This window comes from Paenibacillus sp. GM2 (genome assembly GCF_900069005.2).
GTDB lineage: Bacteria > Bacillota > Bacilli > Paenibacillales > Paenibacillaceae > Fontibacillus.
This window is the reverse complement of sequence record NZ_LN831278.1, coordinates 636,797-679,091: the sequence shown is the minus strand read 5'-3', so window position 1 is coordinate 679,091 and position 42,295 is coordinate 636,797. Positions and strand designations below refer to the sequence as shown.

Annotated in this window: 59 protein-coding genes (1 of these 59 only partly in view); 5 read left to right on the top strand and 54 right to left on the bottom strand. The window is 47.7% G+C overall.

The genetic code is table 11. The features are described from left to right. Positions 1-506: 506 nt before the first annotated feature. Genes BN1360_RS09730 through BN1360_RS09700 form a run of 7 tightly spaced genes read right to left on the bottom strand, consistent with a single transcriptional unit; the run spans position 507 to position 5,250 of the window. Entirely contained in the window at positions 507-728 is a 222-nt protein-coding gene (locus BN1360_RS09730; protein ID WP_068779675.1) for a phage holin, read from the bottom strand. After that, positions 721-1,350, bottom strand: coding sequence for a lysozyme (locus BN1360_RS09725; protein ID WP_069188320.1), 630 nt, complete (start codon positions 1,348-1,350; stop codon positions 721-723). The genes BN1360_RS09730 and BN1360_RS09725 overlap by 8 nt, the downstream gene beginning before the upstream one ends. Before the next feature lie 2 nt (positions 1,351-1,352). Further along, positions 1,353-1,613 carry a hemolysin XhlA family protein gene (locus tag BN1360_RS09720; protein WP_068779674.1) on the bottom strand — a complete coding sequence of 87 codons (261 nt, stop codon included), beginning with the start codon at positions 1,611-1,613 and terminating at the stop codon, positions 1,353-1,355. Between the two features lie 57 nt (positions 1,614-1,670). Further along, entirely contained in the window at positions 1,671-1,814 is a 144-nt protein-coding gene (locus BN1360_RS09715; RefSeq protein ID WP_082790001.1) for an XkdX family protein, read from the bottom strand. After that, positions 1,807-2,478, bottom strand: coding sequence for a hypothetical protein (locus BN1360_RS09710; protein WP_068779673.1), 672 nt, complete (start codon positions 2,476-2,478; stop codon positions 1,807-1,809). Before BN1360_RS09710 ends, BN1360_RS09715 begins: the two co-directional genes overlap by 8 nt. A gap of 14 nt (positions 2,479-2,492) precedes the next feature. After that, on the bottom strand, positions 2,493-5,069 hold the full coding sequence (locus BN1360_RS09705) for a hypothetical protein (protein WP_068779672.1): 2,577 nt from the start codon (positions 5,067-5,069) through the stop codon (positions 2,493-2,495). Then, positions 5,035-5,250, bottom strand: a complete 216-nt coding sequence (locus BN1360_RS09700; RefSeq protein ID WP_068779671.1) for a hypothetical protein — start codon at positions 5,248-5,250, stop codon at positions 5,035-5,037. The genes BN1360_RS09705 and BN1360_RS09700 overlap by 35 nt, the downstream gene beginning before the upstream one ends. A 385-nt stretch (positions 5,251-5,635) precedes the next feature. On the opposite strand from BN1360_RS09700, the gene BN1360_RS09695 reads away from it, so the two are divergent. Next, positions 5,636-5,863, top strand: a complete 228-nt coding sequence (locus BN1360_RS09695) for a hypothetical protein (RefSeq protein WP_148466547.1) — start codon at positions 5,636-5,638, stop codon at positions 5,861-5,863. On the opposite strand, the gene BN1360_RS09690 is transcribed toward BN1360_RS09695, so the two are convergent. The 22 genes from BN1360_RS09690 to BN1360_RS09585 all read right to left on the bottom strand — a co-directional run bounded on the left by BN1360_RS09690 (position 5,811) and on the right by BN1360_RS09585 (position 22,684). After that, entirely contained in the window at positions 5,811-6,221 is a 411-nt protein-coding gene (locus BN1360_RS09690) for a hypothetical protein (protein WP_068779669.1), read from the bottom strand. The genes BN1360_RS09695 and BN1360_RS09690 overlap by 53 nt on opposite strands. Before the next feature lie 67 nt (positions 6,222-6,288). Further along, on the bottom strand, positions 6,289-6,828 hold the full coding sequence (locus BN1360_RS09685) for a kinetochore Spc7 family protein (RefSeq protein ID WP_068779668.1): 540 nt from the start codon (positions 6,826-6,828) through the stop codon (positions 6,289-6,291). A 68-nt stretch (positions 6,829-6,896) separates the two neighbouring features. After that, on the bottom strand, positions 6,897-8,933 hold the full coding sequence (locus BN1360_RS09680) for a bactofilin family protein (RefSeq protein WP_068779667.1): 2,037 nt from the start codon (positions 8,931-8,933) through the stop codon (positions 6,897-6,899). 4 nt (positions 8,934-8,937) lie between these two features. Continuing rightward, positions 8,938-9,297, bottom strand: coding sequence for a DUF6711 family protein (locus BN1360_RS09675; protein ID WP_068779666.1), 360 nt, complete (start codon positions 9,295-9,297; stop codon positions 8,938-8,940). A gap of 9 nt (positions 9,298-9,306) precedes the next feature. Beyond that, complete coding sequence (locus BN1360_RS09670; protein ID WP_068779665.1) at positions 9,307-12,150, bottom strand: phage tail protein; 2,844 nt, start codon at positions 12,148-12,150, stop codon at positions 9,307-9,309. Between the two features lie 38 nt (positions 12,151-12,188). Further along, entirely contained in the window at positions 12,189-12,584 is a 396-nt protein-coding gene (locus BN1360_RS09665; RefSeq protein ID WP_229520948.1) for a Gp15 family bacteriophage protein, read from the bottom strand. Then, positions 12,529-12,855 carry a hypothetical protein gene (locus BN1360_RS09660; protein WP_068779664.1) on the bottom strand — a complete coding sequence of 109 codons (327 nt, stop codon included), beginning with the start codon at positions 12,853-12,855 and terminating at the stop codon, positions 12,529-12,531. The genes BN1360_RS09665 and BN1360_RS09660 overlap by 56 nt, the downstream gene beginning before the upstream one ends. Before the next feature lie 51 nt (positions 12,856-12,906). Beyond that, a complete protein-coding gene (locus BN1360_RS09655; RefSeq protein ID WP_068779663.1) occupies positions 12,907-13,365 on the bottom strand; it encodes a phage tail tube protein in 459 nt (152 codons plus the stop codon). 9 nt (positions 13,366-13,374) lie between these two features. Beyond that, complete coding sequence (locus BN1360_RS09650; protein ID WP_068779662.1) at positions 13,375-13,761, bottom strand: minor capsid protein; 387 nt, start codon at positions 13,759-13,761, stop codon at positions 13,375-13,377. Next, entirely contained in the window at positions 13,758-14,141 is a 384-nt protein-coding gene (locus BN1360_RS09645; protein ID WP_068779661.1) for a hypothetical protein, read from the bottom strand. The genes BN1360_RS09650 and BN1360_RS09645 overlap by 4 nt, the downstream gene beginning before the upstream one ends. Further along, positions 14,142-14,459 (bottom strand): hypothetical protein, encoded by a 318-nt coding sequence (locus BN1360_RS09640; protein ID WP_068779660.1) that lies wholly within the window; start codon positions 14,457-14,459, stop codon positions 14,142-14,144. It abuts the gene before it with no gap. Beyond that, positions 14,456-14,824, bottom strand: coding sequence for a head-tail connector protein (locus BN1360_RS09635; RefSeq protein WP_068779689.1), 369 nt, complete (start codon positions 14,822-14,824; stop codon positions 14,456-14,458). Before BN1360_RS09635 ends, BN1360_RS09640 begins: the two co-directional genes overlap by 4 nt. Before the next feature lie 5 nt (positions 14,825-14,829). After that, positions 14,830-15,000, bottom strand: a complete 171-nt coding sequence (locus BN1360_RS09630; RefSeq protein WP_157259342.1) for a hypothetical protein — start codon at positions 14,998-15,000, stop codon at positions 14,830-14,832. Continuing rightward, positions 14,993-15,232 (bottom strand): hypothetical protein, encoded by a 240-nt coding sequence (locus tag BN1360_RS09625; RefSeq protein WP_068779659.1) that lies wholly within the window; start codon positions 15,230-15,232, stop codon positions 14,993-14,995. Before BN1360_RS09625 ends, BN1360_RS09630 begins: the two co-directional genes overlap by 8 nt. Before the next feature lie 12 nt (positions 15,233-15,244). Continuing rightward, entirely contained in the window at positions 15,245-16,198 is a 954-nt protein-coding gene (locus BN1360_RS09620; RefSeq protein ID WP_068779658.1) for a major capsid protein, read from the bottom strand. 18 nt (positions 16,199-16,216) lie between these two features. Continuing rightward, on the bottom strand, positions 16,217-16,804 hold the full coding sequence (locus BN1360_RS09615) for a phage scaffolding protein (protein WP_068779657.1): 588 nt from the start codon (positions 16,802-16,804) through the stop codon (positions 16,217-16,219). A gap of 137 nt (positions 16,805-16,941) precedes the next feature. After that, positions 16,942-17,145 carry a hypothetical protein gene (locus BN1360_RS09610; RefSeq protein WP_068779656.1) on the bottom strand — a complete coding sequence of 68 codons (204 nt, stop codon included), beginning with the start codon at positions 17,143-17,145 and terminating at the stop codon, positions 16,942-16,944. After that, entirely contained in the window at positions 17,146-18,792 is a 1,647-nt protein-coding gene (locus BN1360_RS09605) for a phage minor capsid protein (RefSeq protein WP_068779655.1), read from the bottom strand. Then, positions 18,792-20,279 (bottom strand): capsid protein, encoded by a 1,488-nt coding sequence (locus BN1360_RS09600; protein WP_068779654.1) that lies wholly within the window; start codon positions 20,277-20,279, stop codon positions 18,792-18,794. The genes BN1360_RS09605 and BN1360_RS09600 overlap by 1 nt, the downstream gene beginning before the upstream one ends. 2 nt (positions 20,280-20,281) lie before the next feature. After that, positions 20,282-21,601, bottom strand: coding sequence for a PBSX family phage terminase large subunit (locus BN1360_RS09595; protein WP_068779653.1), 1,320 nt, complete (start codon positions 21,599-21,601; stop codon positions 20,282-20,284). After that, positions 21,594-22,322, bottom strand: a complete 729-nt coding sequence (gene terS, locus BN1360_RS09590) for a phage terminase small subunit (RefSeq protein ID WP_068779652.1) — start codon at positions 22,320-22,322, stop codon at positions 21,594-21,596. The genes BN1360_RS09595 and terS overlap by 8 nt, the downstream gene beginning before the upstream one ends. Positions 22,323-22,375: 53 nt before the next feature. Continuing rightward, the gene (locus tag BN1360_RS09585) at positions 22,376-22,684 is read right to left on the bottom strand and encodes a hypothetical protein (RefSeq protein WP_068779651.1); all 309 of its coding nucleotides are present in this window, start codon (positions 22,682-22,684) and stop codon (positions 22,376-22,378) included. Between the two features lie 86 nt (positions 22,685-22,770). On the opposite strand from BN1360_RS09585, the gene BN1360_RS09580 reads away from it, so the two are divergent. Then, positions 22,771-23,040, top strand: coding sequence for a DUF3892 domain-containing protein (locus tag BN1360_RS09580; protein WP_068779650.1), 270 nt, complete (start codon positions 22,771-22,773; stop codon positions 23,038-23,040). 300 nt (positions 23,041-23,340) lie between these two features. On the opposite strand, the gene BN1360_RS09575 is transcribed toward BN1360_RS09580, so the two are convergent. The 25 genes from BN1360_RS09575 to BN1360_RS09460 form a co-directional block, all read right to left on the bottom strand. Next, complete coding sequence (locus BN1360_RS09575) at positions 23,341-23,949, bottom strand: RNA polymerase subunit sigma-24 (protein ID WP_068779649.1); 609 nt, start codon at positions 23,947-23,949, stop codon at positions 23,341-23,343. Then, positions 23,927-24,217: a hypothetical protein gene (locus tag BN1360_RS09570; RefSeq protein WP_068779648.1), complete on the bottom strand. Its 291-nt coding sequence runs from the start codon at positions 24,215-24,217 to the stop codon at positions 23,927-23,929. The genes BN1360_RS09575 and BN1360_RS09570 overlap by 23 nt, the downstream gene beginning before the upstream one ends. 59 nt (positions 24,218-24,276) lie before the next feature. Beyond that, positions 24,277-25,518, bottom strand: coding sequence for a DEAD/DEAH box helicase (locus BN1360_RS09565; RefSeq protein WP_229520947.1), 1,242 nt, complete (start codon positions 25,516-25,518; stop codon positions 24,277-24,279). A 35-nt stretch (positions 25,519-25,553) separates the two neighbouring features. Next, entirely contained in the window at positions 25,554-25,679 is a 126-nt protein-coding gene (locus BN1360_RS26200; RefSeq protein ID WP_267490883.1) for a hypothetical protein, read from the bottom strand. 1 nt (position 25,680) lies between these two features. Then, positions 25,681-25,956 (bottom strand): PDDEXK family nuclease, encoded by a 276-nt coding sequence (locus BN1360_RS09560; RefSeq protein WP_068779646.1) that lies wholly within the window; start codon positions 25,954-25,956, stop codon positions 25,681-25,683. 577 nt (positions 25,957-26,533) lie between these two features. Then, positions 26,534-28,924, bottom strand: coding sequence for a virulence-associated E family protein (locus BN1360_RS09555; RefSeq protein WP_068779644.1), 2,391 nt, complete (start codon positions 28,922-28,924; stop codon positions 26,534-26,536). Between the two features lie 21 nt (positions 28,925-28,945). Further along, the gene (locus BN1360_RS09550) at positions 28,946-29,308 is read right to left on the bottom strand and encodes a hypothetical protein (protein WP_068779643.1); all 363 of its coding nucleotides are present in this window, start codon (positions 29,306-29,308) and stop codon (positions 28,946-28,948) included. Further along, positions 29,305-29,562 carry a hypothetical protein gene (locus tag BN1360_RS09545; protein WP_068779642.1) on the bottom strand — a complete coding sequence of 86 codons (258 nt, stop codon included), beginning with the start codon at positions 29,560-29,562 and terminating at the stop codon, positions 29,305-29,307. The genes BN1360_RS09550 and BN1360_RS09545 overlap by 4 nt, the downstream gene beginning before the upstream one ends. Before the next feature lie 26 nt (positions 29,563-29,588). Next, complete coding sequence (locus tag BN1360_RS09540; protein WP_068779641.1) at positions 29,589-30,080, bottom strand: hypothetical protein; 492 nt, start codon at positions 30,078-30,080, stop codon at positions 29,589-29,591. 108 nt (positions 30,081-30,188) lie between these two features. Continuing rightward, positions 30,189-31,295 carry a sigma-70 family RNA polymerase sigma factor gene (locus BN1360_RS09535; protein WP_068779640.1) on the bottom strand — a complete coding sequence of 369 codons (1,107 nt, stop codon included), beginning with the start codon at positions 31,293-31,295 and terminating at the stop codon, positions 30,189-30,191. Positions 31,296-31,309: 14 nt separating this feature from the next. Beyond that, positions 31,310-32,182, bottom strand: coding sequence for an AAA family ATPase (locus tag BN1360_RS09530; protein WP_195714248.1), 873 nt, complete (start codon positions 32,180-32,182; stop codon positions 31,310-31,312). Between the two features lie 68 nt (positions 32,183-32,250). After that, complete coding sequence (locus BN1360_RS09525; protein WP_068779638.1) at positions 32,251-34,221, bottom strand: DNA polymerase; 1,971 nt, start codon at positions 34,219-34,221, stop codon at positions 32,251-32,253. A 57-nt stretch (positions 34,222-34,278) separates the two neighbouring features. Then, complete coding sequence (locus tag BN1360_RS09520) at positions 34,279-35,070, bottom strand: DUF2815 family protein (protein WP_068779637.1); 792 nt, start codon at positions 35,068-35,070, stop codon at positions 34,279-34,281. Positions 35,071-35,099: 29 nt separating this feature from the next. Continuing rightward, entirely contained in the window at positions 35,100-36,284 is a 1,185-nt protein-coding gene (locus BN1360_RS09515; RefSeq protein WP_068779636.1) for a DUF2800 domain-containing protein, read from the bottom strand. After that, positions 36,281-36,742 carry a hypothetical protein gene (locus BN1360_RS09510; protein WP_068779635.1) on the bottom strand — a complete coding sequence of 154 codons (462 nt, stop codon included), beginning with the start codon at positions 36,740-36,742 and terminating at the stop codon, positions 36,281-36,283. The genes BN1360_RS09515 and BN1360_RS09510 overlap by 4 nt, the downstream gene beginning before the upstream one ends. 23 nt (positions 36,743-36,765) lie before the next feature. Then, entirely contained in the window at positions 36,766-37,017 is a 252-nt protein-coding gene (locus BN1360_RS09505) for an AbrB/MazE/SpoVT family DNA-binding domain-containing protein (RefSeq protein WP_068779634.1), read from the bottom strand. 69 nt (positions 37,018-37,086) lie between these two features. After that, positions 37,087-37,233, bottom strand: a complete 147-nt coding sequence (locus tag BN1360_RS09500) for a hypothetical protein (protein ID WP_157259341.1) — start codon at positions 37,231-37,233, stop codon at positions 37,087-37,089. Positions 37,234-37,381: 148 nt separating this feature from the next. Continuing rightward, a complete protein-coding gene (locus BN1360_RS09495) occupies positions 37,382-37,597 on the bottom strand; it encodes a hypothetical protein (protein WP_068779633.1) in 216 nt (71 codons plus the stop codon). Beyond that, complete coding sequence (locus tag BN1360_RS09490) at positions 37,585-37,764, bottom strand: hypothetical protein (RefSeq protein WP_068779632.1); 180 nt, start codon at positions 37,762-37,764, stop codon at positions 37,585-37,587. Before BN1360_RS09490 ends, BN1360_RS09495 begins: the two co-directional genes overlap by 13 nt. Beyond that, entirely contained in the window at positions 37,751-37,960 is a 210-nt protein-coding gene (locus tag BN1360_RS09485; RefSeq protein WP_069188319.1) for a hypothetical protein, read from the bottom strand. Before BN1360_RS09485 ends, BN1360_RS09490 begins: the two co-directional genes overlap by 14 nt. Then, positions 37,935-38,141, bottom strand: coding sequence for a hypothetical protein (locus tag BN1360_RS09480; protein ID WP_068779630.1), 207 nt, complete (start codon positions 38,139-38,141; stop codon positions 37,935-37,937). Before BN1360_RS09480 ends, BN1360_RS09485 begins: the two co-directional genes overlap by 26 nt. Positions 38,142-38,198: 57 nt before the next feature. Next, complete coding sequence (locus BN1360_RS09475) at positions 38,199-38,348, bottom strand: hypothetical protein (RefSeq protein ID WP_157259340.1); 150 nt, start codon at positions 38,346-38,348, stop codon at positions 38,199-38,201. Positions 38,349-38,355: 7 nt separating this feature from the next. Beyond that, entirely contained in the window at positions 38,356-38,595 is a 240-nt protein-coding gene (locus tag BN1360_RS09470; RefSeq protein ID WP_068779629.1) for a helix-turn-helix domain-containing protein, read from the bottom strand. A 22-nt stretch (positions 38,596-38,617) separates the two neighbouring features. Continuing rightward, positions 38,618-39,442 (bottom strand): BRO-N domain-containing protein, encoded by an 825-nt coding sequence (locus BN1360_RS09465; RefSeq protein WP_068779628.1) that lies wholly within the window; start codon positions 39,440-39,442, stop codon positions 38,618-38,620. Next, entirely contained in the window at positions 39,439-39,651 is a 213-nt protein-coding gene (locus BN1360_RS09460; RefSeq protein ID WP_082789999.1) for a helix-turn-helix domain-containing protein, read from the bottom strand. Before BN1360_RS09460 ends, BN1360_RS09465 begins: the two co-directional genes overlap by 4 nt. Before the next feature lie 228 nt (positions 39,652-39,879). Between BN1360_RS09460 and BN1360_RS09455 the strand changes: the two genes are divergently transcribed. From BN1360_RS09455 to BN1360_RS09445, 3 genes are all read left to right on the top strand, one after another. Then, the gene (locus BN1360_RS09455) at positions 39,880-40,530 is read left to right on the top strand and encodes a helix-turn-helix domain-containing protein (RefSeq protein ID WP_068779627.1); all 651 of its coding nucleotides are present in this window, start codon (positions 39,880-39,882) and stop codon (positions 40,528-40,530) included. A 20-nt stretch (positions 40,531-40,550) separates the two neighbouring features. Further along, a complete protein-coding gene (locus BN1360_RS09450) occupies positions 40,551-41,021 on the top strand; it encodes an ImmA/IrrE family metallo-endopeptidase (protein ID WP_068779626.1) in 471 nt (156 codons plus the stop codon). Positions 41,022-41,092: 71 nt separating this feature from the next. Next, a protein-coding gene (locus tag BN1360_RS09445) for a tyrosine-type recombinase/integrase (RefSeq protein ID WP_068779625.1) crosses the window boundary here: on the top strand, positions 41,093-42,295 show its 5' portion. It continues 24 nt past the right edge of the window; the window shows 1,203 of its 1,227 coding nt (coding positions 1-1,203); the start codon lies at positions 41,093-41,095; the stop codon falls past the right edge of the window.

The following is a 42,295-nucleotide window of genomic DNA, read 5'->3' as shown; positions in this document are numbered from 1 at the left end:
TTGTCGGAATTGAATGGAGTTAAGACTTGTGCTTTTCCGATTTATGAAAATTGTAAAAAAGGAAGTAATTTAAGTTTGGGCGGTTTTTTTAAAAGGAAAAAAATCCCACTTACCAACTAAGGGCAGAGTGGGATTTTTTTTTTTTTTTTGCGACTTCCCGGTTCCAGAGGACGTCTTTTAGAAAATGCCAAACAGGGGGCTACCTGTACTGACCTTATAATTATATTCAATAATGAGTACTGTAGCAATACTCCAAATTATGACGTTGGTATTTAAACGTGCAAAAAAAAAAAATCCCACCTACCGATTGAGACAAAGTGGGATTGAACCTCCCTAGGTTCAGAGGAAGCTGTTGATCGCCAGACGGGGCTGAGTCCCCACCCACTACATTATATTCACTATCAGGTATAACTGCCACCCCACCAAATAAAAAAGGCCCCGCCAGCATGATGCTGACAGGGCAGGTACCGGTGCTTCCATTTATATTGTAACACATTTCCATAATATTACAAGTTATACCCTTGACCGCCGGGCTTGGTCGGGTTAGAGATAATACCTAACGTTGCAAGCAAGCCAAGCAGCACATCCGTTACAGCCAAGATATCATTCTTCATGACTTCGGTTAAGTCAAACAGCCCTGTCAAATGCCCAAGAAGTTGAAGCAAGAGCAGCACCTGGGATACGATACTTACCCATAAAGCATAGTTTCTCCATCTCTTCTTATTCATTGCCGATTACCTCCTTGATATTTTTAACTACCCGATTGATTACGATCGCCGCCTCTTCCCGTGTGATCGGAGCTCCTGGTCTTGTCCCATCAAAATATCCGTTTGCCGTAGCTTCGTCCCAAGCCGCTGCCGCCCATGGGCTTACTTTATTAATGTCCCGCTCTGCCATTTTGGGTGCCTCCTTTACTGGTGTGTTATAAAGCTCCTGTTCAGCTTTACGCCGCTTGACCAGTCCAGCTAGCACGTTACCGCCTGCCTTGTTGTACTTGGTCAAACTGTCTGCAATCTGTGCAATGCTGCGGCCCTTGCAAAGAGTCTGCAAGTTCCCAGATCCGCAGTTATAACAGAAGCTGACCAATGCATCGAACTGATGTTGATTGAGCTGCTCGGTCACTGGCACATAAGCCGGGTTATTAACGTATGCCTCGTACTTAGGTAGGTCAGCAAGCAGCATGCTGTCAGCTTGAGCCTGTGTAATGGTCTGACCTTGCTTAACGTCAGGACCGTAATGGCCCCAGCCAATCGTCCAATATGTTTCGGTAGGTACCGGCTTGTACGCCGTTAAGCGGCAGCCTTCAAAGTTTTTAATCAGCTTAATGCCTGCATCAGATATCTTGCGCATGTTTAAGCCCCTCCCTGTAATTTAATTACCGTTAAAATAGCCCCTACGACAATCGTAATAATCGACGCTCCAATAGTGCGCCATAGCCACTTCTGTGCATCCTCGATCTTGTCCAATCTATGGTGAGCTGACTTCGCCGAAGAAAGAGCCTCCACTGCCGTTTCATTGGCTGTAATCGCTCGATCCAGCTTCTCGTCCATATTGTCCACCTTTGTCTCCACCCGCGTCAGCCGCTGAAGGACTTCGGTTTGCACTCCATCCATGTGTGCACATCCTCTCCATGTAAATAGCCCCCGGATCAGCTCCGAGGGCATAATCTATTAAGCTTTATAATCCTTACCCGTAATTACCTTAAACTCCGCTGCCGTAATGACGTTAAAGGATACATAAAGCCGAAGTTGAACATCAGATACCCATTTCTTTTCGTAATAATATGAAAGTCTCTCGAAATCACTATTAAACATTTGATTCGCCTCCTGCTAAAATTTTTAACTCCAGGGCTGCCAACATCTGACCAAGTGCCTGGTTTTGTTGATATAAGTCAAGGATAGCTATATCCTTTTTAACCAACTCGCCACCGATAACAGTACTCTGTCGTTTTAGGTCAAGCGTAGCCAAGTCTTGCTTGACCTGTTCGGAGCCAATTGTGCTGACGTCCTCAAGGCGATCATCAGCCTTTCGTGCAACCTGATCTAGTCCGGACGCTAAATCAGCAGTGTCTTGTTTTAACCCTGTAACGTCTTGCTTCAGTTGATCAAGTTCAGACTCCTGCGGCTGCGGCTTGGTCAGCTCCTCAATCTCTTCCGGCGTTAAACCTTCCTGCCAGTATTCGGACGGATCGAGCAACTCATCCTCTTCCCTCGCTTCCCACGCCGCCAAATCAAAGCGCGGCCTATACAGCCCTGGCGGTACTGGCACACCAACGATATACCCGGCAATCTCCGGTTCAGTCTCTTCCTCTGGCTGCTCGTCTTCCACAGGGTCATCAGTTTCAGGCGGCAGCTCCGGTTCCAGCACGGGCGGATCGGCATAAAAAGGGACGACACCGTAAAAGGCATCGTCCACTATCGTATCCTTCAAGTAGAGGCCGTCTATATTTACTTTAGGTACTGCTCTCTCAGCTTTCAATGTGTATCACTCCTTTAAGCGCTTAGAAAAGATAAGGTTAGTGAAATGCCTGATGTTGTAATTCCAGTTATAATAGACACTCTGCCCGCTGTGTCAACGTCAATGGTCCCCACGGACCCATCAGATACAGGCACAATAAACCGCGAATTTTGTGCAGGTCTGTACCCTTCGGGTAGATAAAATACCGGTGCTCCTGCTACGCCACCCGTTATTAAACCAAAGAGCCTAACAACTCCTACACTATCCTTGTTATAACCTTTAAAGGCATAGGCTGGATCAGTGTAGAGTTTCCACCCGTTGAGCAACGTTGGCATAATTAACCCCGGTGCATCCTTCTCCGCTTTCTTCATTTGCAACACCGATACACCGTGTAACGCTTCGGCCACGCCTGCTGTTAAGTCGGATAGTTGCGCCTTTTCATTCGCGGCTACTACGCCAGAGATCGGGACGACAGGCGATTTGTCTAGCTTGAGATAGGTAGCGCTGTAGGCTGCGGATTGGTCAAACTCACTTGCTAGTTTTATAGCGCGTTGATTACCATAAGCATCCGCATTTTCGATGATCCATTTATCTATATTATTATTTTTAAATACTTTAATCAGTTTATCTACTCGATACTTAAGTCTGGTCGATTCCCATCCAGCTATGCCCGTATTAAACTGATAATTCCCATATGCATCAGCTTTAGGATTCGCCCGTTCCCTTAATACAATCCCCGTACCTACTTCTACCACGTTATCGCCTTCGGAAAGTGTTAGGCATCCTTCATGCACGACGGGTTCGATAGTTTCCTTAGCCAAGCGATAGAGAAGGTTGTACGGGTCTCGATTAGGGGCTTTAGACGTTGGTAGCACCCTGGTGTCCGCTACTCCTTGCTTACCAATTTGTTTCCAACGCTTTGTATCGTTACCATCGTAAGGAACTGAGCCATCTTGATTACACATGGACCATCCCCAAAAATACGCCTTAATCTCGTCTACTGTCGGTGTGTAGGCGTCTCCCCATCCACTATCGGTGTTGGCAATCTTAATTAAAAAAGTTCCGCCCTCATAGTTTGTATCGTTCCAAAACGCATCCTCCGCCGCATCACTTGTAGTCACCCAAGGTATCGAGTTTCCGTTATATTTTGTTACATACTTATTACCTGGTGCATTATTAACAAATCCAGAAATCCGCCCATTATTCACCTTAACAACCTTATATCCGGTTAGATTGGAATGGAGAGTCCAATCCAACGACCCACCCAGCACAACCTTCTTCCACTTCTCCAGCTTAAAATACTGCCCCTCACGCTCAAACAATACGTCAGGCTCAGCCCCCGTATCCGGATTAGCGTGTAACTCTGTCTGGAAGGCAAGCATAGAGTCTTCGCGTGGTTGAAACGGTTTGGCTTCGGTGCCGAGTGTGAGCATCGGGTTTTTAAAGGTAAACATTCCAGTAGAGGCAGCGTCTACGCCTATTAAAGTCCAGATTTTACGACTGTCGCTAGGGACGGTGAAAGTGCAATAAATGGTGTACGCCCCTGAGGTGTTTCTGTAATATGTTGTACCTGATAAATCCATATTTGATGGCGTTCCGTTGCTATCCTCCGTAAAAATATTCAGGTACGTCCCGTATATGCCCGACGCAGTAAATACAGCGTCAACGTCCACGCTAAACGTAAATGCCCGATTTGTTGGCAAGGCCATAGTCGGACTGACTTTTGTTGCGAAGTCGGTGGCAGACGTTTTGACCAACTGCATCGCATACTTGCCCGAAACAGGGATAGAGAGTTTCGCGGACTCGTTCCACTCATAAAACGGCGGCAATAGATTCTCTCCATACCGTATTACATAGGGATTCTCTACGCCGATGATGCCGATTCTGCCGCTCCCGTTGATCTCCGATTTACCTTTGATAGAACCAAGGTTAAATCGTGCGTCCTTAGCAGCGCTGACTACCTGTAAGCCAGGTTGGAGCGTTAGTTGGGATGTGTCGGCGGTATTAAGACGAGTTTCTAAAGCGGTTATCGCTTCGCCTTGCTCCTCCAGTAGTTCTCCATGAGTTACGATCTCCGCAAGCTGCGCGGCTGATAGCAAACCGCCCTCTGTAAGAGTTGCCGTTGGGATCGGATCGGCTCCATGCTCAGTATGCGTGCTGCCGTGTGCGCCTGGAGTAGCGTCACCTGTTGCCGTGATTGTAACTTCTCCATTGTTGGGATTAGTCGTTACTGTGATCCCCACGCCACCAACAATGTAAAACTGTGATGACGGATCCGCAGCAGCAATATCATTGACCTTGGCAAAGGCGTTTTGGTTAACCTCTGCTCCATCCTCAATACTGTCAAGCTTGTCATGGTCGGCCTGTGTGACGTGTACGACCTGATCATCAATATGAGAGGTCAATTCTGTCGCGGTACTACCTGAAGCCTTGCTGTCCCATTCTGCCTTTTGAGCCTTTGTGACGTGAATATCGGCATTGGCTATATGGTCGTCTGCTGCCGTCTTATTGGCGTCCATGTCAGCTTGTACCCGATCAAAGCCAATATTGATATTCTGGAAGTCCTCGCTGATCTTTTTACTTGGAGTTAGGTTTCCGTACCTGTTCGCCACTTGATTCAGCTCCTTTCTTGAGTTGTTCTAACCGCTGATCGACCGCTTCCTTAACCCCCCGCAGGATCGCTTCTTCGTTACCTGGATGGTATGGAGTTACGGCCATGATCACGGAGCATATCTCTGGTACCGGCTTAAGAGGATCAAGCTCACAGCGGACGACGGGTTGTATCTGTGCCATTTATGTCACCTTCTTTCAAAGTCTGATTTTTGCTATTGTCTCGCCGGATAAACTATATTCGGAAGCGTTTATCTCCCGGACTGAGGTCAAAGATACGCCCAACAATCCACAAGCCCGTTTTAACGCAACTTCTTTGATATGTTCCGGTTCGGTTAATTTAATGGAAAAGTACAAACCATTAGTTGTCTTGTAATAATACTGCTCTGGACTGAAATCGTCTGAATTATAAATTGTGATGTACACAATGGCAGATATCACGACAATGCTTAATACCAATATCCAAATCACGGATATAGTCACCCCTTGCCTAATATAAAGGTAAAACCTCCCTATTTGTCGAAATAACGGTTGTCAGACCATTATTAATAGAAGGGAGGTTTTGGATGTGAGAAAACGTATAGATGTTGCTGAACTAGCAGTGGCCATCCAGAACGATACTAACAAATTGTTCAAAGACCAAATTACTGAACTTGCTAGAAAGGCATCAGAAGGAAACATTTCCAAACAAGAAGTGATAGCTCATACTGCGGTGGCATTACAAACAAATATGTCAGTGTTTATCATTTCTCTTCTGCAAAATGTGGTCGATGAATTGCAGAAGAACAACGAATAGCTTCCTTAATTGAGTTTAGTATAGCCGTTGACTCTTCCAAGGAAGCAGCGGCTAACTCTTCTCTCACGATCTGACGGATTTGTTCCGAAATATCTGGCTTGCTTGCAGTAACGCCATAGTACACCTTAGCTGCTTTTACCTCATCTCCCGTGATATGTTCAATCAATTCCTTCAAAGCAGATCCAGGCGAGATGACCTCCGGTTCTTCCTTTGGTGTGACCTTCGCATTTTCCACTACCAGGGTCATATTGATTTGAGGGCGACCACATGCTGTTTCCTCCAACTTGTAATCGACAACCCCTTTAACACGAACCCCATCTAGATAAATACCTTTATCCTTAATTTCTAATGCGTGCATTTCCTTCACCCTTTCTAGGCATATTAAAAGGCCCCTCCATTGGAGAGACCTTTGATAGATCGGTATGTTATTTGTTAAGCTCTGCAATCTGAGCATCGATCTCGGCAAGTTGCTTTTGAAGATCGGCTAATTCGGATTTGTATTGATTGAGTTCTTTGGTTCTCTCATTCAGAAATTCGGTTTTCTGATCTCTTTCTACCTCATTAATTGCTCCTTCTACTCTATCTTTCGCTCTAGGAATCACATCAGTTTCATATTCATTGATTGCTGTTTCAGCCACTTTTAACTTATCGAGCAGCGCATTTTTTTTAATATTTAGTTCATCATAAGAAGATGAAACTGAACCGCTAGTATCACCCAGAATAATCACCTTCTTTTTCGAATCTACAGTCAATGGCCTATTAACTGCCTCCGACATGGCTCTTACCGGCACATAAGCAGAACCGTTTAATACCGCTCCATCTGCAACCTTTTCACCGTTTGGTTTTTGAACTGTGTAAACACCTGTAACTTTAGCTCCAAAGATACTTTTTACTCCATCAGCAAATGCCGGGATTGCCCCAAACAATAGCGCACTAACAATAAACCCAGCCATAAACTTTTTCAACACAAACACTCCCTAAGGTAAAATTTTCTTATACCTATTATCGGTTATGTTCGACAAAAGTTTCAAGTTTATTTTGGGATGTTCACTTGGGCAAGTAAAGAACCTCCTTGGCTCCAAAGCTTTAAGTTTCTTGTAGTATTGTCAAAAGTAAGATTTATAGCCAGTCTATCTAATGCCGATCTGATTGATTCTCCTTCATACGTGGATCTGAAGGTGCTCCAACTTGGAACTGTTACGCTGTTATACCCACGAAGATAGATATTGCTGAATTCTGCCGTCAGAGATGATGATCCGTCTAATAGCAAACCTGTTCCTGAGCTTGGAAGGCTCATTGTTGCGTATGAACCTCCGTTTGAAAAGCGCATTTCGGAAAGGTAATTAGATCCCGTTGATCTCATTTCAATTCCGGTGTTGCTTGAGGACCATACAGAGAACATTCTGTTTGAACTACTCATTTCAGCCCTTGGGTAACCTCCTAAGGATGTCATAATCTCAGAGCTTATAATAGTTGAAGCTGTAATAGTCCCTGAGAATGTACCATCTACCCCAACCAGTGTTCCTGTAAAGGTTCCTCCGGCAGCAGATAAATTCCCCTTGAACGTGCCGCCAGCTGCGGATAGATTACCGCTAAACGTTCCCGTTGCCGCCTGAAGCGATCCGCTGAATGTGCCATCCACACCTTGCAGGGTACCCGTAAATGTACCACCGGCCGCCTTGAGATCGCCGCTAAAAGTACCAGTAGCAGCTTCGAGGTGACCCGTAAACTTTAACCTATTCGCCTGAGCATCGTAATAGAGACTAGATTGGCCATTAACTTGCCAGTCCATCTTATCGCTATTTAATGTCAGCTTGCTCTTATGGTCTTCTCGCTCAACCACGATCCCCTCGGTACGACTATGAGTAATGCCGTAATACGACTTATCAAACTTCACGTTTTCCTTGTTCAGCTTGTTCACTTGCTGCGTCAGGCTGCCTTCAATTTTATACTCGCTCCGCTGCTCCGACTGTGACGGCGCTTCGATCTTATGGGTCAGACCACCCTTAAAGCTGTAGGACTGCCGCAGGATAAAAGACGTATAACGCTGGATGCCATCCCATGGAATGTCCATGTCCATCCAGGATACATTTGTGTCGATCCAGCTACCGCCTTCACGCTGCTCGAACCCGATCACATCACCCTGGTCAAGCTGAGGAAAGCCCCTTGAGTCCATGGTGAGCGGCAAATAGGTCAAGCCATTCAGAGCGACGTACATCGCGTTAACCTGCGCTTGGGTCATAAATGGGTTCTCAAGGTAAAGCGTATGATTCTCATCCCCGCTGCCAGCCTCGTAGGTCAGCTTCTCCTCCGTGTTGTACGTGACCACGATCCGCGTAAACGTCTTGAGCGGGTTAGTCTGCTTCACGCGAATATAATCCGCCGTGGTCATTTCAAATACCGCAGGAGCCCCTGCCGAAAACCGTTTGAAGCGCATGACGCCATCCTTACCCATAAAGATACTAGCGCTATTAGCTCCTGCGATATAAGCCAGCACCTGCCGGCACGTATACCCCGCTGGCCCTGCTTGAATCTGATAGGATGGGTTGATCACCACGCTGCTATCATACGTAAAACCAAGTCGATTACAAATCTCGTCAAATACGGCTTTTTGTGTAGTTGGATAGCTGAGCTGGGAGATATACGGCACATTGGCGGTGATCAACTTGTCAAAACAGGTATACGTCCAGACATCATTGATCTTTTGGCGAGTGTCGATATAAAACTCACCCAGCGGCAGCCACTCTGTCGCACCAGATATCCATGGGATATCCATCGATTCCCACGGATATTCGGCTTCTAACCAGCTCATGCTTTCCAAGGATAGAGCCAGGTACGGAACAACTTTCGCGTTCGGTCTAATCGGGTCAGGTAGCCGGAGCTTAAGCGTCAGGTCGGACGGAATAGCCGTCCCTAGTTCAAAGTTATCTCCACCCGCTAACAAATGATTCAAGCTAAATTCAACAATCTGTGCGCTGGTGTACTCCGTTCCATCAATGACCACTTTGACAATAAACTGCCGGTCATGACGTTTTATATAATCCGCAAAGATTGGGCTTATTGGATACATAGCATCACTTCTCCGTCAGAGTGACCTTAAGGCCATTCCATAATATTTCATTTCCCTTGGCGACGGCGAAAGGTGTAGGGCGGTTACCCACATAAAAAGTCTTGGTCTCATATTTTCCTGTCATCGGATCGGGATAAGTCACCGGGAAAAAGATGTCTTCCATAGATCGTAAAATAGCGGATACCTTATCCCATTTCAGCGGCCCCCAGTTCATTTCGATTTGACGCTTAACGGCTATCCTGTCCCGATTTAGTGAGCCGTCCGTCGTCCGCACCGAAGACTCGCCATCATCCAAATCCAGAATTGTAACCTGAAAAGTGGACGGATATTCGGCAATCTCCTGACTGTTTATTTTAAGTTGCATATTTACCTCCTACCTATCAAATAAAGCATAGCCTAATTGCTGCTCCGCCTTTCCTATGGCTCGACCCACATATCTACCAAACTCCAAATCACCGATGGTGCTTCTCCATTCCTTGGCTTCGATATTGCGCAAAATATCTGCAATCATCACCAGAAGCTCAATCATCGGTTGATAGCCAGAGCTGATCATATCTTGTAATTGACTCAATGGACTGATCACTTCCGGATCCGCCGCAGCTCCTTTGTTATCTCCGACCATCGCCAATGTAGGGCCGTAGGCAAGGCCGCCTTTAGCCAGCTTCGGTATCTCAGCGATATTAAACCCGAATGTAGCCCCCGCTCCCGTAAGCTTCTGTACCCATTCCGGGATATCGATTTTGATTTTATTCAACTGTCGAATCATCCAGTTAAGGGCTTCAATGATGCCGTTAATCACACCTTTAAAGATGCTACCGATCGCATCGGCAATTCCTTGGAAAAAGGTTTTAATCCCTTCCCAGGCTCTTTTCCAGTCTCCTGTAAATGCCCCGGCGATAAAGTCAACAATGCCACCCAGTGCCTTAATAATGTTTTTGGCCGCGTCAATGATGCCGCCAATCAGATTGCCCAGCCACTTTAGTATTACATCAAATACCTCTGCAAAGACGGGCCCCAAGGTTTTAACGAGCCAGTTCGCAATGGGCAGGATAAACTTGTTGAAGATATCTAAAGCCGCATCGATCAATTTACCAACAAAGTTCATCACTTCTTCAACCAAGCCTTTAAGATGCTTATCCCACAGGTCCGTCAGAAACTTGAGCGCGCTCTGCGTAACAGGCTTTAGGTAATTATCCCAAAGGTTACTCCAAAGCTTTTTAATCCCGTCCAAGGCTTCTTTAAGCTTATCGACGATTTTTTTGCCCCAGTTATCCCACCACTTATAGACCATATCCATGGTGTCTTGGATGATTTGGGAAACCAGTTTTAGGGCTGGATCCACCGCATCACGCCAGATATCATCAAAGATTTGTTTTACAAGATCAAACAGTTTTCGGAAAATCTCCTGGGCTCCCGTAACAAACTCCGATATTCGTGGCAGTCCTTCGGTGACAAACTTATCCAAGATGGGGAAAGCGGCCTCCCACAAGCTGGCTACGACTTTTTGGGCGCTGTCCGATAACCCAGCCCAAACATGACCTGCAAGCTCTACGCCGTCCTGTATGTTTTTTACCAGGCCCGTCTTGAACCATTCGCCCAAAGGAGCGCCCAAAGTCTTAACATCCTCAAACATGGTTTTGAACTGCTCTTTCCAGCGATCCAGGGTTGGGGATATCTCAGCCCATGCGGCTTGGAATGAGGGGCCAAATGTTTTAACCGTCCACTCCCAACCCTGCTTAACGCCAGACCATGCCTTGTCAAACGTAGACTTTACGCCCGCCGCCAGCTCGTCCATTTTGGCTTGGATGCCAGTAATGTCCATATCAGGCTGCTGCATTTCAAATCCGCCAGCACCGCCACCGCCGCCGTCATCCACTCCGGTATCCGCTTTGGAAAAGTCCAGAGTGTTCAGCTCGTCAAATCCAGCCAGTGCGCCTTTGGCTTCTTTCCCTGCCTTTTTACTGGACTTACCGTAACCCTCCATAGCCTTCTTGGCTGTTTCTATCCCCTTGGCTGCCTGGTAGGATTGCTGATAGGTCTTGCCAAACAAAGCCGATATAAAGGCGGCTATATAGGCTGTGATCTTGGCTAGTGCGCTCATTAAGGCATTGATAGCTGGCAGGATCGCCTCATAAATTGGTTGAAAGGCAACACGCAGATTGGTCTGGATGGCGTTCAGCGATGCCGCAAATTGAGCGTTAGTCTTGAGCGCTCCGCCCATATAATCCTGAAACCCGCGAATTGCCTTATAGATGATCGCAAAGACAAATACTTGCTTGAGAATACGACTTATCGCCTTGGTGAAGGAGTTACCCATATGCGTAGAGCTACGGGCAGCGGCACCAAAGGAGGAACTAGCCTTAACCGCTGACTTCGCAGCCTGATCTAAATTCCCCTTTGCCGCCTTCAACGGTTTATTCGTTTGGATCATCTTCTGCCCAAGATTGCCAACGGGCTTCTCGACTTGAATGGCAGCTTGCCCAGCATTTTTAAGACTGTCCTCCAGCTCCCATATCTTCCTCGCTGTCTTATCACTGGTGTTCGTTAATCGCAGCAGCGTTGCTTCGGTGTTAACGATCTTCTCCTGAAGCTTGGCTTTGCCGGCATCATTAAACGTCTCGTTATAGGCCTGCTTAAGATCAGCAAGCTTGCGCTCCTGTATCTCAATCTTGGCGTTCACATTATCCAGGACTGCGGTCAGGCTCTCAATCTCTGCCTTGGCTGCTGATGTATCTATTTCCGGCGCCTTGGCCTTAACTACTGTTCTGGGCGCCGGCATTGCTGGAGTAGCTGCAGCAGTCGCAGCCGGCTGTAAATTCGGGATCGCCAGCTTGCTAAAAAACGATGGAGCCTTTAGCCCGCCTAACTTAGCGCCTACACTATCAATAGCAGCCTCGGCAGCCGTTTTGTTATCCTCGATGGACTTACGCATTGCCTGATCAGCTACGGATATCGTCTTGATTAACCGCCCCTCTACCGCAGTTACCGTACTCTCCATACCGTCAGTAATGCCTTTCATGGCTGTCTCGGTTGTTGTCTTGAGTGTCTGAGAAATATTAGTCGCAAAGGTCTTCAGGCTGAATCCTTTAAACGTAGATTGCAGAGATTTGGTCAGCTGTTCCCCAATAGTGCCGGCTGCCATGGTGATCTGCTTGTTTAGATCGCCACCGCCCACCAGTTCCAGGCCTAGACTAACCTTGCCTACTTCATCTGACATCTGTTCACCCCCTCGCCAGACAAATCAAAAGGCGGCCCCTATTCCGGAGTCGCCCCGAATGCTTGCTCTATTATTTTCTGGAATTCCTGCGCAGCCTTGGCCTTCTCTTCCTCCGTCCATTGGACTTGCTTCAGTCCTCTTGACCGCCACTCATTCCGGACGCGATGCTGTTCCGGAGTAAAGTTTTTAAGCTTCTCGCGGTCAGTCTCGCTCCGGATCTGCACGATCTGGCCAAGCGGTGTCTCCGGCATGATCCCGGCAAGTAGAGTGCAAAACTCATCCCAGGTCATGTCCGGCTCGGCACGAAGCCGAATACCATACTGCATGGCAATGGAGGATTCGATTAGGCCCCAATCCTCGTACAGGTCATACCAGTTGTTAGGCCTGGCTTTTGACTGTGAGAAATCGGGCTTCCACCACCTCGAAATCCTCACCAGTGGCCCCAGCCAGAACAGCCACGAAGATAATCTGATAGTCAGCAAAAGAAATATCAGATTCGTTGATCTCTTTTGCCGCTTCCTCACCAAGTGCCAGCGCGAGAACCTCGTCAATGTATGCCGTTCCTTCTCCACCTTCATCTATCTTGGCTTGAATTTGAAAAACCGTGTTCTTACGATTATCGATCGGATATTCTTTACCTTCGCCTAGCTTAAGAACCGGACGCTCATTAGTCAGCCTGCTTGTAATATCAATTGTCTTTGCCATTTATAATCATCCTTTCAAAATTAAATAGACGGCCGCTTAAGCGACCGCCGTTTAGGGTGTAACTGGAGCTGGTGTATAGGTTGGTTTGCCGTCAGATTGTAGCTCGCATTCCAATGCGGATACAGCCGTCGAATCGCCGCCATTCGGAGCTGATACACTCACAATACAATCAAATTCCAACTTGGATCCATCCGGGAACTCAATCTCCGCTTTACTGGAGCAATCAAGCCCTGACTTCCACGCTGTATTCGCCACATAGTCATTGCCGGGATCGCCGACATGCCGCTTGCCGTTAAGGGTAATACTAAATCCCTTCCCTGTAGCAAGCCTCCGCACCCAGCCCTCAGTCTCCATAGGAGTCCATTCCTCCACGTTGGTATCAATGGCAATCGAGAAGGTTTCCATCTCTTTGATGATCGCCATATCAGCAGCATCGCTTGAACGGCCCTTTGTGCCGACCTTAAACTTAATATCAAAAACCGGAAAAACTCCGCTAGTCACTGTTGCCATGTTCTCACCTTACCTTTCATGATAAATATGTGTTTCGATCACATACTCGAAAACACCCTCACTGTCCGTTCCCGCATTAACCGGCTGCGGCGTGACCATCTTAAACATGGATACACGCTTGCCGCCGATATCAACATTGGAAACGCCAAAGAAGGCATTATATACTTCTTGGGCCTTGCGCTCTGCTGCGTCCGCATTGCGCCCCCAGTGAACCAAAATAGAAATAGGCTTGATAACATACCCGGTAGCTCCAAGACCACCTACAGCGATCCTGGGCTGTGCTCCAGTCGTGTTATACAAGCCTATGGATTTATCTGGCTTACCAATCTGCCCGATGTACCAGTTCGGACAATCGACAACCGTTTCAAGCCAGTTTACAACATCGTCCAGTGTCATTTGATCATCCCCTTACTGAGCTGCTTAACAAAAGCGGCGAATGTCTGCTGGACAAACTTCTTCTTTTCACCTGAATAATAAGGCTCCATCCATTTACCCCGAGCGTTCGGGTTTTTATCGGTCCTGAAGTTATATTCCGGATGCCAATATAGCCGCCGGGCATATGGCGTATCAAAGACGATGGACGCTATGCCCTGTCTAATCTCCGTTAAGTCTACAAATCCACTTAGCTCCAACTGGCTTGTATCCTTCGGAACAACACCCGAAGTCTTAATGTCGGTCAAAACCGCCTCTGCCGTCATCTCTAGCGCTTGCCGCTGAATTTGCTCTAGGTTCTTGAGAGCCGCCTGATTAAGAGTGACCTTTACATTAACCTTCATTTAGCTCAGCTCCAATTCCGTGGAGAATACGCTGCCGTCCGGGTTCCGTGGCCGCTTTGCTCGATAGATGTTCTTCCGCTCCCCGTTGACGACCACATAGCCCTCAATGACTTTACCCGGGTTAATGTCGCCCTCAATAATGATCAATCCAGAAAGCAACACCAGACGCCGCTCAGCGTCGAGTACCTGTCTGGACTTCTCGTCGTAGAAACACTTCTTATCATAGATCAGCGTCTCAGTCTCACCATGTCGGCCCTGCTCAGTCTGATAGACCTTAACCGGAGTGACCTGGTTCCAGCTGGGGAATGGGAATCTCATCGGCCTATCCTCCGATCGGTCAGTCCTGTAGGTACCAGCAAGTCAAGCACGGCGTCCGTGGTCTGGACTCCACCGGCACCTGTAGCCGCCTTGAATGTCATGCTCGTACTGCCTGCACTGTATCCAGATAGCGGCATGGTCAGATAATCACCATATTTGTAAACGAAATCAGCCTGCTGACAAGTCGCCTTAATCACGTTGGTACGCTGAAAAGGCGTGAGGTTCTCAAACCCACACGCCACAATGCGATTATAGGTTAGCCGATCGATCTGATCAGAGGCACGGTCCAGAGCCTTCTCCAGTTGGTCAGCAGGGATTACACCATCACCGTACTTATCGTAGTCGGCTGCCGTTGCATAGACCATGCTGATCACTTGCCTTTCTTGGCTGGCTTTTCCGGTTCTGATTGTTCCACCGTATAGCCTCTACTTTCAAACCACTCCAACAAATGAGGGTCATCCGTTTCACCTACGCCGTTAACAAACATGACTGTAGCCGATAGGCCGTTGTATTGGGTGTTGGGTGCTGTTATTTTAGCCATTACCCTGTTCACCGCCTTTATCTGGTTCTGGATCTGGCTTTGTTCCAGTATCTGGCTCCGGATAATTAGGCTGGAGCTTGTCAGGCGTTACCGTCCCCTGACGCTGTGTATCGCGCTGTACCTCATATCCGTCTGCAGCAGGCTCCAGACTGTCCTGCGTATTCGTGCCTTGCCGCAACCCGACATAATAACCATTAACCCAACCATTCGGCAAATCGTCTTTGTATTTCATGGATTTCCCTCCTTACGCTACTTTAATCTTACGCATAACTCCGGCTGCTTTAGTGGCCTTGAGTGCCACGGCTGCGACCATTTCCACCTCACCTGTTTTCACGGCGCCGGAAGTTGTAAAGTCAGGCAGCCATGTCCGCACCGGAGGATGACCAGCCATAGATACACCGTGGAAACCATCCAAGCCAAGACGTGGAACATAGATGCTTGTTTCTCCGTTTGCGTTTGTACCAACAACCGGGTCATTTGTACCCGCTTTTGCGCCCAAGTCAACGAGCGGGATGTTATTGTAAGTCTCTACCTGCCCGCCGAAGTCATTCCTTGTAATTTGATAAGCCCCGGCACGACGTGCGCAAGCTCTGATCTTAGCGATGAGCTTAAGGTTACCCATGATTGCGGATGGATCGCCGTCCAGCCCCATCAGAAACTCATCGAGTTGATCGAGAAACACCTTATAGTTGGTATCGATCGCATCGGAAGTGGATAGGTCAATGGCAGCAGACGGGATGTACTCCGTGCTGGAACCTGTTAATGCTTTGTCGAGACCGTCAAACGACTTCGCATCTACCGCCGAATCCCCATTAATAACGGTGTCGTTAAACAAGGCTTGAGCTGCCTTGATCTTTTGGGTCATTTGCAGCTGTACTTCATCCGCAATACCGCCCATACCTGCAATGATACGGTCCAGTTGGAACGTGCCGCCAAAGATTTTAAGGTCAACCGTATGCCGCTGCTTAGTTACCTCATGCGGTGTGTACTCTTCGTTGACCGCCCGGAATTGGGCCGTTGGCTGCGTAATTAGGCGTGTATAGCCATAAGTCAAAGTAGCTCCGCCACCTGTAGGGGAAACTGCATCATCAAACGTCAAGTTCTCCAACAAAAAGTTGTTTTTGCGAAATTCATCGATCACGCCCAACGTCAATGCGTCCTGGACGTTTTTCTTTGCTTCAGATAGTGTAATTGCCATGAATAATCACTCCTAAAATTATTTTTGAAAATGAGCTGCTATCGCGTCCTTGAGGGTTGCTGTCGCAGCTGGTGGATTCGGGTTACCTCCGCCACCTACTCGGAATCCCGCAGGCGTCTGCCGTTGTTGCTGCTGAGACTCATCCGACTTAAACAAAAAAGCCTTGGACTCTTGCAGCGTCTTAAGCTGCTCGTCCAGACCTACAACCTTGCCATCGTTGATAACCAACTTATCCTTGTCAAACAAACCGGCTACCAGATCCTCGTCATGGACTTTGCCAGACAGTGCCGACTTGATCGCATTCGACAGTTGCAGTTCTTTCATCTCAGTGGCATGCTTCTCGGCAGCTTCCTTGTTCTCGGTCTGTAGAGCCTGAATCTGTTGCTTCAATTCCTCCGATAAGCCAGCCGTCTTGCCCAGCTCCTCAATTTGTTTGTCTCGCTCTGTGACGTCCTTCTCGGCCTTCTTCTTGGCTTCGGTAACCTCGTTGTACTGAGTCTTAGATACAAAGTGCTTTGGCAGCTCTTTGACTACCTCGGCATCAATCTTGTCTATCTCTGTATCTGCTACCCCTAATTTCTTGAGCAATTCTTTTAACCAATCCATTACTATCAACCTCCATAGATTTTTATAGCTGCTCTCCAGCTACGGGAGTAAGCCGTTATACTCCGACTGTGAGTACGCCCAGTTTTAAGCCTTATGACAGGGCATAATAAAAGCACCCTCGCAAATGCGTGAGTGCCTTAGTCAATAACTTCTATGCTTTTAATCTCATCTTCATTAAATCCTATAGTAAATCCGGCATCGAGCCTTGTCTGAAGGTCGATGCTTGCAATCTCAGGATCATTATCCAAAGCGGGTGTAACGCAAACGCATTTACCTATGGTTATTTCCCCATCTGTATCAATCAACTTAACCCTTTTACCTAAATACTGACTGAGATTCATCTAGCCCTCACCTCTCTTAGTTGGTACGATATGAACACCTTTTTTACCGTAGTGAATCTTAAATAACTTGGTTTCAAACTCTTCACCCGTGAACTGATCAATAGCCTTACCAACAATAGTATCGGAATCAATAAGCTCCTGATTCTTCCACTCACCTTTTTTCGTCATGTTGATAGCTCCAGTTCCTGCGTACCTGCTAACCAACTCCTGCGCTTCATCTGCGGATATGGTCAAATAGCTCTTACCCTCAATGTAATTATTATGTCCTTTGATATGCTTGCCCTGATGTCCCATGTGCAAATGCTTCGGCACTTCATCAGATCGGATATGTTTCCTTACTTCCTCAATCTTGTCATTAACCTCAGCATTTTTCAATAGCTGCTTACGTTCAGATGCCGGAACCTCACCATCAATCTTAGTACGCCTGCGATCTCGTCGGAGCTGCGGATTTTCAGCCAAATGAGCACCAAGTCTATTCTGCCATTCAGTGACTTTAGCACCGTACTTGATCTGGTTCGCTTCGTCCAGACTACCAACTTCCAGCCGCTTGTACTTCCGGATCGTATTCTCCATGTAGCGCTGTTTCTGCTCGGCCTGATAATTCGCCTCGACCACATCCGGATCTGCTGGCTTCGGGAGCTGAGTAATGCCCGGAAAATACGTTGCAAGGGTATGCCGACATGCTGGATGAAACGCCCCTTGCTCCATAGCGTAGGACAACAACAAATAGCCCGTATCCCGTGAGAGCTGTTCAGCCTGCTCCTTACTGATCGACGTATAAACGTCATCGATGAGAACAGTTCCCTGGAATGGCGAGCACCACGGTGAGCAGTTATCATGGCTACTCATTACTACGGTATAGATGCCCCATTCGTCTCGCTTTTTACCTTCACCTAAAAATGTTGCCCGCTGACTGGCCGTCCGAAGCGCCATTTCTGCATAATAGGTGATTGGGACACGACGACCATCGCTGTAAACGATGACATCCAATCCTCGCTCCAGGAAATCCTTGGTCGCCTTATCGATCGCCTGATCCAACGTGAGCACACCGGCAGCCATATGAGCTTCAGCTTTAAAGATGACCTGCCGATAGATGTCATCCATCTTACGCAAGACGGCGTCACTAGCATCGTGCAGATCATCCTTAACGCTGCCCTGAAGAGCCTTTAACTTTTTATCGTTCATTCCGAAAAAGTCGGACTCTTGCGGCGCCTTCGGAAGCTCACTATGTGGCTTAGGCGGTTCTGGAATCGGGCGGTCCATATCAGGAATAGGTCTGGATGGATCTGCAGGCGGTGGCTTCGACGGCTGTTTCGGCTTGAAATCCTTTGGGAACTCAAGCTCTCCAGACGCCTTGACAACCTTCTCTGCCACGATCTCTACATTGTCCTCGCCGAACTTAAAGCTTTGCTGCAGGACCTCCTCCACCATCTGGTCAGCTGTCTTGCTCGTCCCCTGGATGATCTCCTTGTTCTTCTTACGAAACCATTTCAAATTACGAAGCTTGGCAAGCTGCCATTGATCAAACCGAAATCCTACCCGCTCCTCTTCACGTTCATGCCGCGATAGATTCCGTTTCAGACTGGCGATCAGGTTGAACGTCATCTCTTCAAAGACTTCGCGCAGGCTATACGGATCCTTAGCCATTAAACCTCACCGCCCGGAGGATCGTCGTGCTCCCTTACCTCAGGTTCATCCATATCGGTCGAGCCTAACTCCTCTTTAATCCTCCGTACCTCTTCGGCCTTCTGATCATCTGTCCAGGTATCGCCGTACATCGCTTCGACACCTTGCTCTACGGACATCACCCCACCAAGCTTAGCCTTAACTACCGTATCTACTACACTGTCAAAGCTTGGGCTGGCATACTCCCCGAATGATACGCTGGCCTCATATTCGCCAACAGTTCGCTCCTTAATGTTGTCGTACACTTTCATGACGATCCCCACCAGTTGAGGGATAATCTCGTTCAGCCGCTCGATGATCTTGCCCCTTGTGTAAAGTGTGGCCTTCTCCTTCTCCCGCTGTGCCTCGGCATTGTCTGTCTTTTTGAGGTCAATGCCCAGCGTAGCCGGGGAGATAATACCCTGCAAACACATGTCCAAGGTAGATGCATACGAGTTAACGAACGCCTCATACAGTATCTGCGGCTGCACCATATCGATCTGTCCTTTTGCATCCTCAGCCATAACCTTGCCAATCTTGATAAATTGATTGTCGAATGGGTTAGGCTTAAGTAAGTCCCCTGTCCTCAAATCTCGTGGAATCAAGTCTTCCGGTATATACTTCTGCACCCTGCCGCTCCGGATCGCATCGATCCATTGGCTGATTACCTCATCCAGCGCGTCAAAGCTGTCTGCCTTACTATCAAACAGTGACTTGCCGCGCCCTGGCCATTTCTTGCCCTTAAAAAACATGAGGGGCAGGGCCATGATAAAATCACCATCGAATGTGATCTCTGGCTGAAGCTCTGCCGTGTCAGGGATGGTCTCCAACGGTACCTCTTTTCCTTGGTCGTTCAGGAGCCGGCTGCGAACATAGTTAAAGCCGTAGCTCTCTTCAAGACGGTAATCCTTATCCTTAAATCGATAGTCAGTATAGAAAATAACCTCCTGCAGCCGCCCGCGTTCCCGCTTGTATTCGACCTGATCACCAGAGTAAAACTCAATGATCGGATATTCCGTCACCTTTGGATCCACGGTAATCTTAAAGGCTCCATCACCTGAGACAAGCGCCTCCGTGATACTATCGCCTAATAACTCGTCAAAGTCGTTATCCTCTGCGATATCGTTCCAGGTATCCGTCTGCTCTTCGGTCTTTAACTCGATGCCGTCCAAGTCAGCAATCACAATATCAGACAGGCGCTCAACGATCATAGCCGGCAGGCCCGAATGAATTTTCCTGATGGATAGATCCTCTGACGGAACCGCAGCCCAGAAGCGCGACTTGCTCACGCTGTCATTTGCTGTTTGCTTATAAAACTGGTCCAGCTCGGACGGATCGCCGCGATACCACAATTGGTTACGAAGCACACTTGTCTGATAGCTAAATGGCTCACGAATGATTATCGTTTTATTATCCTGTGCCGGCTGGATCCGCAACATTTTCATGACCATTGATTTAAACCACCCCATTTCTATACCTCCAATCTACGCCTAAATGGCTGCACGGCGTATTCGCTACTATCCAAGCAGTCAACGGGATAGCTGCCGTCATCCGTCCGTACCCATTCGCCCTTCTGGCGCTCATCTTCATCCCAGGTTGCATTCTCCAAGGCCTCAACCCAGGGCTTAAGATGCTGCATGACCTTGTATCGTCCCTGGTTAATCAGAATATTGGTCAATCGGATCCGATCCACAATACCCTCTTTCTTGTAGGCTGCTGTTACCGTGATATTGATTCCACGGCGCCGTAGTTCGTTAGCCAGCGCCTGCCGAAACAGCTTGTCAGCTGACTCCGCAAAGATGTATGTAGACGCAAAAAAAGCAGGGTATATATTACCCCACTCCTCGATCTTGTCCACGATCTCCTTAGCGTAGCGGTCATGCGTGTAGCCGCTCTCCTTGCCCTGCTTATGATAATAGCCATCCAGCAGTATAACGTCCTTATATTGCAGCGTGAAGCCTGTCAAAGTCGCGACCGTGGCATCAGTACCACCGATATCTATACCAATCGAGAACTCCAGGAATCGCTTATCCTTCACCTGATCCCTTGTGACGATAACTTCCTTGCTCACGTATCCGGTATAGATCCGCCCGGTAGCTGCCGTCCGTTTGCCCTTGATGTCCGCCTGATACCATAGGCTCGTCTTATCGTATGTAGCCAAAACGGATTTGAGCCGATCATCAGGAATGGACAAGTTATCGAACAAAGTGAAATGCTCGTAGTTGTAACCCGGGTTCTCGCCCCGATCCCTGAGCTCGTCCTGGTAATCAAGCACATCCCGATAAAACCAGTGTGCGGGCGGCTTAGGGTTAAGATCGAAGAATAACTGCCGCTTAGAACTCGCTAACGTCCGGTCGAATACCTCCTGCACAAATGACTGATGGCACTCGTTGACCTCGGTAATGTACACGGTCCCGTAAGAGTTGCCCTTGATCCGGGCCGCATCATTCGCCTTGCCTCCACCCGCAACGATGACGATCTTCTCGCCCGTCTTTGTCTGAATGTATAAGGCGTCACGGTTCTTGTACTCGCCTTCTCGGCAGCGTCCTGCAAAGAGATGTTGCAGCCCGAAGCCGTTGGAGTCGATCGCATTCATCTTGGCTGCTGCCAGACTTACACCAGCGACAAGGTGTAGCTTATCAGGATGGATCTCCAGACACATCGCATAGGCGATCAGGTTAATGATGTTCTTGCCGGCACGTTTACCACCCTCGGCCACGTTAAGCCACGAATCGGTACAACGGCGTATATAGTCGGCTTGCTTGGCTGTTAATGCTGCATACTCAATCATCGTCAATCACCCGATCCGGCGCTGGGTTATTTATTAGATCCGCCAGTGCTGTGATCTGTGCATTCGGGTCAACGCCGTCCTTGTTTGGCACCTTACTACGCAGCACTTCAATACGGGCTTTCTGCTCATCCGTAGCAAGCTCTGTACGTAATAGCTCATCATATTGCCGGATAAGGCTCTGTAACGTCCCCATGGCCCTACTCTGAGCCTGTAGGAAGGTTGCCTGCTTATCCCAAGCCTGCTGCACTTCCCATTTCTGACCCCAAGAACTGTCACCCTGTTTTTCCTCGATCTGCGTTGTTGTTATGTCGTCTCGATCACGAACGTACATGATCTGCTGCGCCCGAATAATGGCCGTGTACTGAATCATGATGTTATCCCAAACGATATCGAGCGGTGAACGTTCTTGAAGCTGCTCCATAATCTCCAGTGACTCGGGCGGGAGATATTTGCTGAAGAAGCCATGCTTAACCGCTTTGCTATTCTGTGGCGGTCCGCCTGGTCCTCCGCGATTCCCTTTAGCGTTCTGATTACCTGGCGGAGCACCGCCTTTATTTGTGTGCACCCCTTTTTGTTTGTGTGCACCCTTTTTACGATCCCATCCATGACGTTGCTTCCAGCTCTTCACCGTATTAAGCGAAACGTCGTACTTCTCAGCTATGTCCTTATATTTCATGCCGGACATATAATCCTGTTCGGCCTGCTTATGAACCTCAGCCATTACATAATCACCACCCCCGGCGTTGTGTCGGTTTTGAAAATAGAAAAAGCCGCCTATTGGCGACTAATCAGATTTTCTAATTCCGAAGCAGGTCTCCATAATGACAACTCATGCGCCCACTTTCGGAACCATTCTTCGTCTTTTATTTGCAAAGATAAATCAATTAAGGCTGGGATATCATCCGGAGATAGAACTACGTCTTTATCATCATGAGTCCAGACTTCTGAAATTGGTCTGGTAATAGTCCCGTACCTTTGTGGAATGGTAACAAAAATGTCTACCCAATCTCCAGCCATATCTGTGATAAAGCCTGTTATTTTATTTCCGTTATGTGCTGTAAAGATCCAATCTCCTAAATCCAAGAGTAATCCTCCTCTTTTTGAGATATTCTATTGAAACCTATTCCAAAATATGCCGTATAGGTATTTGGAAGGAGGTGGAAGGTTAAATGGCGTCTCATGTAGTTGCAATTAGCATGTCAGATAATTCATCAACATCAACAGAACACATCGAAAAAATAAAATTATCTGACGGAACCATCGAAACCCGCGAACAGGCTGTTAAGTACATCGATTCGAACTTCGAGTACTATTGCACCACTTCTGCAGGTTCTCATGCCGTAGTGGAGTCCGTCCATCCGACTGGACGAGCCCCTTATATCCGGACAAAAGGCAATTCAACAACAAAAGATAATCTCTTAAGTCTGCCGCGATTCTAAGTTCCATCACCCGAAACAGCCCCCATCTAGGGCTGTTTTTCTTTTCAAATAAAATACCGCTACCCGAAGGCAGCGGCTCAAGAAGGAGATGGTACATGGAAAATCCGAACGGCAGGAGTCGAACCTGCAAGCTCCTTCTCCCTAGGTGAGCGAGCTACCAAATACATCCGGTTAATAAGACGCAGCCGCCGAACAGTATAGAACCTTCGTCAGCTGCGTCTTGATACATTTATCTCACACTATCATTTTAGCATGGGTTGACAGGGAAAACAAGAACATATGTGCGCCATTTTAATGCCATTATCGTGCCAACTTTTTATACTCATTTTCAGCCGCAGCTATTTTACGCCAATACGTTCGCTTCGATAGGCCCATTTCAGTCTGAATATCGCCAATACTATTACCTTCTACGTAAAGAAGCCTTAAAATTTGCGCATAATCGGGCTCATAGGTCTCCAAGGCTTTCAGCACTGTATCAATTCGACCGATCTCCTCCTGCAAATCCTGAAGCTCAGCCAATCGTTCAAGAATTTCTTCTATGTCGTCTCGAACCTCATAACCCCGAGCCTTGATCACTTTTTTTATTTTGTCTTTTAACTCTTTCAGCAGTCTAGTATCTTGTTCATCCATCACAACGCCCGGAATGGCCCTCTGCTGGCTTTTTATACCCGATGGGTAATTACCCCCTAGATAGGCATGTCCAATCGATTCTAGCGCTAATTCTCGCTGTGAGAGATACATGTATGATGGCAGACCTCTTAACTTGGCGTGAAGCTCCTGCAGCTGATCGTCCTCGTTAAGCCGGCTTACGGTAATCCCTGCACCTACGCTGTACGTAGATAAGACTTGGATCCTTGCCTGCTTCTGGCGGTATTGGCTAAGCTGCTCAATTACTTGCTGTTCGGTCATCGTCCTCACTCCCGTACAACGTTTGTTCTATTTCGTGATAGGCCAGACTGAATATATCTCGGTCCAAATAATCCCTAACCTTCTCAAGCACTTTATATAAAGCGTCCGCCCGTTTTGTCTCGGGACTTTCTTTATCCCGAAACCACTTCAACACTTCCTCCTGCTCCCTGATCCGCTGCTGTAGCATATCAACCTCACAGTCGATGCACTTGCTATAAATCTTTGCAGGATGCTCTTTATGCTTATCACAGACGTTATTCATAATCACCTTCACGCTCCCTTATAAGTTAATAACAATAAACCTATTTGTCAATATTAACTCTTAAGTTAACAATCTTGTTTGGCATCTCTAATTCTCACTTTCAACGCCTCCAACAGTCGATCCTGTGTAGTCGCCTTACTCTCCAACGCAGCCATTACGTCCTCATCAGCTCCACCCTGCACAACCAGGTGATGCAGGATAACCTTTTGCTTCTGCCCTTGGCGATATAAGCGCCCATTTGCCTGCTCGTAAAGCTCCAGCGACCACGTAAGCCCAAACCATACAACGTGATTGCCACCGTCCTGAAGGTTGAGTCCATACGCTGCGCTGGCTGGATGCGCCAGAAGGATATCGACCTTTCCAGCATTCCAGTCAAGCTGATCTTGTGGCGTCTTCAACTCTCGAACTCGTAGTCCTGACTTTTCGAGTGCTTTGTGGATCCGGGCAAGGTCATGCTGATAGCTGTAGAACACTAGTGCCGGTTTACCGTTCAGCTGCTCGATCAGTTCCAGGAATGCCTCGATTTTGCAATCGTGGATCCTATGCACGTTTCGATCTCCGTCATACAATGCGCCATTACAAAGCTGCAGTAGTTTGCCAGTTAATACGGCCGCGCTGGTCGCAGTGATCTCCGTATCGTCATCGATCTCCAGAAGCAGCTCCTTCTCCATCTGCTTGTATTGCTTCTGTGCCTTATCGTCCAAAACAACGGGAATTACGTTCGTGATACAATCAGGCAATTCCAGATAGTCCTCGGCCTTCATGCTGATACAGATATCTGCTATCTTTTGCTGGATAACATCATCGGCCCCAGGCTTTGCCATATATCCAAACCCGCTATAGTTCTTTTCAAAGTACTTTGTACGATAACCGGTAATATTCTTCTCCAGGCGCTGGCCCTGATCTAGAAGATTGATCTGCGCCCATAAATCCAATAATCCATTTGGGGCCGGGGTTCCTGTGAGCCCTACGATACGCTTAATGTGAGGCCGCACCCAGGTTAACACCTTGAAGCGCTTGGCCTGATGGTTTTTAAAACTAGATAGCTCGTCCAGCACCACCATATCGAACGGCCACGCATTACGGTAATACTCTACCAGCCAGGCCACGTTATCCCGATTAATAACCCATATGTCTCCTGGTGTGTTAAGTGCCCGGATCCGCTTCCGCTGATCTCCAAGTACCGGGATAATCCGTAAGTGCTGTAAGTGCTGCCACTTAGCTGCTTCATTGCTCCATGTTGCCTCTGCAACCTTCTTCGGGGCTATTACCAAACAGCGACAGACAGCAAAGCGGTTATATTTCAAGTCATTAACGGCCGTTAGGGTAATGACCGTTTTTCCTAACCTAAGCCCATATCCAGAAAGAGACCTAAGGCTGCGTCAGCCAATAAGCGATTAATACAGTATCGCTGATAGTCATGGGGTATGAACTTTTTCATCGGCACCACCTCCTTGCCTTCGCTCATATCAGGTCAACTCCTTCAGCAGATCATCCACCTGCTCCTTGCTATCGATCACTCGTACGTCACAGCCCAAGCCGCGAAGGCGCTTGTGTTGTGCCAATTGCAGCGGACGCGGCTTTCCTCCGGGCGCTTTCAGCTCAACGAATATGATATGACCTCCCGGAAGAAATACGATCCGGTCAGGCACCCCGCTGTTACCGGGTGAGGTCCACTTAGGGGCCCAGCCCCCTACGGCTTTGATTCTATCTCGCAAATACGTTTCTATGTCTCGTTCTCTCATTTTGACCCCTCCCTCTTTAACTCAGCTATAAATAACAGCATCGCGTCTTTAATTCGGGCTTCCCTTCCACGCAATAGCCTTGTGGCTAATGTCTCTCCTAGCTTATTCTCCAAAGTAGATCGAAAAATCGCTCCGTCTACGCTTCTCCAAAAATGGCTCAGTATTGAATCCTCTAAACTCCTTTTCGAGGTTCTGCGCGCTATATAATCCCGATTGAAAGATGGGCTTTCGGTAACGATGTTTCGTAAATCTGCGTCCCTCAACATGAAATTTAGTAGCTCGTAACCTTTCATCCGATCGGCCTCCTTTTGACACTCGGGCAGTTAGCTCCTATATATGTGTGTAAATAGGCGTATTAGGCGTTATATATAACCCTCTATTCTCTCTATTTTCTTTATCTCATCCTTTTAACTAGATAAGTGTCCAAAGTGTCCAATAAGTATAATAAGTATTGTTATTATGCGGTTTTTCCGTTGGACACTTCCTTGGACACTCGCTTGGACACTTTCAAATCTGTCCAATTGCCATTTTGGACACTTCTCAATCTGTCCAAGCCGTTCTGTCCAAGTTGTCCAAGTCACTTTTTACGGAATCCGCGCTGCCAGTTGTAAGGCCCAAACCACCCTTTATACTCTTCCCATCCGGGAATTGACGCCAGAATGCCGTTAATCTCTCTTGTGTCTGATTGCCGAATAAATTTAATATCCGATCTGAAGCACTCGCACCAAATCTCAGCGGCACATATCCGGTCCCGGGGCCCTGCGGCGCCTTCATGGGGCTTCCCGAACTCTCCACCCCAGTACATCAGCCTTGTTGGAATATCACGCTTCTGCCAGTCTTCCGGAACAGGCCTATCTACAAAAGCCCGAATAATACCTTCTTTAGCGCTGCTCTCTCTGTGGGCCTCTTGCTGCTGTTTGCTTAGCTCCTCTGCCTCTCCGGTTAAATACAACTGCTCTCCCAACTGCCAGCGTACAAAGGCCTCCGCATATATCTGATCAACCTCTCCAGCTAGATCACGGAAGACACTCTTCACTGGCTGTACAAGTCCAACATCCACGGGCCAAAAGCGGCGGTTCCCCGTTCTGTCCCGTAGAAACTCGCTGTCATTCGTAGTCCCGAAGAATACACAGCGCCTCGGATATGGCATAGTCCGCTTGCCGTATGCTTCCCGATAAATATCTTCCGTACGGCTAAGGAACTGCTTAACGGCGTTACTCTCAGACTTGGACATCCCCGTCAGCTCACCGACTTCATTAATCCAGATGCCCTGGATCATCTCGCAGGCCTCTTTACCTTCGAAGGTGGTCAAGCTATCTGAATACCAACTCTTGCCCATTAATCGTAGGAAGGTACTCTTCCCCAGCCCCTGGGGGCCTGCAAGGATCGGCATGTAATCGTATTTGAAACCCGGCACCATAGCCCGGGCTACGGCAGCCGTGAATGATTTACGAGACACTGCCCGGGTATAAACGCTGTCCTCAGCGCCTAAGTAGTCGGTTAACAAAGTATCTAATCTCGGGATCCCATCCCATTGCAAGCTCTCCAAATACCGCTGAACATCATTGAATCTATGCTTATGTGATACAAGCGTAAGGGCGTTATTGATCTTAGCTTCTACGGCAATGCCGTATACCTTTTCGATATAATGATAGATTCCGGCGTCGTCGGAAGACGCCCAAGGCCTCCGATCCTCTCGCGGATCCCAAGGAAGAGCGCCAAGCACAAGCCCTCGATTGGCGAATTCATCAAAGGCGATCTTACCTTTCAGAACCGGATCGTATTCGAGTACGATTAGGACATTATCGACTGTCTTCCGGTACATCCCATTGCTATTTATCTCAAGCTTCTGCATCCAGTCCATATTGTCCGGAGCAGCTAATGCAGTATCGCCAAAGCTCTCCACGGCTCTCTCGTATCGCTCCTGCATTAGCAGCCCCGCTACCGCCTCCTGCTGCAGCGCAAAGGTAGTCATGGCCGTATAGCTCGGGAGCTTGTTCGTTGGCGTTCCTGGCTTCGCATCGTCGTCCTGATCGCCAAACTTGTGCAGACGGACCAGATCAAAGGCGTTGACCAGGCGACCACTGCACGGGTCAGTAGCATGGTGCGAGTAAAGGAACTGGCCGTCATCATAAATGATCGCGCCACCTGTAGTGGATCCGCCGATGAAAGTTAAACGGCCGCTGCCATCATCTACGGTGGTATAGATCCCCGGCAAAAACGTCTCAATGGCTGCCGACACATCGTAGATTCGGCAGAACGCTCCAACGATGCCAGGCTTTGTTGTTGGATCGCCTTGCTTTGCGGCCATCCTTACATGTGCCTGACTAGCCCCAGGTACCTGCGGCCACTCCTGCCAGTTACGCCAATCAGTATATAAACTGAGAAGACCGTCTGCAGATAAAAATGGCTTATCCCCATAAGTGAATACGTACTGACTATCTGCGCTACAGCTCGGCCAGTACATTAGCCGCGTCACCTGAAACGTTGTCGGGTCACAAAGTTCTATGCCGATGATGGCCGCCAGCTTACGTGCTAGCGGCTCATATTCATCTGCCGTAACCGTCCGATCAAGAGGAGCAAGTACACGTAGCCGCGGCTTCGCCTCTTCGTGTTTCCGGGTAGAGTAAACGGCATAAGAGCAGCCTAAGCCATCGAGGCGGCGCAATATGTCTGCTGTGGCTCCTGCAGGAATATTGTCCAAGTCCAGCGTAATTACATCGCGTCCGGTCACAGCCCCAGCCTTACGGCGTCCACCAGTCAGGGCTCCAGCGACGAAGCCCCCGACATCCTTCAGGTCGTCCTGTTGGGACTTCGGCATTGCCAGGTACTGCGCCAGCGTCTCTGTGCCTCTGGTAGCTGTCCGCAGGCGCTCCACCAGCTCAGACCAGTAGATCACTTGTGGCTGCCAGTTTGTGCTGTTCCGGCTGCCGGCGGATGAAATGGTTAGTTGTCTATCGTATTGCATGACGCCTGCCTGCCTTTCTGTTTAAATCTCAACAATAGGTAGATCCTTCAGTAGCTCTCGTTGAGATCCTGGAAGTTCGTAGAGTTCTATGGAGCCCCGATCCTTGCTCAAAACATCAACATAGTGATTTATGATCAATGAACGCCCTCCGGAGCTTTGAGTCATCTTCATCGTCCAATGACGCTTTTTAAGTTTCCGAAGATATCTCTGAAAAAGTTCGTAGTCGATTACAATCTCTAGATCGTTGATCTTTAATATGGCGGGAAGACCTTTCACATCTAGGAGCCTCTCCCCAGAGGTTCGCCGTCTCTTCCTGAGCACCTTATTCGCCCACTTCCGCGCTTCTTTGCTGCGGGCTTTCTCTTCCGCTGTCAGTGGTCTCATTCTTCAATGTCCTCCCAATCAACAACATTCTCGTCATACTCTGCCTGACTGATTGGTATTACGTATTTCGGCTTAACTCCTATTTGAGCTGCCACTAGCCCCCTAAGAGATTCATGCATCGCGTTATAATCAGACGGGGCATTTTTAGCACCACCTAATTGAACTTGAGTAAAACACTCCACGGGCTCACCCGTCTGAGTATTACGGGCCATCCCTGCCTCAGCGCTCAAACGAAAACAAAATCTAATATCCATAAAGGATTACCTCCTACTTTTAAAAATCACATTAATTTCTGCTTTAATTTTCGTTCTAGCGCCAATTTCCCCAGGCGTCCGGATTCTGATAACGACATGCGCGGTTGAGTAGCGGCCTCTTCATAGCTAAGACCCCTTTCCCGGACTCTTTCCCGAAACAGCGCTGCAGATATCCCATTACGGGAAGCTAGGTCAATAAATTCCTGGGGATATTTCCTCATAGTCTCCCGGCCGATCCTTCTGGCCTCATCCCGGTCAATCGTTGGAACCGTTGCTGCTTTTTCTATGTCCCACCCGTAACCGTTCACCCTACGATAGAATGTACCTGGAGCAATCCCGTTTTTATCAGCAATGCGGCGCCAGAAAAGTCGATCCTTCTCGCGTCTGATCGGAGTCGCAATAGCTTTTGACTTCTGCCAGCCGTATACCCTAATTCGCTGCTCTAGCGCATGGGGACTTATTCCGTTTCCGGCTGCCTTGTTGTACTCTTCTGGAGTAATATAGAATTCGTATGACATTTACTGTGTCTCCTCCTTGGCGGATCAGGAAGGATAGCATAAACCTCCCCGATCAGCTCGCCGTTATCGTCATATATCAAATCCCATGGGATGTCTTGAAAATACGGATCACGCATGGCGGTCTAAGTAAACATAATGAATTCCAGAATTCCGGTCCGCATGAAGAACGTAACGCTTCAAAGGCAACTCTTTTTGTTGCAGCCAAGAAGTTAATCGCTTATTTACGATGCTAAGCCCGCTACTCCTTCCATTCTTTTTAAGCTTAAGCCCATTATCAGCCACCTTGATTAAGAGCCTTTGACTTGCTGGCTCATAACCCACCTGCACACATTGGCCGGGCTTTACCCCTAATTCGTGTATGGCTCTTTGATTCAGACTTAACCCCTGACCGTTTATCCCGATCGTTGGATTCGTCGGTACCCCTTCATCGATAAACCATTCAACTTTAGCGCTCTTATCTAATCCCGGTATATCAAATCCCATTACTTCTGGTTTTATTTGTGGTCTGGCCATTATTAATTCTCCCTTCTCGAATTGATGATATTTAGTTCCGATCCGTGACAAGACCCTGGAGACATGTACTTGTGTTTTTCTTATTTGCTTGCCAATGTCGCTTTGCGTAAAACCCTTAAGCCGCATTTGAATCACTACTTGCTCCGTATCTGACAAATACGACATAAACTCCTGAACATTCACTCTCGTAAAGTCTTCCGTACTGGACATCATGTCCAACAATGTAACATCCTCGTCGCCTTTATCCGTTACTGCCACGGTCTGATCTAATGAAGCCACCGACCAGCCATTCAGATGCTTCTGGACTTCCCGGACTTCGGAAAGCTTCCAGCCGGTTATCTCGGCAATTTTCTCCGCTGTTTCCTGTTCCCAGCCCTGTTTTCGAATGGCAGTTATTTTTTCTTGGAGAAGCCTCGGAACACGGACAGTGTTTCTTTTATCTCTAAGAAAGCGTTGAACGCTCCATTTGATCATAGGAAAGGCGTAAGTAGAGAACGATGTGACTTTCCCATCGAACCGATCAGGATCGTAGTTACGGAACGCCTCAATCAGTCCCAGCATCCCGACAGACACAAGATCCTCGTAGTCAACACCAGTTCCTATAGATCGCCGGAATTTATTTGCTACTGAATGAACCATATTCTCGTAATCTCGTAATACATCAGCCTCATATCCCAAATGGGGATTGTATCCAATATTCAAGGAGTTACCTCCGATCAAGCTTTTAATATAGAAAGCAAATCTAGCTGAAGCAGCCGCCCCTGTGCTTCTGTAATGATTTGGTTCAACGCTACTCTTTCAGCCGCTTGTAAATCACTAGGCGAATGCACCAGATCCGCAGCGATCAAAGTTGCAAGATCCTTACGAGAGGGCCGTGGTATTTGCGAAACCCGAATCGATTGTTTCCTAATAGAACGCTCGACATGGTTTCGTACTGATCGCGCATTTCCGAAATTAGGCTTGCTTTTCTCAATCCACATAACACTAGACAGGGCATCCAAGTAATCCGGAGCAGCTTGATATTCCTGATCTAGTATCATCTGCTGCGCAATTCGGACAAGATCCGGTACGTTATAATCAGGAAAATGGACTGTAGTTGGGAACCGGGAAGCAAGTCCAGGATTAAAAGAGATAAATTTAGCCATATCTTTAGGGTAGCCTGCCGCAATGACCATAACCTCGTCGCGTAGATCTTCAATATATTGAACTATTGCAGCAACAACCTTCATATCCGACTTGTGATCTCCGTGCCCAATGAGGGAGTAAGCTTCATCAATGAACAGAACGCCGCCTCTCGCCTCTTTGAATTTTTTACCTACAATCTGCTCAGATTCCCCAACGTGTGGATGTGCGATCTTAGAGTTGCTGATTTCTACGAAAGGCACCTGCTCCCCCTGACGTTTTAATAGACCTAACTCGGCGAAAGCTTCTCCAATCAAACGCGCTGCTGTAGTCTTACCCGTTCCGGGGTTCCCTGTGAAAACCATGTGATTCGTCTGTGGCCGGGTCTTCAATCGATTTTGTTTACGAAGCTCGGCGATTCGACGGAACTGAACCATTTGTTCGATCTGATCTTTGACCTGAGCCATGCCAGGCATAGCGGCCAGCCGATTCAACGCCTCTCGCGCTTTTCCATTTATAACTACGTCCATCGATATCAATCCTTCATATAAAATTCAGTTGTGAATCCAGCCGCCTTAAGCGGTAATCCTGGCGCCCAGTCTATTGGCTGAGCCATCAACTCCAATACTTTCTCCAGATCCTCGGGCCGATCGGACTCGATCCCGATTTCGTCATGGACGTGAAGTACGGTTTCGAATCCGGCCTGTTCTGCTTTTATTAATGAAACGGCCAGACAGTCCCGGGCTATCGCTTGTACCACGTTCTCTACAAGCTTGCCTCCATAGGTGGAAATCTTCGTCCATTTACCTGTCTTTTGGTCAGGCCCCATGTAGTGAAGGGCCTGCTTGCCGAAGTCGTTTTGTGCCAGCGTTGGCTCTACATAATAGAGCTTGCGACCGCTTGGAAGCTGGATCGTGAAGAAGTCCAGGCGATTATCGTAGTGACTTTCCCTAGCAAAGATGATGCCTTTTACGCCGACCGGCTGCCCTGATTCCATGACCTCAATGGCTGCCCGCTCGAAGCTATACCACAGATCAACAATTCGTCGGTTCGCGTTACGCCAGCGGGTTACAATCTCCGGAAGCTCTCCCTCGGTCAGCCCCATATCCAAAGCGCCCATGCTGATCAGCGCGCCAGCAGCTCCCTGATAACCAAGGGCAAGTTCTGATACTTTACCCTTTTGCCGTAGGTCACTGTCCTTGCCGATAGATTCGATCGGCACACCGAACATCTGAGAAGCTGATGCTTCATAAATTTTCCCGTGAGAAGCAAATACATCAAGTCTCCACTGCTCTCCAGCTAACCAGGCGATCACTCTGGCCTCAATCGCGTTGAAGTCAGCAACGTTTAAGACCTTACCCGGAGAAGCTACGAAGGCCGTCCGGATCAGCTGCGATAGTGTATCAGGCACATTACCGAAAATCAGCTTGAGCATATCAATCCGTTGTTCCCGAACAAGCTGCCGCGCATATTTCAGTAGCTCCAGATCCATTTTGTTCTTGGTCAAGTTATGAACCTGCACTAATCGACCAGCCCAGCGGCCTGTCCGGTTGGCTCCGTAGAATTGAAGCAATCCGCGTACTCTACCGTCCTCGCAGGCTACAGTCTGCATAGACTGATACTTCTTAACACTTGTCTTGCTGAGCTCTCTGCGGATCTCTAGCACACGCTTTGCCCGGCCCTCTTCTACCGTCTCAATCAAGCCAGAAACGGTATCTTTCCGCAGATCCTCGACTTCCTCGCCGATCTCCTCAGTTAGCCATTTCTTAAGTTGTTGAACCGACTTCGGGTTATCCAGACCGGAGAGCTCCACGGCTTCGGCCATCAGCTCACGAGTAACCTGTTGATCTACTGTCAAAGCGCCCTCAACGAGTTCAAGATCACAGGCAATGCCACGGGCATTGATTCGTTGGTCGAGCTGCCATAACTGCCATTCCTGTTCAGGAACCGGGAAGACAGACAAACGGCGAAGGATCTCCTTTTCGGCTACGACGTCACCGACGCAGTATTGTTTGAAGAGCTCCCACTTCTCAGGTTCATGATGCGGTAGTGTTCTAGTGCGATATCCGTTTGATTTCGCAGGCTTTTTGATAGGTACACAGAATGTTCTGATTAATGAGGTTCCGACACCCATCTTCTTTTTATCCTGAGGGAGCCCTAATGCCTCGCCTACTTTACCTAGTCCTGCGGGATAGCCGCAGTATAGGCCGTGAATCTGCGTACAACGCCATTGCTCGATTGGCGATTCCATCACGCTGTTTATGCAGTACCATTCAAAGGCGGCATTGTATGCGTGCTTGATAACATTAGGATCGTACAGGGCGTGTATAACCTCCATCGGTAACGACTCGCCTTGTTTAAGATCCACGATCTCCACAGGGCCGCCATCCCACGAATAAGCGAATAACAGGATTTCAAAATCCGGACTTTGAACGTATTTATATAGACCCGCTTTCTTGATATCCACGCTTGAATAAGTCTCAATATCTATTGATAAATGCCACATCATAGCCCTCCTTGGAGATAAGAAAGGGGCTCTATAGAAGAACCCCTTTGTCGCTACTTAGATGCCCCAAACTCCACCGTTAAGAGGTTTACCCGTGATCGGGTCCATCTGTTGTTGTGGCTGTTGTGATTGTGCTGGGGGCTGATAGCCTTGCTGCGGTGCCTGACCATAACCCTGTTGCCCGTACTGCTGTGGAGCCGGCTGCCCAGGATACGCTGGCGGAGCTGCAGGAGCCGGCTGTCCATACTGCTGCGTCGGGGCTGTCTGCTCCCATCCCTGCGGAGCTGGTGCTGACGCATAACCTACGCCGCCACCGTTACCGCCGAAAGCCTGTTCTGCACTAATCCGGCCCCCGAGTGGTTCACCATCAGATAACTTCTGAACTGGACCGAGTCCAGCACCAATACCACGATTCCCGCTGTTGGAGAATGGGAAGAAGTTAATATTCACGCGGGCATACATACCGCTGTACACTTCAGTTTGGTTGATGATCGGATTAAGATTCACATCCACAACTGACTGCTGTTGTTTACTGCTGGCTGTCAGTACCCAATGACCCTTACATTCAGGCCCAAACGGTTCTCCGTTCTGACGAACGCCATCACCATCCCAAATCGGCGTTTTAAGTTGCGGAGGACGGGCACCATTCCAGATCCCGGCAACCCCTTTTTGAGCTGCTGCTTCAATAGCTGCATTAATCCGCTGCATCGTAGCAACATCTGTTTTTGGAATCAGAATTGTGGTGCTGTATTTAGGCTCTTGCCCTGGTTGATTAGCGTGCGGTTGAAATAGATGTACAAAACTCAGTCTTACTTGTCCAGTCGTTACGTTTGTCGATTCATTAGTCATTTGTCGTTTCCCCTTTTCGCTTTTTAAAATTATTCAACCGGTTCGCTAAATGCGTCCTCCGGCTTGACCTGATCAGTGATTGCAGGGCGATTGTCTCCCTCTGGAGCAAGCGTAGGCGCACCAGGCTTACTTATAACGTGCCCTGGCTCCTCCAGTAGCTTCTTGTAAACCTTCTTGGTTAGAGCAGTTTCAAGCTGCGGCGGAGTTAGCGGCTTTCGCTCATACAGGATCGCCTCTTCAATACCTTTTTCCTTCAAATGGGCAAAAGCTTTGTCCAGATCGTCATACTCCCGGCTTCCTCTGCCTGCTACAGCCTTCCAGCCAGCAACCTGACCACCTTTGAGGACTTCGGCCAAGGCTGCATCTTTCAAGGCCTTGTACCATTTGACGATTCCCTCCGCCTGCCGAAGAACTTCGCCCACTTCATCCCAGCCGATAAGAGGCGGCTTAAGCGGGGCCCTGCTGCCAGAATCAAGCATGTGCTCTACTCTGGCGCGACATGTTGCCTTCGCCCTACAGAAGCCGCAATGATCACCTACCGCATAGTCTCCTTCACCTTTGAAGGCTGCCTGCGCGATCGGCTTGATCGATTCGCCCCAAGCCAGAAGATCAGTCACTGAGATTGACCATTCCGAAGGCTGATCCCATACTTTCGGCTGAACGATTGCCAGGTGAACCTCCTCGATCGGGAAGAGCAGAGAAAATGCCTTGAGGGCTCCGAGTGCGTACAGCTTCATCTGAGGATTGTTCTCTGCCGGCACGGGTACGCCTTGACCATTTTTATAGTCAATAACGTGGAGCTTTCCAGCACCTATGATGATGCAGTCAGACGTCCCGAAACTCTCCGGAACGTAATTCGTTAGATCAACTTTCCGTTCAATCGCCACAAATGGCGGCGAGGGGAATGTGTGTACGATTGATTGAATGAACTCAACGTAAGCATTCGTATGATCGTCAATGACCGGTTCGTACAGCTCATGAGCTTTAAACTTCTTGAGCTCCGCATTAAACTTCCTAGTCGGAAGCCCTGAGAAAATCCTCTGAAGCTTCAGTTCTGCGATTTCATGGGCTAGCGTTCCGCGCTTGGCTGCTTCGCTCTCTGTGTCCGGCAGCGTATCTTCAAGCCGGGCGCTAGGCGTACAATGCAGCCAACGGTGTGCCCCGCTAGCTGATAGCAGGGCGTGATCCCGTTCGGCATGTGCAATCTGGGTCATATCCTCGCCCCCAGGCTACGTAAGAAGGTGGCGAACTCACCATAAAGGCTAGGACTAAGCTGCATCAAGGTTTGAACACCATGTTGATTTAGCCAAGCGATAATCTCGTTCTGACGTCCAGCGTCCATGATTGGCTGTGCGGCGACCCCTAGCTGGGTCAGATCGTAAGTAGGGGCGCTGGTCGGAACCCCGCCTGTTTGTGCTGTCGGTGCTGTCTGTGGTTGTGCTACAGGTACAGAAGGCGCTCCATAGCCTTGTTGCGGCTGATGTGTAGGCTGCTGCGGGTATGATGGCTGAGCAGCTGGTGGAGTAAACTGCTGCGATTGTGCTTGTGGCTGCTGCGTCGGTTCAACTGTAGCTGTTACCGGAGCTTGTCCAGCAAATGCAGCTGATAGGGTAGCGAACTCCTCAATGGCTTGATTGGCGTTTTCGCCGTTAATCGTAATTTGTACGGGCATGTATAAGTCCTCCTAAAAATGGTTTATTTACTGTAAAGCAGTGCAGCAGCACGAATGCAGTTAACGCAAATTTGCTTACTGTGAAACGTGCGTAGATCTTCGGTGTTATCGCAAATGTAGCAACCTGGGTGATATTTACGGAGGATAACCCTGTTCCCGTCCGTGAAGAACTCGACAGTATCTCCATTAGCGATCCCAAGGGTAGCGCGGAGTTCCTTCGGAATAACCACACGGCCCAGATCGTCGACACGACGTACAATTCCAGTAGCTTTCATATTGCAAATCCTTTCTGCCAGTGCTAAACTGGCGCTAAGCTAAGTTACTTGTGCAGCTTCTAGCGGCTCCTAACCCGCAGGAAGCTGTTTTTCATTTAAGCGCGAGATCGTATTCAGATATTGATCCCCAAAACATTTCCGCAGTTGCTCCGACTGTGCTGTGCTGGCTAACTGCAGCAGATTACAGCAAACCCTCAAACGTTGCTTACGATTCAAGTCCCTCACCTCCTTCCAAGGCTAGTTAGATTACTCAATCACCCAACCCATTCTCTCGATCTGAATCGAAGCCCACGTCATAAATGGAAGGCGAGATGAATCAATACAGGCTCGATCATACTGATCGGCTAAGTAATTCAAAAGTTCATCAGGTATTGACATGTGGCACCTCCCTCACACCGTGCCGATCATAAATCTCCCGAAAGTGTTCCAAGCTCATCTGAAGCGTCTTGCCGTTACCGACTTGATGCAGGTATATCTGGTCTGACTCGGCGTTGATAACGTCAACTATCCAGGTGACCGGGGCCGATCCACAGTAACTGAAGGTGTAACTGCTGCCTGAACGGATGATTATTTGTCCCATAGAACAATTACCGGCTTTCCCTCGACCTCTTCGGGTGTGATGTCATTAATGTTGTAACTATTGAGATTCACGCCATCGTAGGGACTATATTCGGCGAATACGACTTCGCAGTCACCGTCGGCAGCCATAAAATCCTGTAATTCTAAAATCAGTTCAGATATCTTCATCTTCATCCTCCTTATCCAACCTGACTCCAACTGTGCATCTCTCTGGATGCATCCTTTTGGCGAACCTTCTTTTCGCGGTCGGCATTGTAAGCCAGTAAATATACTCTTTAGTAACTCCTAGCTTTTTAGCACATTCTTTTGCCGTACCTAAAGCAAGCATTTCATCACCTTTATAAATCGCGAACTCTGCCGCCATCTGTATCCCTCCCAGCTATCACTGTCTTGGCGCCAAGCATTTTCATAAGGCATTTACCGCTACACACCAGATCGTGACCGATCTTAAAGACTGGCTGACCGAAGTAGATTTCTGAATTGCATTCCGGGTTAGCGCAGATTTCTATGGCTTCAACTGATTGCAAATCAAGCACTTTGCTCATTGAGATGACACCTCTTTCATAGAATTAAATCTTGTAACACAACGAGCAGATTCGGAACTAACCGTTGTAAATTGCGGCTACTAAAGCTGCCAAACCTTTGACTACCTCCGGCAGAACTTCTAGTTCCTCGCTGGAGGTTCCATTTTTGCATTTGTCCTCCACCCAATTGCTTAACGCGATTACTGCCTCTTCAATGTGAACATGCATCCTCTTCTCACCTCCTTGATTCATAATTAGTCCCCACCTCTTTCATGGAATCAAGCCAACGAACCATTTCCTGCTTTTCGATCTTCCGTGACTTCCCAATTAGAAAACTTACTAGACCGCCAGCACTTTCTTTAAGTTGGCAGAACTCATATACCCGTTTGCGGCTGATGCCTATGTAATCAGCCACCTGTTGAGGAGTCAGCAAATCTGGGAGATCTTCAAGGCGTTTGATTTTCATAGCTGTCATGAAGCTTCACTCTTCCTTTCCATTAAGCCCCTCTCGACCAAGCCACTTTATAAGATTTATCAAGATTTAGAACCGATGGATATCCTAATTCACTTAACTTCTGTTCCAAACGAGAGATAACAGAATCAGAATACTTATCTGTCGTTCCTTGCCAAGACCCCGCCGACTCTACGACGGTAACAACTTCCGTTTCAGTAAAACCGATGTTCTTTATTAAAGCTGCTATAGCTTTGTTGTGAGGGAGTCCCTTCTTGCTCATTGCCCCAAGCCTTTTCGCAATCTCTTCACAGGTATGAAACTTCTGTTCCACTTTTGGTGACGGTAGAAGCTCCTGCCCAGTAAGAGTCTTTGTTCCTGCAGCGATTAGACTTTCAACGGTTACATCAGGTAGCCGATCGCGGAAGCGATGAGTAACATCGAAGATAAGTTTTGCTTGTCTGGCCTGTGCGTTTTTGAGCATCGCTTCTGCCCGTTGTTTTTGGACTTCAAGCTTTGCGTCATCGTTAATTTTTGATTGTGATATGGAATACGAACCTGTCTTACGGATTGCCGGAATAACTTCATGGGTAATCCAACGCTTGAACTGTTTTGCTTCAGGCTTGCGGCTTCCAAGTATTAACGAATAAAGACCTGGTTCATTAACAACCGCAGTTTGTTGAGTTCGGCCCATTGAATCGATGATGTCGGTTGAATCTACCTCATCTTCTTCGAGTCTTCCTAGTGCATCGCGATTATTCTTAATATCCAATACCTCACAAACATCCTTAGCCACCCACCAGGGTTGTCCGCCTTTTGTTACAACGCGAACGATGTTACCTGAGAAATTAAATACTTGTAATTGATTCATTTCGTTACCTCGCTTTCTTCTTTCGGTACTAATTTTAATTCTAGCCCTAGAGTGTCACATACTTTTTGCATGGATTCTTCATTCCAGCGTCGACGACCGTTTAATAGATTATGGATATGCATGACTGAATAGCCGGTTTCTCTAGCTAGCTTAGAGGGATTCATATCCGCATCCACTAAAGCATGTTTTATTTTAATCGAAAAGCTCAAATTGTCTCACCTCCCAGAAATAATATTAACCTAAAAGATTAATTAAATCATCTCTTATAATTTAGCATTTAGATTAATTTAAGAGAAATATAATTAATCTAAATGCTAAATTAGATATTATGCATCTATTTGCTCAATTTTCCTCTTTTTTTCTAACTTTAGCGTTTGAGTTTTAATCTAATTGATGATAATATGAGATATATAGAAACAGTGAGGATGTGTTTGATAATGGAAAAAATGCGAATTCGAAGAATTAGGAAAAGTAAAAATTTGAGCGGTACAAAAATAGCGAAACAAATGGGAATATCTGCACAACATTATTACGATATAGAAAAGGGTGAAAATGGATTAAGTGCAGAGAACGCCTTAAAGTTGGCTGAGATTTTTGATGTGTCCTTAGATTATTTGCTGGGGGTATCAATTGTTGCGGTAATTGAAAACAGAATTAATGAATTAAATATGTCTATGGACGACTTAAATAAAGCGATGGAATGGCCGAAAGGCAGGGCCGAAAGTCTTGATTCATTCCCTCCAGATCCGAGCGACTATGAACCGGGAGGGTTGATAGACCGACTTGCCAAGGCTCTAGATATGGATTCTTCTATCTTGGCCGCCGCATATGGACGTCAAGAGCCACCGGCATATGACGGGCCCTCTATTTCGCCTCAAGAGGCTTTCAACCAATTGCAAAAGGATTTTGAAAACGAGGATTTTGACGAGGTCACTCAACCCGCAAGTGGGGCCAGTGATGAGCTATCCGAAAAACAGATCCTCACCCTGGCCGCCCATCAGGTTGGCCATGAAGGAGCTCTAACAGAAGAGCAGCTCGCACAGATCAAACTAGCCATGAAAATTGCTCTCGCTAAAAACGATAAGTAATTAAATTGGGAGATGAACGGATGATCAGCTATGAGGATCTAGCAAAAGAAGTTCCTATCATCTTTGATGATAATGCGGTACTCCCTACCGGATTAAAGGGGATTTTTATCGAATCTAGTGTGGCCGATATGATACTCCTCAACAAAAACATAGAGACCAACACTGAGCGAAAATGCATTTTATCAGAGGAACTTGGCCACTATTATCGCACCGTAGGCGATATTACCGATCAATCGAAACTAGAAAATCAGCAGCAGGAGCTAAGGGCGAGGCAATGGGGCTATGAAAAACTCGTTCCTTTGCCCTCCTTAGTACAAGCTTTTCACGCCAGGATTAAAGGAAGGTTTGAGCTTGCTGAATATTTGAGAGTCACAGAGGAATTTTTACAGGCTAGCATTGATCGATACTCCAGCAAATACGGGATTTATACAACATGGGAAAACTACATAATTTATTTCAATCCGTTAGGCGTTGCTGAAATGTTTGAGTAACCTACGTGCTTTCCAGCCGTAAGGCTGTTTAAATACACCCTATAATAGAACGTACGTTTGGAGTGATGGAAATGAAAGGGCATTTCTACAAACCACATTGTAAATGTCCAAAGGACAAGAAATGCAAGTGTGGTGCAACTTGGTCATACATTATCGATATTGGAACAGACCCTGCAACGGGGAGACGCAAGCAGAAGAAGAAAGGAGGATTTAAGACTAAGGGAGCAGCCCAAGAGGCAGCGGCCCTTGTGATTGCTGAGCTCTCGGAAGGAACTTTTGTTGATGAACAAAAGGTTACCTTTGAAGACTTCGCTAAGGAGTGGCTACAAGGCTATATGTCTACGGGAAGAGTCAAAATTAGTACAAAGAGGATACGGAAGCAGCAGATAAATCTGCTAAATCTTTATTTGGCTAAGTTAAAGATGCACAACATTTCAAAAAAGAATTATCAGGATGCCCTGAATGATCTGAAGAAGGAAGACTACGCCGATAATACAATTAATGGAACACACAGCACTGGGCGTATGATTTTTAAGCGGGCTATAGATTTAGGAGTAATTAAAAACGACCCTACCGCTACCGCGATCGTGCCTAAAACAATAGCTACTGTGGAGGACTTAGAGAAGAAAAAAGAACTTCCTAAATATATGGAAAAAGAAGAATTAGCCAAGTTTTTAAAAACGGCTGAGGTCCGTGGGCTTGAAAGAGACTACCCTATGTTTCTACTTTTAGCCTATACCGGTATGAGAAGCGGGGAACTGTGTGCTTTAAAGTGGCAAGATGTTGATTTTGAGGGACACACTATAAGCATCACAAAGACACACTATAGTGAGCGAAACGTTATGCAAGAATATGTTCTTCTAACACCGAAGACGAGATCTTCAAGGCGCGTCATCGACGTTGAGGAATTTGTACTTGGTGAACTAAAGCTATTGAAAGTAAAGCAGGATGAACTCAAAGCAAAACGTCTAAAATCTGGCCTGCCTTATCACGATAAGGATTTTGTTTTTGCCCAATTTAAGAACAGATATCCCGGTTACCCAACATACCAAAAGTTTGTGGAGCAACGTATGACCCGATTGTTAAAGATTGCAGGGTTAAACGAAAAGTTAACCCCCCACTCTCTGAGACACACTCACACGTCCCTACTTGCAGAAGCTGGAGCGAGCTTAGAACAGATCATGCAGCGTCTTGGACACAGTGATGATGAGACTACAAGAAGAATCTATTTACACATCACGAAGCCTCAAAAAAAAGAAGCTTCCCACAAGTTC

Coding starts and splice junctions, on each gene's coding strand:
- BN1360_RS09730 (WP_068779675.1), bottom strand. CDS start 728: ATGAATAAGAAGAGATGGAGAAACTATGCTTTATGGGTAAGTATCGTA.
- BN1360_RS09725 (WP_069188320.1), bottom strand. CDS start 1,350: ATGCGCAAGATATCTGATGCAGGCATTAAGCTGATTAAAAACTTTGAA.
- BN1360_RS09720 (WP_068779674.1), bottom strand. CDS start 1,613: ATGGATGGAGTGCAAACCGAAGTCCTTCAGCGGCTGACGCGGGTGGAG.
- BN1360_RS09715 (WP_082790001.1), bottom strand. CDS start 1,814: ATGTTTAATAGTGATTTCGAGAGACTTTCATATTATTACGAAAAGAAA.
- BN1360_RS09700 (WP_068779671.1), bottom strand. CDS start 5,250: ATGGCACAGATACAACCCGTCGTCCGCTGTGAGCTTGATCCTCTTAAG.
- BN1360_RS09690 (WP_068779669.1), bottom strand. CDS start 6,221: ATGCACGCATTAGAAATTAAGGATAAAGGTATTTATCTAGATGGGGTT.
- BN1360_RS09680 (WP_068779667.1), bottom strand. CDS start 8,933: ATGTATCCAATAAGCCCAATCTTTGCGGATTATATAAAACGTCATGAC.
- BN1360_RS09675 (WP_068779666.1), bottom strand. CDS start 9,297: ATGCAACTTAAAATAAACAGTCAGGAGATTGCCGAATATCCGTCCACT.
- BN1360_RS09670 (WP_068779665.1), bottom strand. CDS start 12,150: ATGTCAGATGAAGTAGGCAAGGTTAGTCTAGGCCTGGAACTGGTGGGC.
- BN1360_RS09660 (WP_068779664.1), bottom strand. CDS start 12,855: ATGGCAAAGACAATTGATATTACAAGCAGGCTGACTAATGAGCGTCCG.
- BN1360_RS09655 (WP_068779663.1), bottom strand. CDS start 13,365: ATGGCAACAGTGACTAGCGGAGTTTTTCCGGTTTTTGATATTAAGTTT.
- BN1360_RS09650 (WP_068779662.1), bottom strand. CDS start 13,761: ATGACACTGGACGATGTTGTAAACTGGCTTGAAACGGTTGTCGATTGT.
- BN1360_RS09645 (WP_068779661.1), bottom strand. CDS start 14,141: ATGAAGGTTAATGTAAAGGTCACTCTTAATCAGGCGGCTCTCAAGAAC.
- BN1360_RS09640 (WP_068779660.1), bottom strand. CDS start 14,459: ATGAGATTCCCATTCCCCAGCTGGAACCAGGTCACTCCGGTTAAGGTC.
- BN1360_RS09635 (WP_068779689.1), bottom strand. CDS start 14,824: ATGGTCTATGCAACGGCAGCCGACTACGATAAGTACGGTGATGGTGTA.
- BN1360_RS09630 (WP_157259342.1), bottom strand. CDS start 15,000: ATGGCTAAAATAACAGCACCCAACACCCAATACAACGGCCTATCGGCT.
- BN1360_RS09625 (WP_068779659.1), bottom strand. CDS start 15,232: ATGAAATACAAAGACGATTTGCCGAATGGTTGGGTTAATGGTTATTAT.
- BN1360_RS09620 (WP_068779658.1), bottom strand. CDS start 16,198: ATGGCAATTACACTATCTGAAGCAAAGAAAAACGTCCAGGACGCATTG.
- BN1360_RS09615 (WP_068779657.1), bottom strand. CDS start 16,804: ATGGATTGGTTAAAAGAATTGCTCAAGAAATTAGGGGTAGCAGATACA.
- BN1360_RS09610 (WP_068779656.1), bottom strand. CDS start 17,145: ATGAATCTCAGTCAGTATTTAGGTAAAAGGGTTAAGTTGATTGATACA.
- BN1360_RS09605 (WP_068779655.1), bottom strand. CDS start 18,792: ATGGCTAAGGATCCGTATAGCCTGCGCGAAGTCTTTGAAGAGATGACG.
- BN1360_RS09600 (WP_068779654.1), bottom strand. CDS start 20,279: ATGGGGTGGTTTAAATCAATGGTCATGAAAATGTTGCGGATCCAGCCG.
- BN1360_RS09595 (WP_068779653.1), bottom strand. CDS start 21,601: ATGATTGAGTATGCAGCATTAACAGCCAAGCAAGCCGACTATATACGC.
- terS (WP_068779652.1), bottom strand. CDS start 22,322: ATGGCTGAGGTTCATAAGCAGGCCGAACAGGATTATATGTCCGGCATG.
- BN1360_RS09580 (WP_068779650.1), top strand. CDS start 22,771: ATGGCGTCTCATGTAGTTGCAATTAGCATGTCAGATAATTCATCAACA.
- BN1360_RS09575 (WP_068779649.1), bottom strand. CDS start 23,949: ATGACCGAACAGCAAGTAATTGAGCAGCTTAGCCAATACCGCCAGAAG.
- BN1360_RS26200 (WP_267490883.1), bottom strand. CDS start 25,679: ATGAGCGAAGGCAAGGAGGTGGTGCCGATGAAAAAGTTCATACCCCAT.
- BN1360_RS09560 (WP_068779646.1), bottom strand. CDS start 25,956: ATGAGAGAACGAGACATAGAAACGTATTTGCGAGATAGAATCAAAGCC.
- BN1360_RS09555 (WP_068779644.1), bottom strand. CDS start 28,924: ATGCAATACGATAGACAACTAACCATTTCATCCGCCGGCAGCCGGAAC.
- BN1360_RS09550 (WP_068779643.1), bottom strand. CDS start 29,308: ATGAGACCACTGACAGCGGAAGAGAAAGCCCGCAGCAAAGAAGCGCGG.
- BN1360_RS09545 (WP_068779642.1), bottom strand. CDS start 29,562: ATGGATATTAGATTTTGTTTTCGTTTGAGCGCTGAGGCAGGGATGGCC.
- BN1360_RS09540 (WP_068779641.1), bottom strand. CDS start 30,080: ATGTCATACGAATTCTATATTACTCCAGAAGAGTACAACAAGGCAGCC.
- BN1360_RS09530 (WP_195714248.1), bottom strand. CDS start 32,182: ATGGCTCAGGTCAAAGATCAGATCGAACAAATGGTTCAGTTCCGTCGA.
- BN1360_RS09525 (WP_068779638.1), bottom strand. CDS start 34,221: ATGTGGCATTTATCAATAGATATTGAGACTTATTCAAGCGTGGATATC.
- BN1360_RS09520 (WP_068779637.1), bottom strand. CDS start 35,070: ATGACTAATGAATCGACAAACGTAACGACTGGACAAGTAAGACTGAGT.
- BN1360_RS09515 (WP_068779636.1), bottom strand. CDS start 36,284: ATGACCCAGATTGCACATGCCGAACGGGATCACGCCCTGCTATCAGCT.
- BN1360_RS09510 (WP_068779635.1), bottom strand. CDS start 36,742: ATGCCCGTACAAATTACGATTAACGGCGAAAACGCCAATCAAGCCATT.
- BN1360_RS09505 (WP_068779634.1), bottom strand. CDS start 37,017: ATGAAAGCTACTGGAATTGTACGTCGTGTCGACGATCTGGGCCGTGTG.
- BN1360_RS09495 (WP_068779633.1), bottom strand. CDS start 37,597: ATGGGACAAATAATCATCCGTTCAGGCAGCAGTTACACCTTCAGTTAC.
- BN1360_RS09490 (WP_068779632.1), bottom strand. CDS start 37,764: ATGAAGATATCTGAACTGATTTTAGAATTACAGGATTTTATGGCTGCC.
- BN1360_RS09485 (WP_069188319.1), bottom strand. CDS start 37,960: ATGGCGGCAGAGTTCGCGATTTATAAAGGTGATGAAATGCTTGCTTTA.
- BN1360_RS09480 (WP_068779630.1), bottom strand. CDS start 38,141: ATGAGCAAAGTGCTTGATTTGCAATCAGTTGAAGCCATAGAAATCTGC.
- BN1360_RS09475 (WP_157259340.1), bottom strand. CDS start 38,348: ATGCATGTTCACATTGAAGAGGCAGTAATCGCGTTAAGCAATTGGGTG.
- BN1360_RS09470 (WP_068779629.1), bottom strand. CDS start 38,595: ATGACAGCTATGAAAATCAAACGCCTTGAAGATCTCCCAGATTTGCTG.
- BN1360_RS09465 (WP_068779628.1), bottom strand. CDS start 39,442: ATGAATCAATTACAAGTATTTAATTTCTCAGGTAACATCGTTCGCGTT.
- BN1360_RS09455 (WP_068779627.1), top strand. CDS start 39,880: ATGGAAAAAATGCGAATTCGAAGAATTAGGAAAAGTAAAAATTTGAGC.
- BN1360_RS09450 (WP_068779626.1), top strand. CDS start 40,551: ATGATCAGCTATGAGGATCTAGCAAAAGAAGTTCCTATCATCTTTGAT.